At 49.2% G+C, this 57,671-nt stretch carries 49 protein-coding genes, 1 pseudogene and 1 other annotated feature (2 of these 51 running past the window's edge); of the genes and pseudogenes, 13 read left to right on the top strand and 37 right to left on the bottom strand.

Features of this window, described 5'->3' with window-relative positions:
- The 3 genes from MKY48_RS24935 to MKY48_RS24945 all read right to left on the bottom strand — a co-directional run.
- Window positions 1-757: the 5' portion of a bifunctional 3-deoxy-7-phosphoheptulonate synthase/chorismate mutase gene (locus MKY48_RS24935; RefSeq protein ID WP_053492057.1), read on the bottom strand. 314 nt of this gene lie to the left of the window's left edge; only the first 757 of its 1,071 coding nucleotides appear in the window; its start codon is at window positions 755-757; its stop codon lies beyond the left edge, outside the window.
- A 426-nt stretch (window positions 758-1,183) separates the two neighbouring features.
- Window positions 1,184-2,389, bottom strand: coding sequence for a DUF418 domain-containing protein (locus tag MKY48_RS24940; protein ID WP_339291444.1), 1,206 nt, complete (start codon window positions 2,387-2,389; stop codon window positions 1,184-1,186).
- 498 nt (window positions 2,390-2,887) lie between these two features.
- Window positions 2,888-4,003, bottom strand: coding sequence for an IS110 family transposase (locus MKY48_RS24945; protein ID WP_339267677.1), 1,116 nt, complete (start codon window positions 4,001-4,003; stop codon window positions 2,888-2,890).
- A gap of 347 nt (window positions 4,004-4,350) precedes the next feature.
- Between MKY48_RS24945 and MKY48_RS24950 the strand changes: the two genes are divergently transcribed.
- Together MKY48_RS24950 and MKY48_RS24955 are read left to right on the top strand one after the other, a co-directional pair.
- Window positions 4,351-5,040 carry a response regulator transcription factor gene (locus MKY48_RS24950; protein ID WP_339267059.1) on the top strand — a complete coding sequence of 230 codons (690 nt, stop codon included), beginning with the start codon at window positions 4,351-4,353 and terminating at the stop codon, window positions 5,038-5,040.
- Complete coding sequence (locus tag MKY48_RS24955) at window positions 5,037-6,494, top strand: HAMP domain-containing sensor histidine kinase (protein WP_339291447.1); 1,458 nt, start codon at window positions 5,037-5,039, stop codon at window positions 6,492-6,494. Before MKY48_RS24950 ends, MKY48_RS24955 begins: the two co-directional genes overlap by 4 nt.
- A 62-nt stretch (window positions 6,495-6,556) precedes the next feature.
- Here MKY48_RS24955 and MKY48_RS24960 read toward each other — a convergent pair whose 3' ends face one another.
- Window positions 6,557-7,513, bottom strand: coding sequence for an HD domain-containing protein (locus MKY48_RS24960; protein WP_339291448.1), 957 nt, complete (start codon window positions 7,511-7,513; stop codon window positions 6,557-6,559).
- Between the two features lie 226 nt (window positions 7,514-7,739).
- Window positions 7,740-8,660 carry an aldo/keto reductase gene (locus MKY48_RS24965; protein WP_339291450.1) on the bottom strand — a complete coding sequence of 307 codons (921 nt, stop codon included), beginning with the start codon at window positions 8,658-8,660 and terminating at the stop codon, window positions 7,740-7,742.
- A 215-nt stretch (window positions 8,661-8,875) separates the two neighbouring features.
- On the opposite strand from MKY48_RS24965, the gene mgtE reads away from it, so the two are divergent.
- Window positions 8,876-10,231, top strand: coding sequence for a magnesium transporter (gene mgtE, locus MKY48_RS24970; protein ID WP_076324188.1), 1,356 nt, complete (start codon window positions 8,876-8,878; stop codon window positions 10,229-10,231).
- 98 nt (window positions 10,232-10,329) lie between these two features.
- Here mgtE and MKY48_RS24975 read toward each other — a convergent pair whose 3' ends face one another.
- The gene (locus tag MKY48_RS24975; protein WP_339293555.1) at window positions 10,330-10,725 is read right to left on the bottom strand and encodes a YmaF family protein; all 396 of its coding nucleotides are present in this window, start codon (window positions 10,723-10,725) and stop codon (window positions 10,330-10,332) included.
- Between the two features lie 21 nt (window positions 10,726-10,746).
- Complete coding sequence (locus MKY48_RS24980; RefSeq protein WP_339293556.1) at window positions 10,747-11,508, bottom strand: DUF2935 domain-containing protein; 762 nt, start codon at window positions 11,506-11,508, stop codon at window positions 10,747-10,749.
- Between the two features lie 435 nt (window positions 11,509-11,943).
- On the opposite strand from MKY48_RS24980, the gene MKY48_RS24985 reads away from it, so the two are divergent.
- The gene (locus MKY48_RS24985) at window positions 11,944-12,606 is read left to right on the top strand and encodes a CatB-related O-acetyltransferase (protein ID WP_339291452.1); all 663 of its coding nucleotides are present in this window, start codon (window positions 11,944-11,946) and stop codon (window positions 12,604-12,606) included.
- A gap of 297 nt (window positions 12,607-12,903) precedes the next feature.
- The gene (locus MKY48_RS24990; RefSeq protein ID WP_339291454.1) at window positions 12,904-13,980 is read left to right on the top strand and encodes an SDR family oxidoreductase; all 1,077 of its coding nucleotides are present in this window, start codon (window positions 12,904-12,906) and stop codon (window positions 13,978-13,980) included.
- 72 nt (window positions 13,981-14,052) lie between these two features.
- On the opposite strand, the gene MKY48_RS24995 is transcribed toward MKY48_RS24990, so the two are convergent.
- Both MKY48_RS24995 and MKY48_RS25000 read right to left on the bottom strand, forming a co-directional pair.
- Window positions 14,053-14,427: a helix-turn-helix domain-containing protein gene (locus MKY48_RS24995; protein WP_100538657.1), complete on the bottom strand. Its 375-nt coding sequence runs from the start codon at window positions 14,425-14,427 to the stop codon at window positions 14,053-14,055.
- A 34-nt stretch (window positions 14,428-14,461) separates the two neighbouring features.
- The gene (locus tag MKY48_RS25000) at window positions 14,462-15,811 is read right to left on the bottom strand and encodes a PLP-dependent aminotransferase family protein (RefSeq protein WP_339291456.1); all 1,350 of its coding nucleotides are present in this window, start codon (window positions 15,809-15,811) and stop codon (window positions 14,462-14,464) included.
- Between the two features lie 169 nt (window positions 15,812-15,980).
- On the opposite strand from MKY48_RS25000, the gene MKY48_RS25005 reads away from it, so the two are divergent.
- The 3 genes from MKY48_RS25005 (at window position 15,981) to MKY48_RS25015 (ending at window position 18,606) form a co-directional block, all read left to right on the top strand.
- Complete coding sequence (locus tag MKY48_RS25005) at window positions 15,981-16,964, top strand: glycoside hydrolase family 43 protein (protein ID WP_339267071.1); 984 nt, start codon at window positions 15,981-15,983, stop codon at window positions 16,962-16,964.
- A 166-nt stretch (window positions 16,965-17,130) separates the two neighbouring features.
- Entirely contained in the window at window positions 17,131-17,796 is a 666-nt protein-coding gene (locus tag MKY48_RS25010; RefSeq protein WP_098748299.1) for a DUF6198 family protein, read from the top strand.
- Window positions 17,797-17,937: 141 nt separating this feature from the next.
- Window positions 17,938-18,606, top strand: coding sequence for a hypothetical protein (locus tag MKY48_RS25015; RefSeq protein ID WP_339291459.1), 669 nt, complete (start codon window positions 17,938-17,940; stop codon window positions 18,604-18,606).
- Between the two features lie 130 nt (window positions 18,607-18,736).
- On the opposite strand, the gene MKY48_RS25020 is transcribed toward MKY48_RS25015, so the two are convergent.
- The 4 genes from MKY48_RS25020 to MKY48_RS25035 all read right to left on the bottom strand — a co-directional run bounded on the left by MKY48_RS25020 (window position 18,737) and on the right by MKY48_RS25035 (window position 21,104).
- Window positions 18,737-19,375 carry an SdpI family protein gene (locus MKY48_RS25020; protein ID WP_339267076.1) on the bottom strand — a complete coding sequence of 213 codons (639 nt, stop codon included), beginning with the start codon at window positions 19,373-19,375 and terminating at the stop codon, window positions 18,737-18,739.
- Complete coding sequence (locus MKY48_RS25025; RefSeq protein WP_076324201.1) at window positions 19,359-19,643, bottom strand: autorepressor SdpR family transcription factor; 285 nt, start codon at window positions 19,641-19,643, stop codon at window positions 19,359-19,361. Before MKY48_RS25025 ends, MKY48_RS25020 begins: the two co-directional genes overlap by 17 nt.
- A gap of 229 nt (window positions 19,644-19,872) precedes the next feature.
- Window positions 19,873-20,376 carry a GNAT family N-acetyltransferase gene (locus tag MKY48_RS25030; protein ID WP_339291461.1) on the bottom strand — a complete coding sequence of 168 codons (504 nt, stop codon included), beginning with the start codon at window positions 20,374-20,376 and terminating at the stop codon, window positions 19,873-19,875.
- 146 nt (window positions 20,377-20,522) lie between these two features.
- On the bottom strand, window positions 20,523-21,104 hold the full coding sequence (locus MKY48_RS25035) for a TetR/AcrR family transcriptional regulator (protein ID WP_339291463.1): 582 nt from the start codon (window positions 21,102-21,104) through the stop codon (window positions 20,523-20,525).
- 379 nt (window positions 21,105-21,483) lie between these two features.
- On the opposite strand from MKY48_RS25035, the gene MKY48_RS25040 reads away from it, so the two are divergent.
- Window positions 21,484-22,659, top strand: a complete 1,176-nt coding sequence (locus MKY48_RS25040; protein ID WP_339293557.1) for an MFS transporter — start codon at window positions 21,484-21,486, stop codon at window positions 22,657-22,659.
- Between the two features lie 32 nt (window positions 22,660-22,691).
- Window positions 22,692-22,876 (top strand): annotated as a pseudogene (locus tag MKY48_RS25045) (LLM class flavin-dependent oxidoreductase); the annotation flags it as partial.
- A 59-nt stretch (window positions 22,877-22,935) separates the two neighbouring features.
- On the opposite strand, the gene MKY48_RS25050 reads toward MKY48_RS25045, so the two are convergent.
- From MKY48_RS25050 to MKY48_RS25065, 4 genes are all read right to left on the bottom strand, one after another.
- Window positions 22,936-24,408 (bottom strand): chromosome condensation regulator RCC1, encoded by a 1,473-nt coding sequence (locus MKY48_RS25050; protein ID WP_339291465.1) that lies wholly within the window; start codon window positions 24,406-24,408, stop codon window positions 22,936-22,938.
- A 128-nt stretch (window positions 24,409-24,536) separates the two neighbouring features.
- Window positions 24,537-25,016 (bottom strand): hypothetical protein, encoded by a 480-nt coding sequence (locus MKY48_RS25055; protein ID WP_339291467.1) that lies wholly within the window; start codon window positions 25,014-25,016, stop codon window positions 24,537-24,539.
- Between the two features lie 165 nt (window positions 25,017-25,181).
- On the bottom strand, window positions 25,182-25,838 hold the full coding sequence (locus MKY48_RS25060; protein WP_339291468.1) for a hypothetical protein: 657 nt from the start codon (window positions 25,836-25,838) through the stop codon (window positions 25,182-25,184).
- Window positions 25,839-26,242: 404 nt separating this feature from the next.
- Window positions 26,243-27,097, bottom strand: coding sequence for an NAD(P)-dependent oxidoreductase (locus tag MKY48_RS25065; RefSeq protein ID WP_339291470.1), 855 nt, complete (start codon window positions 27,095-27,097; stop codon window positions 26,243-26,245).
- A 1,123-nt stretch (window positions 27,098-28,220) separates the two neighbouring features.
- Between MKY48_RS25065 and MKY48_RS25070 the strand changes: the two genes are divergently transcribed.
- The gene (locus MKY48_RS25070) at window positions 28,221-28,868 is read left to right on the top strand and encodes a transcriptional regulator (protein ID WP_339291472.1); all 648 of its coding nucleotides are present in this window, start codon (window positions 28,221-28,223) and stop codon (window positions 28,866-28,868) included.
- 1,023 nt (window positions 28,869-29,891) lie between these two features.
- On the opposite strand, the gene MKY48_RS25075 is transcribed toward MKY48_RS25070, so the two are convergent.
- The 4 genes from MKY48_RS25075 to MKY48_RS25090 all read right to left on the bottom strand — a co-directional run bounded on the left by MKY48_RS25075 (window position 29,892) and on the right by MKY48_RS25090 (window position 35,706).
- Window positions 29,892-30,503, bottom strand: a complete 612-nt coding sequence (locus tag MKY48_RS25075; RefSeq protein WP_339291474.1) for an SRPBCC domain-containing protein — start codon at window positions 30,501-30,503, stop codon at window positions 29,892-29,894.
- A gap of 83 nt (window positions 30,504-30,586) precedes the next feature.
- Complete coding sequence (locus MKY48_RS25080) at window positions 30,587-31,555, bottom strand: YafY family protein (protein ID WP_339291475.1); 969 nt, start codon at window positions 31,553-31,555, stop codon at window positions 30,587-30,589.
- A gap of 308 nt (window positions 31,556-31,863) precedes the next feature.
- The gene (locus MKY48_RS25085) at window positions 31,864-32,787 is read right to left on the bottom strand and encodes an NAD(P)-dependent alcohol dehydrogenase (protein WP_339291477.1); all 924 of its coding nucleotides are present in this window, start codon (window positions 32,785-32,787) and stop codon (window positions 31,864-31,866) included.
- A gap of 168 nt (window positions 32,788-32,955) precedes the next feature.
- On the bottom strand, window positions 32,956-35,706 hold the full coding sequence (locus tag MKY48_RS25090) for a LuxR C-terminal-related transcriptional regulator (protein ID WP_339291479.1): 2,751 nt from the start codon (window positions 35,704-35,706) through the stop codon (window positions 32,956-32,958).
- Between the two features lie 220 nt (window positions 35,707-35,926).
- Between MKY48_RS25090 and MKY48_RS25095 the strand changes: the two genes are divergently transcribed.
- Both MKY48_RS25095 and MKY48_RS25100 read left to right on the top strand, forming a co-directional pair.
- The gene (locus MKY48_RS25095) at window positions 35,927-36,799 is read left to right on the top strand and encodes an AraC family transcriptional regulator (RefSeq protein WP_339291481.1); all 873 of its coding nucleotides are present in this window, start codon (window positions 35,927-35,929) and stop codon (window positions 36,797-36,799) included.
- A gap of 166 nt (window positions 36,800-36,965) precedes the next feature.
- Window positions 36,966-38,036 (top strand): hypothetical protein, encoded by a 1,071-nt coding sequence (locus MKY48_RS25100; RefSeq protein WP_339291482.1) that lies wholly within the window; start codon window positions 36,966-36,968, stop codon window positions 38,034-38,036.
- An 85-nt stretch (window positions 38,037-38,121) separates the two neighbouring features.
- Here MKY48_RS25100 and MKY48_RS25105 read toward each other — a convergent pair whose 3' ends face one another.
- The 16 genes from MKY48_RS25105 to MKY48_RS25180 form a co-directional block, all read right to left on the bottom strand.
- Window positions 38,122-39,222, bottom strand: a complete 1,101-nt coding sequence (locus MKY48_RS25105) for a nitronate monooxygenase family protein (RefSeq protein ID WP_339291484.1) — start codon at window positions 39,220-39,222, stop codon at window positions 38,122-38,124.
- A 287-nt stretch (window positions 39,223-39,509) separates the two neighbouring features.
- Window positions 39,510-40,769, bottom strand: a complete 1,260-nt coding sequence (tyrS, locus tag MKY48_RS25110) for a tyrosine--tRNA ligase (RefSeq protein WP_076324215.1) — start codon at window positions 40,767-40,769, stop codon at window positions 39,510-39,512.
- 90 nt (window positions 40,770-40,859) lie between these two features.
- Window positions 40,860-41,091 (bottom strand) — a binding site (T-box leader).
- 119 nt (window positions 41,092-41,210) lie between these two features.
- Window positions 41,211-42,026: a tetracycline efflux ABC transporter Tet(58) subunit B gene (gene tetB(58), locus MKY48_RS25115; RefSeq protein WP_339291486.1), complete on the bottom strand. Its 816-nt coding sequence runs from the start codon at window positions 42,024-42,026 to the stop codon at window positions 41,211-41,213.
- Entirely contained in the window at window positions 42,023-43,054 is a 1,032-nt protein-coding gene (gene tetA(58) / locus MKY48_RS25120; protein WP_339291488.1) for a tetracycline efflux ABC transporter Tet(58) subunit A, read from the bottom strand. The genes tetB(58) and tetA(58) overlap by 4 nt, the downstream gene beginning before the upstream one ends.
- Window positions 43,055-43,351: 297 nt before the next feature.
- Window positions 43,352-44,299 (bottom strand): ArsR family transcriptional regulator, encoded by a 948-nt coding sequence (locus tag MKY48_RS25125; RefSeq protein WP_339291490.1) that lies wholly within the window; start codon window positions 44,297-44,299, stop codon window positions 43,352-43,354.
- 241 nt (window positions 44,300-44,540) lie between these two features.
- Window positions 44,541-45,938, bottom strand: coding sequence for a family 43 glycosylhydrolase (locus MKY48_RS25130; RefSeq protein WP_339291492.1), 1,398 nt, complete (start codon window positions 45,936-45,938; stop codon window positions 44,541-44,543).
- An 89-nt stretch (window positions 45,939-46,027) separates the two neighbouring features.
- On the bottom strand, window positions 46,028-47,773 hold the full coding sequence (locus tag MKY48_RS25135) for a sugar-binding domain-containing protein (protein WP_339291493.1): 1,746 nt from the start codon (window positions 47,771-47,773) through the stop codon (window positions 46,028-46,030).
- A 66-nt stretch (window positions 47,774-47,839) separates the two neighbouring features.
- The gene (locus tag MKY48_RS25140; RefSeq protein ID WP_339291495.1) at window positions 47,840-48,844 is read right to left on the bottom strand and encodes an aldose 1-epimerase; all 1,005 of its coding nucleotides are present in this window, start codon (window positions 48,842-48,844) and stop codon (window positions 47,840-47,842) included.
- 11 nt (window positions 48,845-48,855) lie between these two features.
- Window positions 48,856-50,634, bottom strand: coding sequence for a sugar-binding domain-containing protein (locus MKY48_RS25145; protein WP_339291497.1), 1,779 nt, complete (start codon window positions 50,632-50,634; stop codon window positions 48,856-48,858).
- A gap of 51 nt (window positions 50,635-50,685) precedes the next feature.
- Window positions 50,686-51,621 carry a carbohydrate ABC transporter permease gene (locus MKY48_RS25150; RefSeq protein WP_213643710.1) on the bottom strand — a complete coding sequence of 312 codons (936 nt, stop codon included), beginning with the start codon at window positions 51,619-51,621 and terminating at the stop codon, window positions 50,686-50,688.
- A 15-nt stretch (window positions 51,622-51,636) separates the two neighbouring features.
- A complete protein-coding gene (locus MKY48_RS25155) occupies window positions 51,637-52,608 on the bottom strand; it encodes an ABC transporter permease subunit (RefSeq protein WP_076324224.1) in 972 nt (323 codons plus the stop codon).
- 29 nt (window positions 52,609-52,637) lie between these two features.
- On the bottom strand, window positions 52,638-54,377 hold the full coding sequence (locus tag MKY48_RS25160) for an extracellular solute-binding protein (protein WP_339291499.1): 1,740 nt from the start codon (window positions 54,375-54,377) through the stop codon (window positions 52,638-52,640).
- 598 nt (window positions 54,378-54,975) lie between these two features.
- Window positions 54,976-55,959: a glycoside hydrolase family 43 protein gene (locus tag MKY48_RS25165; RefSeq protein ID WP_339291500.1), complete on the bottom strand. Its 984-nt coding sequence runs from the start codon at window positions 55,957-55,959 to the stop codon at window positions 54,976-54,978.
- 316 nt (window positions 55,960-56,275) lie between these two features.
- Window positions 56,276-56,926 carry an SUMF1/EgtB/PvdO family nonheme iron enzyme gene (locus MKY48_RS25170; protein ID WP_339273658.1) on the bottom strand — a complete coding sequence of 217 codons (651 nt, stop codon included), beginning with the start codon at window positions 56,924-56,926 and terminating at the stop codon, window positions 56,276-56,278.
- A gap of 60 nt (window positions 56,927-56,986) precedes the next feature.
- Window positions 56,987-57,355, bottom strand: a complete 369-nt coding sequence (locus MKY48_RS25175) for a DUF4180 domain-containing protein (protein WP_339291502.1) — start codon at window positions 57,353-57,355, stop codon at window positions 56,987-56,989.
- A protein-coding gene (locus MKY48_RS25180) for a TetR/AcrR family transcriptional regulator (RefSeq protein WP_339291504.1) crosses the window boundary here: on the bottom strand, window positions 57,336-57,671 show its final stretch. Its footprint extends 345 nt past the window's final position; 336 of the gene's 681 nt are visible here — the last part of the coding sequence; its start codon lies beyond the right edge, outside the window — the gene reads right to left on this strand; the stop codon is at window positions 57,336-57,338. Before MKY48_RS25180 ends, MKY48_RS25175 begins: the two co-directional genes overlap by 20 nt.

A 57,671-nucleotide genomic window follows, 5' to 3' on the forward strand; every position in this document is an offset into this window, starting at 1 on the left:
TGCCGCGGGATACAATGTATTCCGCAGCGTGCACGAACTCATCGATCGTAGCCGCGAGACCGCGTTTCAACAGCACCGGCGTCTGAACATCCCCTGCTGCTTTTAACAGCTCAAAGTTCTGCATGTTCCGCGCACCGATCTGAATGACGTCAATGTATTCGCACGCAAGCTCGATATGCGCAGGATCCACGATTTCGCTGATCGTCTTCAGTCCGAACTCGGACGCCACTTCCTTCAGAATTTTCAGGCCTTCAATACCCAAGCCCTGAAAATCGTAAGGCGATGTTCTTGGTTTGAACGCACCGCCGCGCATAACAGTCATGCCCGCTTCCTTAAGGGCAGCTGCAACCTGGCGTACTTGCTCATAACTCTCAACCGAGCATGGTCCTGCGATCATTACTGGCGTGCCTCCACCAATGATGGTGCTACCCAGTTGAATCAGTGTATCCTCTTGCTTCTTCTTCCGGCTCACCAGTAAATGTTTCTTGTGATCGACTTGCTGCAGCTTCAAGGATGCCTGGAAAATCTGTTTAAATAAATGACGCACCGTTTCATTATCGAAAGGACCTTGGTTATGCTCAACCAGAGTATCCAACATTTTTTTCTCACGTACCGGGTCAAAGTCAGGAACTCCCTGCTTTTGCTTCTCCTGACCGATCTCCTGGGCGATCCGTGCCCGTTCCGACAACAGCTCCAGCAGCTGAAGATTAACGGCATCAAGCTCCGATCTTAATTGTTCCAAACGTCCTTGACTCATCTGAAATCTCTCCCTCACCTATTTTTCTAGTTTATAAAAACAAAAAGACCCCCCGCCCGGAAAGGGACGAGGAGTCGTGGTACCACCCTTATTAGATATGCCGAAAGAAGCAAACACATCTCACTTGAACCTCTTAACGCAAGGGTTACGGGTAAACCTACCATCCGCACAGAACATGCAGATTATCAGCATACCAGCTCCGGAATGAACTTCAGCGGAGAACCTTCGCCCGGGCGCTCTCAGTCGGTGGCAGCCCTTTCCTGTCAGGAACGTTCTTTCGCTTACTCTTTCCATCATCGCTTGTTTTAACATATCGTGTTCGTTAATTAAGAAGCATTGTAATACACCCCGGATTGAAATTGCAAGAGTTTTATTTAAAGCTTGGGTGCTTTGATGCAGTGAAGTTTTATATAAGCGGGCTTCATGTCAGAGACGAACATTCACCTTCTGCCCCTGCTTTACCGGATTTCCCCAATACGTAAACAGGCGCCAGATGTATTCGAATGGTCCTATCGGGAGCCGCTTCAACCAGACTCTGCTGAAGATCGCTTGCAGAGCAAAAATGACGACAACCATCACCATCTGCCAGATCGGTTCGATCGTTCCGTACCACCCCAATCCATAGCTGTAAAAGATCAATCCGCACAGGATCGATTGGAGCAAATAGTTGGTGAAGGCCATTTTTCCGGGATAAGAAAATAAATTCAATACCTTCTGCCATGATGTATTCTGGTATAAAAGTGCAAACGCGCCGATATAGCCCAGGGTCAAGAGTGGTGCACCAACGAATAAGGCTACCGCCTCGCCCCAGGATGGAAGTCCATCCGCTAGCGACATCACGAGTTGAAGGACAAGACCCAGGCTACCGCCAATGACGACCAATTTGATGATCCCCTTCCGGTTCTTCTGGACCTCATGCAAAATACGGCGCTTGCAGAAGTAGGCACCCATCAGGAACATCCCTAATACTTGCGGGTAGAAGACCACCATATTCAAAATGGAGCCGATGTAATCATTCAGTCGCTGAGCGATGATCTGAGTCATCGTCCCTTCTCCGTATATGGCTGCATCCCGCTCTTGGAAATAGATCCCCATCTGATGTGCATCCGCCTGGCTCAACGGCTCAAAAACCTGTCCGGCCGAGGAGCTCAGCAGACTTGCTCCCGTCAGCAGGACGGGAACGAGCAGCAGCAGGGACAGTGACCAGATCAGCAGCGTTCTCGGCTTGCAGCGCTGAAACAGCATCAGCAGAAAACCCATGAGTGCATAGTGGGTCAGAATGTCTCCGTACCAAATCAGGATGCCATGGATCAGACCGATCAGAAGCAAAGCCGTCAACCTGCGAGTATAGATGCGGTTAAAGCTTCGGCCTTTGGCCTGACTGCTCTCCTGTAACAACACCATGCCAAAACCAAACAGGAAAGAGAAAATCAAAATAAATTTGCCGTCAATAACAATTCCGCGCAGCAGCATCAGGATCTCATTGTACCAGCCTGACCATAATTCGACCCCGAAGGAAATGGTTTGTAGCGATGTTGTAAAAAACGTAATGTTCACTAAAAAGATGCCTAATAGTGCAAATCCTCTCAAGCTATCGATGAGCTGTATTCTTGGCTGTGGATTCGTTGCCATCATCGTACCTCCTTATCATTGTGCCTTCAGGTTAAGGTACAATCATAAAGAAAGGATAAAGAAACTCATATTGATTTGTAAGTATACAGTAGCTTAAGCATCACTGCGCATGCGGATCATTCTTCCGATCGCTGATATGAACGAGAACTGTCAAATAGCAGTTTGTAACTCCCTTGTTTTTCCCAATCCCCCTTTATACAAGAGAGGGTGTAAAAACTGAACTAGAAGGCAAAAGCTATCAACGGTGAGCAGTCTGATATCCGCGGGTTTTGTATACCGCATGTTTTCTCTCCGTCTGCAGAGAGTGCACCACGAACTGTTGTCGTGCGTCGTTTCCTTTGGAGGGATGGCACATAGCGATGGACGTGGATTCTCTCTTACGGCTTTTCCCTTTGCCTTCTAACTCAGTTTTTCATCTTCCACCTGTTTTTTTGGGGAACGGGATCACCTTGAATCAACCATTCTCACAATACGACTAGATTCCAATAGGAATGGTGATCACCTATTTATCCTTTTCTCTTCAAGTTCTCGGGCAATCGACCAAATAAATCCACTTAGTTCACGCGCCACGGCCACAACTGCTTTGCCACTAGGCTTACCCTTTGACAGCATTTTCGTGTATTTTCGATGTAGTCGATGCTGTGCCTTCCAGGATATGGCCTGAATTTCAGGAGATTTTCCTTGTTGACGTTTCTTTAACTCTCCTTGTAGCGCAGGTTTATAGCGGTAACTCCAAGCGGATTCGACCAATAAACGACGAAGGTGGGTATTCCCCGATTTCGTAATGTTTCCCTGCCATCGGCTTTGGCCACTTGAGTATTCCCTCGGCACCAAACCTGTGTACCCCATGAAAGCCTTCGCATTACCAAACCGGGTAAATGAACACACTTCCGCTACGATTCCTGTTGCTGTCGTTTCAGCTACTCCACGTAAGGTTTGAAGGGCTTGTATTAAGGGGGCGTGGTGCCCTTCCGTGGCTTCTTCGTGAATGGCTGCTTCCAAACGCTTCAGACGTTCTTCATTTTCATCCATCTGATGCAGCATTTCCTGCAGAACCAAACGTTGAGAAGCGGACTCGAATGGAATACGTCCTAACCATAACCGGTATTTAGCCGTCCAGCGGCGAAGTGGCTCTTTAGGTGCAATCTGATGACGAAGGAGAAACTTCCCGATCCGCTGCCGGATTCGAGCTCGATCTTCCTTAACATCTTCACGCATTCGTACCAAATCACGAAGCGCTTCTTCCTCTGGAGTAGGTACATGCACACGTGTTAATTCACCTGCTCGAAGTAATTGTGCCAGACGCATCGAATCCCTACGATCCGTTTTTACCCGTTCTCCTGGACGACTAGGCATAAGTGATGGGGCGATAACAATGCAGTCATATCCATGTGCAGTTAGCAAACGAACTAAAGGATATCCTGTTGGACCTGCCTCGTAACAAACGCTTAATTCATTGGGTTGGCCTAACTTCCTCAATACTTTCAAGATGTGATACTCGGTATGAGGAATCGTGCCCAAATACCGAGCGCCTTCTCTTCCTGGATCAGCTACAGATACAGCAATATTTTCCTTCGACACGTCTAAGCCTACGTATTTTATGGTATCCTTCATAGTACAGACTCTCCTTTGCAATTTAGCTCTGATTTTGGTTTTGGTTTAGCTTCTACTACACCATTATTCCCAAAATTAACCTAAGATGTTGCAATTACGGGGAGTCTGTCTCGTTCATGATAACTGTTGCCCCCAGATTTTCTATTTATCCATGAAAGAATGGTTGAAATCCGGGGGCAAAGGCGACCGCTATCGCTTCTCCAGAACGATTCCGCCTGCTCCGTTGAAGTAGAGGCATATATAAACTTCAAGTAACAGGACTTTCTTTATTCATTCTTTAGAAATGACGTGTACACTAACCAGATAACCCCCTTGTTAATAGCTACTTTTCGGAGGATGTAATAAATATGGCAAACGAAACGATCCTATTGGTGGATGATGAAGAAGAAATCATCGCTTTTATACAAGACGCTCTGGAGATTGAAGGCTATCACGTACTGACTGCCGGAAGTGGACGGGAGGCGCTAATCCAGAGCGAGCAGCAGCCGTCCCTGATCATCCTCGATGTGATGATGCCCGAGATGAACGGCATTGAGGTCTGCGAGCAGCTTAGGGAAAGGACGCAGTGTCCCATTGTGTTCTTGAGTGCTTGCCAAAATGAAATGGACCGGATTCGAGGGCTCGCTGCTGGCGGGGACGATTATCTGCTCAAGCCCTTTAGCCTCGCGGAATTGAAAGCCAGAATCCATGCTCATCTGCGGCGAGAAAAGAGAATCCACGCGCAAAAAGATCAAGGCGTCCTGCGATTCCAATCCCTGATGATTGATTGCAAGGGACATGCCGTTACCTGCAGCGGGCACAACATCGCTCTTACGAATAAGGAGTATCAGATCGTAGAACTGCTGGCGATGCATCAGGGGCAGGTCTTTTCCAGAGAACAGATTTACGAGAAGTTATGGGGGTTTGACGCTGAGGGTGACGACGCTACCATTACCGAGCATATCAAGAAAATCCGGGCCAAGCTGGCCGCCCATGCCAAGGAAGGCAGCTATATTCAAACCGTATGGGGCATCGGCTACAAGTGGGATCCCAAATGATGAAACAGCGTTCCATCAAAAACACGTTCGCCCGCCATTTCGTCTCCATTCTGGCCTGCAGCTTGCTGGCTACGCTTGTAACCTGGGGACTGCTCGTCATGCTGCTTGGGTACTTGTTCAACCATGACATCGTGCTCCCGGCAAATCATTACGAAGCTCAGATCCCTGTTATTTCGGAGTACGCGGTAGACCGGGGCGATTCTGTCATGAGCACGCAAGGACAAGCCGAACTTGAAAAGGTGATCCCCTCGCAGGGCATGTCCTACCTGGTTGTATCCCTTACCGGCGAACCCTTATATGGTGATCTTACTCTAAAAGAATCGCTTAGCCGGCAAAAGATACTGGCACGCTTGAACCAGACGCGCAGCAGCATGAATCAAGTCGTTAAATACATTCCGGTTGTCTCCAGTGACGGAGATCTTGCAGGAGCTCTTCTGCTTGGATATAACCTGAAGGTGACGGCAGCCAATCCGGCGTTGAATCCCGTGATAACCTTTGGCTCCCTGGCCTTTATTCTGACGCCTTTTCTGTATATCATCTTGTTCACTCTGATATTCGGAAGACGATTCAGCCGCAAAATCAGCACTCCGCTGCAGCAGCTTCTCCAAGGAGCCGAACAGATTAAGGAGCGAAATTTACACTTTTCCATGACGGGGACATCATCCATAACGGAAGTTAATCAGCTTACGAATGCTTTTGAGGACATGCGTCAGGAGCTGGAGCAATCCACCCGGCGGGAATGGAGATTGGAGCAGGATCGAAGCACCATGTTTGCGGCTCTCGCTCACGACCTTCGGACACCGCTTACGATTATTCAAGGACATGTTGAGGGCTTGGAGCAGATGAATGGGAAGTCTTATGGAGCTAAACAATCGCAATATCTGCAAGTCATCAAACGCAACACCACACGTGCTTCGAAACTCCTTCAGGATATGAACACCATCGCAGAAATTGAAAAGGTATCTTTTCGGCTCCAGCCACTTCCCGTGGATATTGAAGAATTAGCGGATGATAAAACCATGGAATATGCCGCTTTATGCAGCAATAAGAACATAACATTCCATACGGAGATCAACGATAATCGAATGAACAAGAAGCCCGTCATCCTGGATCCCTATCGCATCATGCAGGTTCTGGATAATCTCGTTTCGAACAGCATTCGATATACCCCAGAAGCCGGACAGATTCTATGGCGGATCGAAATCACCGAGCAGGAGGTGATGATGGCTGTGACGGATAATGGAGCAGGCTTTGGGCAGCAGCAAGATCTGCAGCAGGTATTTAAGCAGTTTTATCAAGGGAATCATCCTTCCTCCAGACAAAAAGGGCATTCCGGTCTGGGGCTGTATATCGCCAAACTTCTCATTAAGCATCATGGAGGGCTTATTTCTGCCGAGAACACCCCGCCTCGCGGGGCAACGGTGCGCTTTACCATACCGACCCAAACATCATAACTTCTCCAAGCATCATAAAGAGGCATCCTACACGATCCTATGGATCGGGGATGCCTCAATTGTTATACCTTTAACCGATAAATCGCCTTATTATCGAGTCCGCGGATCATCGGTGTCCACGGCTCCGTTTCAAGCGTCGTATCCAGGGCATCCTCTACCATCTGCAGCTTGGCATCCAGCAGGTCGATATGGTGCAGCGCAACGGCTTCAGCTGTTTGCGGCTGAACCGGGCTCCCCCACTCTCCCAGGTTATGATGGGACAGTACGAGATGCTGCAATCCCAGTACCACTTCGGATTCTAACGCGATGTCGTTCTGAATGGCCGCTTCCACGATCCAGTTGGATGCCAGGGCGATATGTCCGATCAGTTTACCCTGGTTGCTGTAGTCCGTAACGATGCCCATCTGTGCGATCATCTCTTCCGGCTTTGCGATATCATGAAGGATAATGCCGGCCTTGATCAAGTCCGGATTCAGAAACGGCCGCTGCTTGCAGATGAAATCGCCAATCTCCAGCATGCGGACAATATGATAGGCAAGTCCGGCAAAGTAAGCATGATGATAGGTTTTGGCAGCCGGATAGTGCATCAGCTTCTCTTCCACCTTTGACACACAATACTGCACGATGCTTCGTACCTGCGGCTCTGCAATCTCATTCATCGTAAGTTTGATTGTATGTAACAGATCCACGGGACGGATTGGCGCAGCCCTCACAAAATCGGTCAAGGAAACGCCATCCTCATCCGTTGCCTTACGGATTCGGCTGATTTTGACTTGAAGCTGATCCCTGTAGCTCAGCACGGTTCCCCGGATTTTGACTAATTGCATCGGCAGGAACGTTTCTTTATCCTGAATGGTCACATCCCAGTACTTGGCCGAAATCTGGCCGCTCGCATCCGAGAGAATAATATCAAAATAATCTTTCGGCGGCGTGCCATTGGTCTGTCTCATATTTAATTCTTTCAGCAAGTAAAATCCAACAAAATCATCTTGAACGCTAAGTTTATTAATCGGTTTCATCTGGTTCCTCCCACGATCTTCATTCCATAAAACTACTCTATCATATTTATAACCTATTACTAAATACGATTCCCAATTCGTTCATAATTCTTGATCTGAAAGATTACAATCTAACGAAAAAAACCACTTAGCAAAGTGGCTTTTTACGATTTTCATATTATTTATGTCTAGATTCAAAGCCGCAGCTCATAAGATCAGCTAAAATAATAAATGAAATCCAAGCGTTTTATTCCCTCCACGCACCTGGATGGTCGTCCTGGACCAAATCCAGCTCCACGGCTCTTGCGTTCATCTGCACCTGCTCGACGCTCTTGCAGCCTGGAATAACACAGCTGACAGCAGGATGCTTCAAGCACCAGGCCAACGCCCACTCGGCCATATTCACGCCCTCCGGCACTTCGTTCTGCTTAATCTCTTCCACAAGCTTCAGCTTGGCATTAATCTCGTCATGGTCACGGTTCTTGCGCACATTATCGCTGAAGACCGTCCCCGGCTTATACTTTCCGCTTAAGTACCCGCTCGCTAGCGGAACTCGCGCCAATACGCCAAGATCCTGCTTCATGCATGAAGGAAGAACCTCTTCCTCCGGAGCTTGGTCCAGACGGTTATACACGACCTGAATGGCTTTGGCATTAACCTCCGCGGCCTTGTCGGTTTGATAGATATTTTTGTTGCTACCAATGGAAATGCCCAGATTACGGATGGTTCCCGCCTGAACCTGCTTGTCCAGCATCGTCCACATATCATCATTGTTGAACACTTCATCCGAGCCGGAATGGAATTGATACAGGTCGATGTAATCGGTACGAAGCGCTTTAAGTGATTCCTCCAGTTGAATTCGGATTTGCTTCGCATCCCAAGCGTGCTCCCATTGCTCATGCCATCGATGACCAAACTTCGAGGCAATGACCCAATCCTCGCGGCGGTCGCGCGACAAGAAATCGCCGATGAAATTCTCGGACATATGATGAGGCCCATAACATTCGGCTGTATCGAGCAGATTAATGCCAAGTTCCTTCGCATGCGTTAAGATGGCATCGACTTCCTTTTGATTGAAATCCTTCCCCCAATCACCGCCAAACTGCCAGGTTCCCACACCGACTACCGATACTTTCAGATCCGTTTTCCCGAGACGTCTGTACTTCATATACTCACCCCTACTCGTAGATTTGTGCGCCTATATCTTATTTGAAATTGCAACCGTTTGCAAATCTTGCTGCAGACTCTTTTTTTTCGTCCATAAACCTTATTTTCATTCACTTGCCGCATCCTGACTGTTTAATAACAAGTCGTTATGGTGAACCCTATAATACGTAAACATTTTGCTATAATAGAACGGAATCAGAAAGGAGGATTGCAGGCGTGAATACTCGGACACTGGAGCAATGGATACCGGATATTATCGAGAGTCTGAAAGCAAAAACACCAAATGACTTTCAGCGAATGATCGATGAATTTCTGCCTTATGACCTGGCCAGAATACATAGCCATCTCAGCGATACAGACCAAACCCGCTTTCTGCAATTTCTGAACGAGGAACAGCTGGCCGATATGATTCAGGAAATGGAGCACGACCAGCAAATCGAGGTTTTGGGCAAGCTGGGCAAAGAAAAAACAGCCATCATCCTGGACTTGATGGATAACGACGACCTCGCCATTCTGCTTGACGAGCTGTCACCCGAGCAGAAAGACGAATTCCTCAAGGGAATGCGGGACGAGGAATCCCAATTTGTCCAGAACCTGATGAAATACCCGCCGGAAACTGCGGGCCGAATCATGACGAACCGTTATGTGTGGATTCCCCAGCATTACACCGTATCGGAAGTAGTCCAGAAGCTGAAAACCTACGTCTCCATTTCGGAAACGATCAACTATCTGTACGTCATTGACCAAGACAAAAAGCTGATGGGCGTGGTGTCCTACCGTGGACTCATTTTGGCCGAGCCGGATGAATATATGGTAGATATCATGCACAGCCGGGTTCTGTCCGTACCTGTGGATGCCGATCAGGAGGAAGTCGCCCAGATTATCCAAAAATACGATCTCGTCGCCATCCCCGTCGTTGAACAGGATAACAGGCTTGTAGGCATCATTACGGTTGACGATATTCTCGACGTCGTCATCAAGGAAGCCGACGAGGACATTCGGAAAATGAATGCCACTGGGGGCAAATCCATCGACTTCAACACCAAAGCAACCGTTGCCGCCTTTCGAAGATTGCCATGGCTAATCTTGCTCTTATTCATCGGTCTGATCTCCGGAACGATCATTTCCCGATTTGAAGAGACGCTGGCTCAGGTTGTGGCGCTAGCCTTCTTCATGCCCATGATTGCAGGAATGACCGGCAACACTGGCACGCAGTCCCTTGCTGTTATTGTGCGAGGCCTGACCACGAAAGAAATGACGAAATCGCTGGTGTACCGGCTATTAGCGAGAGAGCTGAAGGTCGGATTGATGATTGGGGTCACATGCGGCATTCTGATATCCTTGATCGCATATTTCTGGCAGGGCAATCTCTATCTGGGGTTTGTGGTCGGAAGCTCGTTGATTGCAACACTCATCGTGGGAACCATGGCAGGTACCATCATCCCCCTCATTCTGTTCAAATTCAAGATCGATCCGGCCGTAGCCTCAGGACCGTTAATTACAACCATTAACGATATCCTATCGCTTGTCATCTACTTTGGTATCGCCACCCTGTTTCTTTCTTACATTTAGCTGGTATTTACGAATATATTCCTTTACTTTAAAAAGACTTCCGGTTAGCAAGCCGGAAGTCTTTTTTTGGACTCTGCCAAGCAAGGATCTCCATTGGCTCAAGAACCTGCTTGTTCATTACCCGTGTTTCCACTATATCGATGAGCATGTGGAATCCTGCCATCTACTGTGGTATAGCCTTCAAAATAATGATAGTGCCCGCCGCCTGCCAAGGGAATGGCGGGGCCAGTTGTTCCTCTAATCATGTGCTTGTGTTGGTCATTAAATGATGTTTGGGCATGATAATTATGGAAGTGTGGAACGCCACTTGGAGCTGGTTCAGTTACACCCACGTAATGGTGGAAATGTCCAACATCAAAGGATGTATCTCCTTTAAAGGGATGAACATGAACATTAACGGGTCTTCCATCCCAAGATGTAAGAAAGAGTTGATGCGAGTGTTCCGAATCGGAGTCATTGGAATGAACAATAAAACCGGTTATTGGTATTTCCATCAAATAATAAACCTCCTTTTCTTAATGCATGATTTCTTTCTTGTTAACCTTCATGCCAGACAACGACCGATCGAACATGTCAAGGATAAATAAGAATCGTTCAGCCTCACGAAAAACGTGATCTGCTAATAAGGGATGAATGATGCTTTTGATTCGACATTCCTCAATCAAGTCGCGGGCAGTCTTCTTAAAATCTCGCAATGATTTGACTGAAACGCGGTTTTCATCAACAAATTGACTTAGTAATGGATGGGTTTGCGATTGTGGACGCATGGAACTTAAGTCAATGGCTTGAAACATCAACGTATCAAAATCTTGGCTAAACTCCCTTGCTTGTTCCACTAATTTTCGCTCGGATGGATCAAGCAGATGACCGATAAATTTTGCATGGTCAGCCATGATTTTTAGGAAAAAGACATTTTCATCGATAATCGCATCAGGTAATGGTTCAAGTCTCCCACTATTGAGTTCCTCTAACCGATTTCTAAAGTAATTTGCTTCTCGGCTAACATGATCTACAAGCAGCGGGAAATTTGTTCCTCCAGGAAGCTGGCACCGCAGTATAAGCCCAAGTACCTTTCTCTTAAACGCCCAAATGTGTGCAGCCGCATTGTGAACTTCTGAATTAAACTGTCGAATCGTTTGCGGATCCGTATCTGCACGATATGAATGTGATCTTCTTTCAATCTCTTCAAAGATTGCATGAAATTGATTAGCCTCATTAATTAACTGCGTGTCTTCACATCTAAATCCTAGCCGCAGAAAAAAGGAATGTTCTTTCATAATGCGTGACCAAAAACGTATTTCGTCTAATGATCGAACTACAAAAGGATCCGACAAACCATATCCCACCCTTCCGCACACTTAAAGACAACCATCTTTATTGACTTGATAGCAAAGTATATGGTGAAGGCATGTTTCAATATGCTGTCGAAAAATAAAAAATCAAGATCCATTAGATTTAAATTAAAAAGCCTCTCTGGCAAGTTGCCATCTGAGACAAGAAAATGAGCAGGCGTAATGAATGAGCAAAAAATTCACTGTATATTCAAACTGCGTGTTTGACGAAAAGATAATACGTTTGTTACAATCTCACCAACAAACAGGAAAAGGATGAGGACGATGGTTCGTCGTTTGAAAAGGTTTAAGAATGTAGCTATTGCACTAAGCTTCTGAGTAAATCATGATTTATTCTACTTAGAAGCGAGGAGAAAAAGAATGAAACAACATTCGTTTGAACACTGGTCCGAAATTAAGTATTTAAAGGATATTGTCACCAACCCCATGATTCAAGTAGGGGAATACTCTTACTATTCTGGTTATTACGATCATCATGATTTTGAAGATGGCTGCGTTAGATACCTATGGGGAGATGAAAAATCCAGAAGGTTGTTTAACCCCATCGAAGACCATGGTTGGCATATAGATAAATTGATTATTGGAAACTACGTATGCATTGCAAGTGGTGTAGTTATTTTAATGGGTGGAAATCACAATCATCATCCTGAATGGATAACCGTATATCCGTTTGTGGAGCAGATTGAAACTTCTTACCTACCAAAAGGCGATACAGTCATCGAAAGTGATGCCTGGATTGGAATGAATGCCATGATTATGCCAGGTGTGACCATAGGCGAAGGCGCCATTGTAGCGGCTGGTTCGGTAGTTGCAAAAGATGTCCCACCATATACTATCGTAGGCGGTAACCCTGCTAAAGAGATAAGGAAACGCTTTGCGGAAGAAGAAATTGAAAAGTTAAAGGAAATGCGATGGTTTGATTGGAAGCGCGAGAAAATTGAACGGGTCAGTCATATCTTGTCCAGTTCTTCCGTTGATCAATTATATGACTTTTATCAAAAAGAAATAAAACCATACGTTTAATTTCAGATCTTCTCATAGAAAAAACTAATAGTTTAAAAAGCAATAGTCCCTTCTTGGAATTCAAGAAGGGACTATTTTTTCTGAGCCCGATCCTCAAAGTTTTGTTTATCATTCAAAACTCTTTTGTCATCCTGTTCAAAGAAACCCATAGCTTCGTATCCCCTTAGATTTATGTGGTTGGCATTGCTTAAACATTACCAAAAAGTAACTAGGTCACTTCAAAGTGCGTACTTCTCAATCCGAACCCTAACGTGCAAAATGACATTAATCAAGAACATGTCGTTAGGAGATGAATTTATGAATACGGATCAACATTCACATTATTCGCAAAAGACGGCTTTGGTTGTAGGAGCCAATGGGGTGATCGGCCGCAACCTCATCGAATACCTTGCGACGCTTCCCGATTGGGATATTATTGGTGTATCGCGCCGAGGCGGGGAATCAACGAACCGCGTTCGTTATATATCGGCCGACCTGCTTGATCGCGAGGATACGATCGCCAAATTAAGTCACTTATCGGAAGTGACGCATATCTTCTATGCTGCCTATCAGGACCGGCCAACGTGGGCCGAGCTCGTTGCACCGAATCTGGCGATGCTCGTCCATGTAGTGGAAGCTATCGAGCCGATTGCTGCCAATTTGCAGCATGTCAGCCTGATGCAGGGTTACAAGGTATACGGCGCGCATCTCGGTCCATTCAAGACGCCAGCACGGGAGACAGATGCCAGCCATATGCCGCCAGAGTTCAATATCGATCAGCAGAACTTCCTCGAGGAACGGCAGCAAGGCAAAGCTTGGACCTGGTCAGCCCTGCGTCCATCCGTTGTCAGCGGCTTCGCCCTTGGAAACCCGATGAATCTGGCGATGGTCATTGCCGTCTATGCCTCGATTTCGAAAGAGCTCGGCATCCCGCTGCGTTTTCCAGGTAAGCCCGGGGCCTATCACACTCTGCTGGAGATGACCGATGCCGATCTGCTCGCGAAGGCTACAGTATGGGCAGCAACCGATGATCGATGCGCCAATCAAGCATTTAATATCACGAACGGGGACTTGTTCCGTTGGAACGAGTTATGGCCGAAGATTGCGAACTACTTTGAAATGGAAACCGCGCCACCCCTGCAGATGAATCTGGAAACGGTCATGGCGGATAAAGAGCCGGTTTGGAATCGTATGGTTGAGAAGCACGGACTTGCGGAGCACACGTATCAAGAGGTTTCATCTTGGAAGTTCGGTGATTTTGTGTTCTCCTGGGATTATGATTTCTTTGCAGACGGTTCGAAGGCCCGACGCTTCGGATTTCATGAGTATGTCGAAACAGAGGCCATGTTCATGAACATCTTTGACGAGCTCCGGCGGCGTAAAGTCATTCCATAAGTTATCGCGCAAGCTGCATGACGAAGAGCCGACTATACGTGGAATAGTCGGCTCTTTCATTTATCACACCTTTTAATGCCTATCCTCAAATGCCGGCTTCTCCAGCACCATGGCCGATTCGCCATACTTCCGTTCGATATGAATATCTCCCCATCTGCACATCAAATGAAGAATTTCCTTTAAGCTCCAGCCATACTCGCTCAATTCATACTCCACCTTGGGCGGAACCTGATTATACGTCTTGCGTAATATAATGCCCTCCTCTTCCAGCTCCCGCAGATGCTGTGTCAGCATTTTTTGCGTGATCTGGGGAATCAGGCTTAAAAATTCGCTGTTGCGTCTTTTACCGAAGGTAAGATGAAAGAGAATGACCGGTTTCCACTTTCCGCCGATGACCTCCAGCGTAGCTTCGACCGCGGTGTTGTATACTTTTTCCTTATGCTCCATGAAAAGCCTCGCTCCTTCGTTCCACGATATGGCATTACCAGTGATTTCCGACCTCTCGCTTTACTTCTTCCACTATAACACGAACCCCTTCCTCGATCTGTTCCAATCGCGCTCTGGAAATACTGATACGTATAAACTTCTCGCGCATAAGGTAGTCGGACAGATAAAACAGCTTGCCGGACACCACATGAACGTTCCGCTCTTGTAGCCGCCTGATCAATCGCTCCAAGTTAACGGTCTGCGGCAGCTTAAACAGTTTATATATGCCGCCGTCGCCGGGCATGGCTTCAATGAATCCGGTTCCCTCGTACGGTTGCAAAGCGGCATTCAGGGCTTGCATTCGGGTTTCATACTGGCTATAAATCTTCTGTTTGTGCCGCTCGTACATCCCGTTGCTGATATAAATTTCGAGCGCCGCTTGGGACAGCAGCGACGTATCCCCATAACTACTGTGGGCATTAAACGTTTGGAGTAAATGTTCCGGCAGGACGACGGCTCCCAGGCGTAATCCAGGGAAAATAATCTTCGAGAAGCTCTTCAAATACACGACATGCGAAGTTCGGTTGTAGGCATAGATGGGATCGTATCCCCGCTCCTCGCCGAGATCAGCCATATAATCGTCTTCCACAATGTAGACATTATATTTCGCCGCCAGGTTAGCAATGGCCTTCCTCTGCTCTGCACTATAGGTGGTGCCCAGCGGATTATGATATCTTGACATCGTATAGAAAAATTTAATATGTCCGGATCGGAAATGCCCCTCCAGAGCCTGCAGGTCGATCCCCGCTGCCGTGCGGGTTAATCCGATAACGGGTACTCCTTCACTCTCCAACAACTGCAAGTAGTTATTGTAGCTTGGCTGTTCGACCAGAATGGCGGAATGTCCGCCGGGAAACGGCATTTTTGTCAAAATCTCAAGCGCCTGCTGGGCGCCCGCCGTAATCACGATCCTCTCCGCGGCAGTGAACACTTGAGCTCCTGCCAAATGGGAGACCAGGGTATGGCGCAGTTTCTCCATCCCTTGCGGATCGCCATAGGTAAACAGTTCATATTTATAGGTATCAATCGCCTTGTTCAGGCAATGCTGAAAATCCAGATACGGGAATACATTCACATCCGGAGAGGCCGAAGAGAAATCGATCATGGTGCTGACACTCGCGTCTTCTTCCTCTTTCGGACGGTCGACCACATAATATCCGCTCTGGGATACGGAATAGATCGCATGTCGTTTCTCAAGCTCGGCGTAGGCTCGCAGCACGGTGCTGACACTGCATCCGTACGTGAGCGCAGCACTCCGTACGGAAGGCAGCTTCTGCCCGGGACGGTATTGTCCTTCCGAGATTTTGGATTCCATATCCGAGAGGATGGACAAGTATTTTCTCATCATGCACCTCCTGTCATTTCTATGCTTGATTATATCCGACCGAGCCTCAATCTAAAAAGATCTAATATTTTTAGGTGAAAAACCTAATTTTATTAGGTTTTTTGTGAGGAAAGCGTCTGATAGAATAAATACAAGCGCTTACAATGCAACGATTCAAGGAGGAAACGTGATGACCAAACCCGTACAGCCTAATGAACCGATCGTAACCCATATCTATACCGCGGACCCTTCCGCCCACGTATTCGAGGGTAAAATTTATATTTATCCATCCCATGATCTGGACCACGAGAATACCTCCAATGATAACGGCGACCAGTATGACATGGAAGATTACCATATTCTATCAATGGATGATGTGAATGCTCCATGCGTAGACCATGGCGAAGCCCTTCATGTAAAAGATGTTCCATGGGCGAAAAAGCAAATGTGGGCACCGGATGCTGCCTTCAAGAACGATACTTACTATTTATACTTCCCTGCCAGGGATCATGACGATATTTTCCGTCTTGGCGTAGCGACAAGCTCGTCCCCTTCCGGCCCCTTTAAGCCGGAGCCTCATTACATCCCGGGCAGCTACAGCATTGACCCTGCCGTATTCGTGGACGACGATAACCGGGCCTATATTTACTTCGGCGGCCTCTGGGGCGGACAACTGGAACAATGGCAGACCGGATCGCATATTTCGGATGCGGAAGGACCTGCCGCAGATGCGCCTGCCATCGGACCGCGGGTTGCAGAGCTGAGCGACGACATGCTTACTTTCAAGGAGACGCCGCGAGAAATATCCATCGTCGATGAGGAGGGCAACCCGATTGTCGCGGGGGATGAAGAGCGAAGATATTTTGAAGGACCTTGGGTCCATAAATACAACGGCACCTACTATCTTTCTTATTCTACCGGCTCAACACACAAAATCGTCTACGGCACGAGTCAAAGTCCAACGGGGCCTTTCGAGTTCAAAGGCACGATTCTAACACCTGTTATCGGCTGGACGACCCATCACTCCATCGTTCAGTTTCAGGATAAATGGTATCTCTTTTACCATGACAGCTCCCTCTCCGGCGGGGCCGACAACAAACGCAGCGTCAAGTTCACCGAGCTGACCTACCATGAGGACGGTACCATTCAGACCATTGATCCGTACGGTAAATAAGGCATATCAAGCTGAATTCCACGATGATGGAGTTCAGCTTTTTTTATTTCATTTTTTATACAGCTGCTTCGCTGTCGTTGTTTAGTGATATAATGAAAGCTGCTATCATTTTTTGATGTTAGTGTCGGCGGATCCATCTATATCATAACGAAGAAGGAATGCAACCATGACAAGGCAGCTTATGAAACGATATATCATCCTCATTGTAGGTCTATTCTTAATGGGACTTGGCACGGCTCTCGTGACCAAAGCCAATATTGGAACCTCCCCTATTGCCAGTGTACCGTATGTGCTGAGTTTAAAATTCCCCCTCTCCATGGGACTGATGACCATCCTGTTATGCCTGCTGTTTGTGGTGATCCAGGTCCTCCTGCTCGGTAAGCAGTTTCCCAAGATGCAATATCTGCAAGTGTTTGTCGGTGTTCTGTTTGGCCTGTTTCTGGATATGGGGGCGTATATCGTAAGTTCGCTCAACTTTACAGTGTATTTCATGAAAATTTTGGCGTTACTGACGGGCTGCATGATTCTGGCCATCGGCATCTATCTTCAAATCATCGCGAATACGATCCTGAACCCGGGTGAAGGCATTGTGAAAGTCATCTCTGAAAAGCTCGGTGCCGAATTCGGGAACATTAAGATCATGTTCGACTGGACCCTGGTATCCATCGGCATCGTCATCTCGCTGTTTGCTTTCGGTTCGATTGAAGGCGTACGCGAGGGCACGGTCATTTCGGCTTTTCTGGTCGGTTATTTTATCAAGCTGCTGCGCCGGATCATGTTTCGTTTGCGCAGCAAAAGAGCCCGGGAAGCAGTGCTCGAGCAGAGCTCGTAATTTTCATGAGAATCCTGTGGTGAAACGATCACATTTTGATTATAATAAGTGGCAAGAGACGAAGAACGTCCCAGCGCATTCCTTATTTGGAGTGAGGCCGGGGCGTTCTTTTTTTATTTATATGGGGAGGTATACCGTAAGATGGATTTTGTGAAGGCTCATGGGACATTTATGCATTATCATCTAAGGAACAGAACCGGAGAAAGAAGAGGTCGTCTGGAACGAGGGCATGGTGAGGCCGAAACCTTGTTTTGCCAAAATGTCTGGTGGCCGCTGCGTGGTCATTTTCGCGAATTACATCCACAATTCGAGGTACTGGATTGGCGCGGACGATCCTATTATTGCAGCTTCGCCTTCATCACTCCGCATCTGAGGCTGATCATCGAGGTTAAACCATTTAGCACACATACAACCGAGATGGACCGGCAGAAATATTGCAACGAGCTGAATCGGGAAACCTTTTTATCCGCCATGGGTTATCAGGTGATTTCATTTACTTGCGATGATGTGGCTCACCGCCCGGAGCTGTGCATGACGCTCCTGCGGATGGTCATAAACCGGTATCTGGCAGAACCGCATTCAACAAGTGTATCCACGGTAACAGAACGTGAAATCATCCAATTTGCATGCATGCTTGCACGGCCCCTCCGCCCGATCGATGTGAAGACACATCTGCGTCTGAATCATCGGACCGCCCTTCGCTTCCTTCATTCTCTTTGCGATAAGGGGCTGTTAATTCCGGTAACCGGGTCCCAGGGCAAACATGTCGTGAAGTATGAGCTCCATCCCTATGCGGCGCAGTGCCTATAGCTGCTATGGGGGAGGTCTCCCGAACGGATAGACTCGCGCTTTGCCGTAAAATAAACAAGCTGACCCATTCGATCCTGGAGTCAGCTTGTTGGCAGTTCGTGTAGTTTATGCTTTGAGAACCCGCCCGTTATTACACACCCTTTTTATACAAAGAGAATGAGTATATCGCTGGAGCCGCTGCAATCAGTATAATGATAGGGACAACTGCGACGGCAAGGTTCACCTTCAGAAACGCCATCAGGATCATGAACGCTCCGCCTGCCATCCATAGATACCCTGCAAAACGATGCGTTTTATTCCAATTATCCTGGCTGTTCAGCGTCCAAGGCAGCTTGATGCCCACCGTATAATTCTGTTTGCTCTTCGGCAAATAATTGCCGGTGACCACCAAAAGCATGCCCACGAGAGCCGGTGCAATCGTCTGGATCGGCAGCTCGGCCCCCATGGCCTTGAACAGCGTGATCGGCATGAGAATGAGAGACAGCGCGGGGATGAGCCAAAGACCCATCGTTCTTAAAACCGGGGCAGCATTCATTTTCTTAGGATCGTTGTTAAGCGCTACATGCATAATGACGTTAATAACTGCCGTAAACAACGGAAGCACAAACGCCGCAATCGCCTTCGACACATAATTATCCGGATTGCCCGCCGCGTCCCAGTGAACAGCCACCTGCTCAGGCAATTGGCTATACAGCGTCATTGATAAAATAATCGGCAACAAACAGATCAGCGTTGTTATAACCAGCATCGAACTATTCTTTTTCCCCATCTTGTTTCCCCCCGTTAAATTGTGAAAACCACAACATAATTTCTTCGAAAACGGACACGTTGATCTCATAGTAAATATAATTTTTATATTTCGTTTCAAATATCAGCCCGGCCTTCTTCAGCTGCGATAGATGATACGAAATAGTTGCCCCGGTCATATCAAAATGCTGGCCGATCTCTCCGGCTGACATTTTACCGCGCTTGAGCATAACGAGGATGTCCCGTCTCACCGGATCAGACAACGCCTTAAATGTTTCCGGAAACCCCAATGTGCATCACCCATGTTTCTATTTAGAATTTCATCTAAATACATTATCTCTCATCCCTGCACCGAATTGCAATACCTATTTTGAAAAAAATCTAAATAGAAGATGAAATGGGTATCCCGACAGGCCCCATCACCATAACCAAGAAATCGTTACTTATCTTAAAACAACAAAAGTCCGCTGCGGAACAGCACACGAGCTGATCCTCAGCAGACTTACTTTCAAGGTCTGTTTATCCAAGTACCTTTTCAAATACCGGAAAGCTTGCTGTTCTGCCCGGGAAGTTGACTTCTCCCCGCAGGTCATAACCTAATCCTTGATACAGCTTGAGTGCAGCGGTATTCTTGGCATAGGTATCCAACCGAAGACTCGTGTAACCCTCTCGAGCGGCATATTCTTCGGAGAAGGCTACCAATTTTCGCGCAATGCCCTGTCCGTGTGCTTCCGGATCGACGGCAAGCCGATGCATCATGAGATGCGGTCCCTCTACTTGCCTCCAATTAATGGTCTCGTACTGTTCATCCTGCGTTTCATCGAGGACAACAATCCCCAAGATGCGGCCTTCGCGCTCAGCTGCAAACAATGTTCCTCGCTGCAAATCTTCACCGATCACCTCTCGGTTCGGATACTGATCATCCCATTGATCGCTGCCTCCGGCCTGCATGACCGCAACACAGCGGGTTATCAAAGCCATGATCTCTTGAAGATCCTCTATTCGTCCTGTCCGTATGTTCATATCCATCGATGCACCTACTATTGTTTTTTTAGAACAGTTTACTATGCTTGGACGGCTGCAACAACACCTAAACATGAAACCCAAAAGGCATCCGCGAATTACTTTGGTGGGATAGCGCCTTTAAACGTTCCAGTTAGGATGACCATTTATCTAAGCAATGTAAGCGTCACCTCTATCGTATTATTTACGAATGAGCGCTCCGGACGGGATTTCAACATGACGGTCAGCCCAATTAGCGATACGATGAGCGCTTGTGATAAAGCTTTGGCGTTTGTGTCACTCGCAAGCTCGCCCGATTGTATGCCTCGTTCAATGGTTTCTTGAAATATGACCGCCAGGTACATCTGATGCTCCCTTGTCAGAATTTCAAATTTCTCATCATGAGGCGCAAGCTCGACCATCGTATTGATGCAAAAGCATCCTCGGCTGCGGCTTACGGAATATTCCTCATCAACCACATTCTCAAAAAGAGCTCGAAAAGCCTCTCTGACCGATGGCTTGTTTTGAAGCCTGGTTCGCGCCTCGGAAGCATGCGACATCGTGTATTTTCGCAGAGCGGTTTCGAACAGTTCTTTCTTGTCTCCAAAGGCTGAGTATATACTGGGCCGCTGAATGCCCATTCCGGAAGTCAAATCGCTCAATGAGGTAGCCTCATATCCCTTCTCCCAAAATAGCTGCATTGCGGCATCTAATACTTTCTCTTCATCAAATTCGCGGATTCGCCCCATGATTGATTACCTCTCGTTACTTTTTATTTTCAGGAAACTCCATGATCAAACTGCATGTGAATAACACTTTTTCATTACCAATCAGTATAATTCATTTTATGATGTACCGCTGCTCTTGTCAAATACCGATCCCCTGTATATTACATTGTTATAACTATATTATCAAATGTTACTCATACGATTGAAATAAATCCGTTGACATAGATTGTTATTATGGGATATATTTATCAGGCGATTTAACATACCGATCGGTACACAAAAAACCTCGATAGGATTGGTGCATAAAATGGAAAAATTGATAGCAAAAAAAGCGGTCCATGACGAAGCAGCGGCGAATGCGTCACAGGGGACGGTGACCACGGCCGAATCCGGTAATCGTATGCCTTTGACTCGTTACGTTACGTTATTGTTTGCGATTGCTTGCGGTATGTCAGTTGCCAATATCTACTTCGCTCAGCCGCTGCTCGATGAGCTGTCGAACGAGTTCAACATGGACTATTCCATCATTGGAATTCTGATTACCGTCACACAGATCTTTTATGCATTGGGACTGCTGCTGCTGGTGCCTCTAGGGGATTTACTGAACCAGCGTCGATTAATTATCGCTCAAATGGCGATCTCCATGGCGGCTCTCGTTATCGTTGGAACTGCTTCGTCCGGCACGATGCTCTTTGCAGGTTTGGCTTTGGTCGGATTGCTTGCCGTAGTAACGCAGACTATTGTGGCTTTTGTGGCGACCATAGCTGCTCCTGCTGAACGAGGGCGTGCCGTAGGTATGGTAACCAGTGGAATTGTGATTGGGATCCTTCTTGCGCGAACCATTTCAGGAGTTTTGAAGGATCTTGCAGGATGGCGTTCGGTTTATTTGGTTTCTGCTGCGTTGATGCTGCTCATGGTTTACGCATTATATAAGGTGCTGCCCAATGTTGAGCGTAAGGTAAAGACTCTTCCCTATTCTCAACTGCTTAAGTCGGTACTGATGTTGTTCCTGCAAGAACGGTTATTACGAATCCGCGCTGTTTTAGCTATGCTGATTTTTACCGCTTTCAGCATTTTGTGGACACCATTGGTGCTGCCTCTTAGCGCGCCGCCACTATCCCTTTCGCACTCTGCCATCGGGGCGTTTGGTCTCGTGGGCGTCGTGGGTGCATTGGCTGCAGCAAAGGCCGGTAAGCTAGCCGATCGAGGTTACGGCCAAAGAACGACGGGAATTGCATTGTCCCTGCTATTGCTGTCATGGCTGCCGATCAGCTACACGGAACAGTCCCTGTTTGCCTTAGTCATTGGTATTATTCTGCTGGACTTGGCGGTACAGGCGGTGCATGTCACGAATCAAAGTATGATATTTGTATTGCGCCCACAAGCGCGCAGTCGCATGGTTGCCGGGTATATGATTTTTTATTCCATCGGAAGTGCCGCCGGTTCCATTGCTTCGACCCATATCTATGCACAGTATGGCTGGCATGGAGTTTGCTTGCTTGGAGCCTCCGTCAGCGCTGTTGCTCTTATATTTTGGGTTATGACCAAAGGCGTTAAGGGCAATAACGGTTACTAAAATCTAAAGGAGAGTATTTCCTAGTGGCTGGCATTACTTCGTTTGTAGAAACTAAGCGGATGTTCACACAGGTGAAGTGAAGAGTCATGTCCCAGCTGTTGCGAAAAGTGTTAGAAGAAATTGTTCTTACTGATAAAGTGGGACCCTTCATGTGTTTGTAGGCGGGCATCATCGGAAGGATTATGCGGCATCTTCGCCGACGGTTGTGATGTCCGCATGCCTTTCCTTACAATAGCAAAAGGCACGCCGCATGGGCGTGCTTTCATCAACCTTTCCTTATGGTGTTTTCCCCAGGATCACTTCGCCTGTCGCTTTATTCCAGAACGACGGAATGCCAAGCTTTGATGTGATCAACTCCAATGGAAACATGCTCGAATCAGCCAGGAATGGAATGCTGGCATTTTCTCGCGTCACCTTCCCGTTCACCAATACAACTGCAGGATCACTGGACTTAATGGATACGGTATTCCCTCCATAAGAGAAAGACCAAATTGGAAATCGATGATTTCCGTGTTTCGGATCCGGATTGGACTGTCCGCGCTTCACTTTGATCCCGAGCGCTTCAAATACGCTATTATACGGTACATACAGCTTGTCTTTCACAATGGCGGATGATCCGTAGAAGCTAACCTTTTGTCCGTTTACCGACCAGGACAGAGGAGGCTGTACGAAGACTGGATTCCCATCGTTCTCGTTAAGAGAGCCGCTGCCCTGATATTTCTCTTCTCCCCAAGCCAGCACCTTACCGTCCTGATTGGTTGCATAACCTGTATATCCCTTGGTGCCCCATAACGCCGTTATACCTGTCAGACCTTTCACTTGAAAGGGCTTTGCCGTCGGGTCGTTGTAATTCCACTGCCAGACCGTGCCGTCGTTTTTAAGCATAAATAAACGGTTGGACCCTGTTCTTATCTCTCGGATTTCTTTAAGACCCTTTACTGCAATCGGCGCTTGCTGCTTGGTATTCACATTCCACCGCAGCACCGTCCCATTCTCATGCAGCAGGAACACGTCATACCAATCCACTGCGATTCCGGTAATGGAGGAGGTAACCAGCGGTTTAACCTCGCCAAACTCGCGTTCCAGGCGGAATCGATCGTAGAAACTGTTATATACCGTTAACATATCGACGCTGCCGTCTTTACCGAGAATCAGTGCCTCATGTCCGGCGACCATTATTGTTTTTGCATTCGTGACTCCTTTGATAGGGAAGTACTTGACAGTCATCTTTAAATGATCATTCGGATCATACGTCGGACGCCATATCGTTGCAGTCCCATCCTTATGTAATGCGACAGAGCCATGGTTTGAAATGACCAAACTGGCTACACCCTTAAGTCCTTCCAGCTTCATCAGCCCTCCCCGTTTTTGGAAAGGATCCCCGTTAATATAAGGCGAGTAATTATCGCCCCAGGCCCACACATCCCCGTTTTTGTCCAAGGCATATGAAGAATTGTCACCTGCCGCCACCTGAACAATATCAGTTAGACCCGCAACTTGCTTTGGCACCAATTGATGAATGCTAGTCCCGTCACCTACTTGACCTGACTTGTTATAACCCCAGGCGGTCACGGAGCCGTCGCTCCATGCCGCTACACCATGCCCGCTGCCGCCAGCCACGCTTACCGGTATGGGGCGGGAATCACCGTTCACGGCCTTTGCAGCTCCCACAACGCCCATCGCGGTACAATTGACTGCCAGCAGTATCGTCACTAACATATAAGCTACTCTACGTTTCAATACCTTCAAGTATGAGGCCTCCATTCTCAATCCTTATAATGGTATATAATACCATATCAAAAGATGGTACGGAAAAAATAGTATACTGCCCGTTCTGATAGCTGGAATCAGTTACTCAAATCATTGCTTAAGTCAGGTTACGTCTGCTGGAACAAGGTTGCGGTCACCTGGCAGGCCGCGCACAGGAACATATAATAAATGCCTTCTCCATACTCCTCGATCTGTTCCCAGTCCAACTGCCCGATGAATGTCATGCTTTTGGAACAGCAGGAGCAGGAGGGATATACGGCGTCCTGAATCCAAGCCGGATAGCCGCCGATTTGCGAAACCGCCGGACCAAGCGTCCAATAGGCCGCATAATAGCTGTTGCGAGGATGGTCCGCAAGCCGTAAGGACTGCCCCACCGCCGAATAGTTCCTATCATCCTCCTCGGAATCAGGCTCCGGTACATAACCCTGTCTACTATTGACTTGGCTCCATTCGGATTTCCCATGGAAATCTACGTCCATATAGATCGTATCGTAACAGCTGCAGTTCAGGCAGGTGCTCACTCGCAGCCTCTCTCCGGACAACCCCAAGAATTGAAACTTCGGATGGCTGATGTCCAGATCCGTCAAAGTGGTTAGACTGCTTCCGCACCATGGACAGAGAGTGGAATGCTCCTTCAAAAATTTTGCGGGTTTCGGTTCTGCTACACATGTGCTTTCTGACAGCTCTATTTTTTCTATGGCGTAGCTGTCATGATAGAATAATAGGCGCTTGCTCCCTTTCTCCGTAAGCTCTCATCCCCCTTCATGCGCATAAGCTTCAGGCGGAACATATAGTTCCTCTGCCCATGATGGAGGCACGGCCCGCCATTCTTGAAATTGGTGCACAACCTGATCATCCCCAATCCAACCCAGGGCAAGCAGCAGATGGTTGCGGTTATCCTTGTCCTGTTCTACTTGTTGTAGCAGCTTGTCGCGGCTATGGGCAGATGCATCTTTGAACAAAATGCCGGGGTAATAGATACCGTGCTCCATCAATGTTGGGATACAGGATTCAAGCGACTTGTTCTGATAGCAGACCAGGGAAACCACAATTTCCTGGCAGGTGTCCTCATCGCCCGCTTCCAGCAGATCAAGGGCGATAGTCAGCATGCGCTCGGCCTCACTTGGTGATAATGCTGAATAGACCTCTTCTCTTTTCAGAGGATAGGGAATATATCGAATCAATGGATCCCGCCTCAGCGGGGCATGCATGATCTTAAGGATCTCTACTGGATCTGTAATCCCTTCGTATAAGTCGATGTCTCTCCGATTTTGTTCTATGTAACGCTGCCGTTCCTTGCGCTCCATTTCCTGCTTGCACGGCATGCAATAACCGCCGGTCTTGGCCGCAGTTGCCGGTAATATCGTTGCGGAACAGCCTTCGCTTCGACATGGCAGCCGTTCTGTCATGCTAGCCCCTCCTTGTTCTATGGTTAGTCAACTCGGTTCAGTTGGATTCTGGCTCTTATTCTATGGTAAGTCCACTCAGTTTGATCCTGGCTCCTATTCATCCTCATGGCCATAATCTCCTCTATTAACTATAACTTTCTTTTCATTCCCATATCAACAGGGGCTAAATGAATCATACCACTGGACCGGCAGGTATTTAGATTTCAGCATATTAGGGAGCATGATGATTGGGAGCCCTATAGCGTCTCCATTGGAGTCGTGCACGCTGCTCCCTGTATGCACGGTGCGTGGTCCGGGACATGCTCTATATGCTAATCCTTCCTTTACGGTGTCCATTGTGAATAGCATACTCCTTGTGTATGTACTCTTAACGGTGGAACCGGTTGGCGCATCGCTAAGCGCTCTCATCTCAGCGAATGCGCGAACCCTGTTCGCCACGTGGGGTGCAGCGGATGCCAACCGTACTCCTGCCGGGCTTTGGCGTTGAAAGCACCCCGTTCGCCGCGCTTACTCCCCGCTTGATATGCTGGAGCAGGCGCTTGCAGCGCCTCGGCATACACCGGTAGCCACACCGTACCTGTAGCAGGCTCGTCATCTACGATATTGACCGGACCCGCCGGCCAGTTCAATGCCTGCAGAGCGGCATTCGCCGCATCCTCGACATGGAGAAATGACATGATGCCATCCGTTGCCGGAAGAGCTCGAGTTCGTACCTTTTCCGCCATTACCCCGTTGGCGTCGTACCACGTGCCAGGGCCATAAAACATACCATACCTTAAAATGACGTGATTCGGCATTTGTGCAACGGCATGTTCCAGCGAGACGATCCCGTCTATCGTGGACTTGCGCGGCGCAGGCGCCTGGACATCCAAGGGGACGTCTTCGGTGGCAGGATGATCTCCGGGCTCATAAGCCCAGGCAATGCTCTGGGCAATCATTCGTTTAACGCCATGGATCTGCGCGGCTTCTACCAGATGACGGGTACCCTCCATTCGAATCCTCGCATTATCCTCCAGATTCCATTGGCTTAGCGAAGTGAGCTGATGGATAACGACATCCGGCCGTATTTCCCCGATCGCGGCTATCATCCCTTCCCGATCAAAAGCATCTGCTATGATCCCCCTTGCTCCCCATGATTCGATCAACCCTTTTCGCTGAGGATGGTGGGTCATGCCTGTAACCTCATGACCAGCTTGCACCAGCCTCGGAAGCAACCGCTGACCGATAACGCCAGTAGAGCCTGCTACGAATATTTTCATAAATGATAACCTCCAGTCTGCTGCATATGAAGTGGATTGGGTATCTCCCCATCAAGAATGGGATATTTTCAGTTTGATCTTAGCATGAATGGATAGACAGCTATAAGTACCACTTTTCATCAAGTCAACCATGCCATTTCATTCGATTGAGAGATTATGACTGACAGGTGGAAAGAGTACGGGGCACTCGCAGTTTGACAGGCGCGACAGGGTGCACTGTGACAAGCGTGAATAGAGTACTCGCTGTACGTGAACAAAGCATTGTAGTTAGACAAGTGCTTAAAGCACTGTTGTTTGACAAGCACGATAGAGTACACAGCAATCTCATATTCGTTCAACATAAAAACGCACCACATTAAGTGGTACGTTTTTATGGGAACAACCTTCTCCTATCATTACTCTTCGTCTATTACATTACTTACTGATATATGCATACGGCTGTGCAACTGCTGGCACTCCGGCTGATCGCACACGCTATAAAAAGTAACAATTCGATTCGTATCCACCGTATCGATTTGAGAGTTGCAATGCCTGCACAAGATGACACCCATATTCACCTTTTTAATGGAATTGTTCACGCTTCACTCATCCTCTCTTGGTATCAGATTTGTGTTCGAACTTCCCAGCCATCGTCTTCCTGATTAATTGCAGGACTGAACCTCCCCTTCTCGCTTCAAACTCGTCTGGTTTCGATCCACCTCCAATAATGCATATTTTATAATCATCTTATGTGATTAATGTACATTATAAATAAATAATACACAATATATATTCGTGTATTTGTTTAATCGCATCATATATGACGTCATATTTATTTGAACAACATAAAAAACGCTCCCTGTAGTAACAGAAAGCGGTTCAATGACCTAATTTGCGAAGATCAGGCTTTCAGATCTTTTTAAATCAATTGGCGAACTATATCGCTGTCAAGCATAATATGAAAGCAATACCTTATTGCTAAACCCGCAAAACACGAGTTATACTAGCCATCATAAGGACGTGAAGAACACGCCGCTTCTATGCAAAGTGCCCCAATGAAAGATTGGGTTGCATTGTATGGGGCGGCTTTTTTATGTTCTAGCGCAATCGCATTCCATCTGATACTGAGGGGGAAAATTTGAACATGTCACGGTTTGATCAACAATATGAGCTTTGGATGCACACGAATATCCTGAATGAAACAAATCCCCGCAGGCTCGAGATCCTTCATAAAGGGTTGGGCCACGGCACCGTCGAGTTTCTGCGCTCGGTATGGTTTCCGGCGATCGGTAATTTCAATGACTTGCATCCGGAATGGGAAGTACGCGATTTCGGCAATGGTTATCGTTATTTGGACCTTGCCTATATGCCCGGTGATGCGAGAGGAGGGATCGAAATCCAAGGATACGGTCCACATGCCCGTGATCTGGACGTAAGAAGGTTTAAGGATTTATGCCGCCGTCACTGCTTATTGGCACTGGATGGTTGGACATTCCTTCCCATTGCCTACCCCTCCATCGTCGATGAGCCAAAACAGTGCCAGCAGCTCATCTTATCCTTCGTCGGCAGATTTGTGGCAACAGATGTACCTGCGTCCTTAAGTTGGCTGGAGGCAGAAGCTGTCCGATTTGCGCGGCGATTGCTGCGACCGATAACGCCCTTAGAACTCGCTAATCATCTTAGGGTGAGTGACCGGCATACCCGACGCTTATTGCATAAACTGGTCGAGCTCCAGATTCTGGTCATAGCAAGCGGTCAACAACGAGCCCGAATCTATGAACTCCGCTTGTAATGAACTGCAAACACGCACCTATGAAACTCCACTTGTTACAGCAGGACTTACGGGAGCATCCAGCAGTTCTTGCAGATATTGCAGGTATTACAGGTTATTGCAAGTATTGCAAGTATTGCAAGTATTGCAAGTATTGCAATTATCCAATAGACAACTAAACAAACTAAAGGACACCAGATCCGTTATTTCGGAAAAAACAACCACTTTACCCGTTCTTCCGGACTCAGAATCCGCTATTTACTTTAAATACCACGAATTATCGCATTTCCCTATGTAATAGCGGATCTGGTGTCCTCATATAGCCAAAAACCCACCGATCGAGGCTAAATAGCGGAACCACAGTCCTCATAAATAACGTTGCAACACTCATCAACGAGAACGTATCTATAAACTCCGCTTGTAATAAACTGCGAACACGCACCTATAAAACTCCGCTTGTAATCGCAGTACTGACGGAGCATCCTGCAGTTCTTGCAGATATTGCAGGTATTGCAGGTATTACAGGTATTACAGGTTATTACAGGTATTACAGGTATTACAGGCATTACGGGTATTACAGGCATTACAGGTATTACAAGTATTACAAGTATCCAATAGACAACTAAACAAACTAAGGACACCAGATCCGTTATTCCGAAATAAACAGCCACTTTACCCGTTCTTCCGGACTCAGAATCCGCTATTTACTTTAAATACCACGAATTATCGCTATACTCTATGTAATAGCGGATCTGGTGTCCTCATATAGCCCAAAACCCACCGATCGAGACGTAATAGCGGAACCTCTGTCCTCATAACGTAGCAATAGTCAAACACAAGACCGTGCATAATAAACATCAACACTTGCAACAGTCAAACACGAGACCGTACCTATAACATCTCTAAAATCCGCATGTAATGGCAGTACCTACGTGAGCATGCATCAGTTCTTGCAGATATCCACCAGACTCATACTGCGGCCTAGTATTCCTCGGGCAACATACCTACCCCTACGGACCCTCAGATCCATATGACTGAATCTCTTCATTTTGGTGCTATAATCTGGCTTTGTAAGGTAGTCAGCATCTCATCCCAATAACGCCTCATGATCTCTCTCATATAAACATCATCCAGCATCTCCTGGTGAATCGCGATGGTTGTTTTTCCGGTATTCGTGGACAACACATAGATTTGCAGCCGGGATGGGTTGTCCCACTCCTTGCGTTTCCAGGTCAGGCGCAGTTTATGGTAAGGTACGACCACGGTAATTTTGCCGGACACGCCTTCCTTTGACTCATACTCATGCCCGACCTGCAGCTCCAGAGAAGGGACATCTCCGATCCATAACGACAGCCCCTCAGAAGACATGAGGAAATCCCAAACTCTCTCTTTCGTCACGGCCATCGTTTTTCTGACCCCGATCTGCACCCCGGCATCTTTGGATACGCCGACCTGCACCCGCCCCATAATCTGCTCATACATGACGGCGATCCACTCGCCCCATTCCCCGGATACCTGATGCTGCTCAACGATATGGTTTCGGATCTGCTCATGGGACCAGAGCGGGCCCACTTCCTGCCCAAGGGCCACAATCCATTCTTCCCAAGAACGTCCCGTTACCTTCATCACTTCTTGTTTAAAAATAGAGCCTGCCATCAGCGTACTCTCTCCTCCCTGACACTATCTGATGGTGTTCATTATATAATACAAACACTGACAAAGAAGGTCAGTGTTTGTATTCAGGATTGATAATATTTTAAGAGGGACTCCGCAATGTCGATCATGCCTGATTTCAGTTCATCGGGCCCCATGATTCGAATTTTTCCGCCAAACGACAAAAGGTAGTAGGCAACTTGCGTGTATAACGTATGCTCATCCAGCCTGAACACCGCATGCTCCGCCGTACGATCGACAAGGGCTTGACTGAGCAGCCAATGCGAACATAAATCGTCCAAAGCTTGTGGGATTCCTTGGATATGCACGGAAACCAAATGAGGATTGGATTCGGAACCTTGCCCCGATAGCAAGCTGTCCAATGCGTACTCCCGCGGGGAAAACGACGCCGGACGTTCAAACATGTTGTCGGTATGCCGGATATCGCTCATACGCTCGACACGGAAGCAGCGAATTTCACCGCGCAGATGGCAATATCCCACCGCGTACCATTTACTTTTCCAATGGACGAGTCCATAAGGATCCAGGATACGTGTTTGTTTCATACCGTCGTAGCCTGTGGTGTAATCGATCTCGAGACTGGATTGCCGATCGATCCCCGCCTCGATCTCATGCAGTATCCTGGTGAGCGAAGAAGCAGTAGGAGGATGGATGGCCTCTATACTGTTTTTGTGGCGTTCCAAACGCTCCAGCTGCTCCGGATTCGTATATCGTTTAATTTTGGAAACAGCTCGATGGAGCGGCTCTTCGGAGGGATAGCCCGCTTCCCGTGCGAATGCGGCTGCATGAAGAAGCGCCTTTTGCTCATCGGCCTCAAAAAACAGCGGCTCCAGCTTGATATGCTCCGGGATGGAGTAACCTCCATCGCGCCCAATCTCGGATACGACAGGCACGCCGGAAATACACAGCGCATCAATGCACCGGTAAATCGTCCGAATATGCACGCCCAACTCCTCCGACAGTTGTTTAGCGGTCATTCTTCTTCGCGATTTCAGCAGCCATAGAATAGCCAGCATATTATCCGCTTTGGACATCGTGTGCAGCAGTCCTTCCCTTGAAATTCATTTCATTCTTGTGATCACATTATATATTACTTCCATAGAAGGCTCAGAGATTTCTTCCTGCTATCATCCGGATGTTGATCACCGCTCCCCCTCATTCCGATGAGAAAAGCCGGCCCTCTGCAGGATCGGCTGGTAAATGAGTACATCGTGTGGCACTGCTCCCTGTACCCGCACGGTGCGTGGTCCGGGGCATGCTTGGATGGCTGTCAATATCCTTGAATGATGCCTTGCTTCATCTGCTGTCATAATCATGCCCCGCCGTGAATGATGACTTTCCCTCAATGATCATGGCCCACCGTGATGACAACGCTGCCCCTCTTGCGTCCTTCATCCACGTACCGGTGGGCCTCAGCCATTTGCTCCAATGCATACCTTCTGTCGATGACCGGCTTGATCTTCCCTTTTCCAAGCAGCTCCGCAAGCAATCTCAGATCCTCCATCAGCACCTTGGCCACCCCTTGCCCTTCAACGGTTACATAGCTCCCGCCCGGGGTGAGCAAATGCTTGCATCTGGATTTCGGCAGTTTACCGACCGCATCCAGGATGATGTCGTATCGCGCTCCGCTTGTGGTCAAATCCTCTTTTGTATAATCAATGACCCGCTCGGCTCCGAGCGACCTCACCAGTCCCACATTCGCGGTACTGCAAACGCCGGTAACCTCTGCTCCATAATGTTGCTTGGCAAGCTGTACAGCTAAAGTCCCCACCGCACCGGACGCTCCATAAATCAGAACCTTGTGCCCTTGCCGGATATTCCCTTTTCTTAGAAAATGCAGGGCCGTCGTTCCTCCGAAAGATACGGCGGCGGCATCGTCATAAGTTACATGATCGGGCTTCATCAGCAAGAATGAGTCTTCGCGCATGCAGATATACTGGGCATACGTACCGAATCGCATTCCCCTGAATGCCAAGACCTGATCGCCTACCTTGAATCGCGTAACATCCTTGCCTATCGCTTCTACTTCCCCCGCCAGCTCCACCCCGAGTATCGGTTGTCTTGGCTTTCTCAGACCCAGCACCAATCGCATAGGAATCTTATACAAAAGAGGACTGCGTAATCCCCGTACTCGGCAATCCCCCGAATTGACGGTGGTGGCGTAAATTTTGATCCGAATTTCGCGATCCTTAGGGAGCGGCTTCTCTACCTCTTGCAGCTTTAAAACATCCGGCGCTCCATAAGCGGTACATACCATTGCTTTCATGGGTTTCCTCCAAACTCGCATTTGCAATCAGTATATCTGCCGTAGGGTACCGGAACATAGATACTTAAGTATGGTTTTCTTATGAACAGCAGTATGGTTTTCTCATGAACAGCGATATTGGAAGGGAGATCGCTATGGATGAATAGCGATTCTGCGACCGACCGTCACCTACAGTAAACCCAGCTCGCGCGCACGCGCTACAGCTTCGGTACGGCGCGTGGCCTGAAGTTTATCGAAAATCATCCGGTTATGCCCTTTCACGGTGCTGAGCGCAACAAAAAGCCTCTCGCTAATCTGACGATTCGATAGCCCATCGGCAATGAGACGCAGAACCTCCAATTCCCGCCGGCTTAGCGGCTCAATCAGGGACTCCGCAGGCTGAACAAACCCTGGAACGAATACTGATGTAACACCACTTTCGAGTCTTTCAGCATCAAATGCATGCAGCAGCCGCTCCAGATAGTCGTGCATGGGTTTCTTTATAGCTTCTCTTAACAGTTGCTTCTGCTTCGATTTGTCTATCTTCTGCTTCGATTTGCTCTCAGCTGCTGCGCTTATCAACTGCCGCATCGGCTCCCCTTCATCGATAAACAACCGGATGAAACCGCCCCGCTCGCCCATCCCCAGCACATCCGCAGCAATCTGTGCGGCTTTCAGCTTCTCACCGTGGGCTTGAAGGGCCAAAGCCTGCAGCACCTTCACTTTGAGCTGTTCGTCCACCCATTCCTTAACTTCCATATCCGTCCGCAGTTGTTCGAGCATCACCAGCGCTGCCGCCGTATCCCCCTGTGCGAGCAGCACTCTGGCTAGGCTTAGCTTGAGCTCAAGCTTCTGGGCAAGCTGCAACGCTGAACTGGCATTCCCTTGCTGCAGCAGGGCAAGCACCTGTGCCTCGGCAATATGGGGCAGCTGATGCGTGAAATGATGCTGACGGGCGAAGTGATCCGCCTTGTCTAACATGGCAGCCGCTTCGCTCACCGCTCCCCGTGAAAGCTTCAGCCTTGCGAGAAATACCTCGCAAGCCACGCCCCTGTCTATATGCTCGAACTGCCCTGCCAAGTGGAGGGCCTGCTGCCCATGCTGTTCCGCGGCATCCAGATCATTCCACTCACTGCATATTCGGGCTAGTCCCAGATGCGCTTCGCACGCCGCTGCCGGCAGCGGAGGATCACCTGCTAAATCCAGAACGCGCCGATACGTCTCGGCCGCTGCATATAACAGATTCTCCGCCTCCTGAATCATTCCGAGTCCGAGCGTCGCCATCATGTTGATCATGATGTGCCCAATCTTCTGACTGATGGTCACGGCTTCCCGATAAGCCTTGCCAGCCGCGGCCCGCTCCCCCTGCAGCTGGTAGGCATATCCCAGCGTCCATATTGTCGCTGTGCGCACGGGCAGATTATGCGGACTCAAGAATTCCAAGGCCCGGCGTGATTCCGCCATGATGGTTTCCGGCTGATGTTTGCTGACAGCAAGGGTGGCACGTATAGAGGCGATATGCCCTATAAGATCCCGGGTATAATCGTCCTCCGCAGCTTGCAGATAGATTTCGGCGGCTTGAAGTTTAGGTTCGATACCGGTCATTTGACCGACCATTAACATGGCGGAAGCATGCATGACATGTAGCGCGGGCCTTGCATCCATTTCTTCCTTAGGCAAGGAATCCAGCCAATGGAGCACAGGTCCTATTGCTCCACGGAAGATCAAAGGTATCCCCTCCCCTTCAATGAGGCGTGCGGCGCGATCCACATCCTGAGCGGCAATCGCATGTTGAAAAGCTTCCAGCAGAAGAGCTTGACGTTCATGCCATTCGCTGGCACGACGATGCAATTCGGACACGTCCCTCTCTCCGCCAGCCGCAGAAGCACCCGTTCGGGTTAGACGCTGCCGAAGCGCATCCGAGAACAGGTGGTGATATCGGTACCAGCGCCTCTCCTTGTCCAGCGGAACGATGAACAGGTTGACGCGCTCCAGATACTCCAGGGTTTCTTGCCCGGAGATGGTGTTCTTCGGAGCATCACGGTCTTCGCTACGAAGAATATATTCACACAATGGACCACACAGCCGGTCAAAAATGGAGGTATTTAGCAAAAAATCCTGAATACTCTCAGGCTGCTGCTGCAGCACTTCTTCAACCAGATAGTCCAGTACGTCACGGTGCTTGCCGCCGAAGGTTCGGATGAAGGTGGCGGCATCTTGCTGGCCCTGCATGGACAGCGCCGCTAATTGCAGGCCGGCAATCCAGCCCTCCGTGCGGGATTCGAGAAGCGCCGCATCCTCTGCTGACAAATCCAGTCCCATGGAGCGGCACAGGAATTCAGAGGTTTCAGCAGATGTGAAGCGCAAGTCCGATGTCCGCACTTCCGTCAACTGGTCCCGGGCACGCAGCCGGGCCAAGGGCAGATTAGGATCCTGGCGGCTGGCGATAACCACATGCATCTGCGGCGGCATGTGCTCAATGAGAAAGCCAAGAGCGCTGTCTATCGGTTTGGAATCAATTACGTGGTAATCATCAAGAACCAGAATGAAACGGTTCCCCATGGTCGCAATGTGATTAAGGATGGCCGTGACGATGGCTTCGACCGACAGAGGAAGTGGGGATGGAGCTTGGAGTTTGCTTATGATGCCCTCTGCGATATCAACCCCGACGGTTTGCAGGGCAGCCACAAGATAAGCCAGAAATCTTACTGGCTCACGATCCCCCTCCTCCAAAGACAGCCAGGCGACGGGCAGTCGTGAGTCTTTGATCCATTGGCTGAGCAGCGTAGTTTTACCGCTGCCTGCAGAGGCGGAAATCGTAGTCAGCTTACGTTGCAATCGCAGCCCCTCGTTCAAACGCTCGATCAAGCGGGGTCGAAGAACAGCCCCCGACCGGGGAGAAGGTATATACAGTTTCGTAGACAAAATAGGCGTGGACATCATAACCCCCGTTATGCCGTCATAGCAGCATTTTTTAACATATATATTATGATAAAGTGTTCGACAGCCTCCCGGTTTTCCCTCTTGTACGCGATATTCGCTCGCTGCAGTCAAACGCAGAAGCATGATTTGAAGGGTTAGGCATACGATGTATGCGAAATGCTTGAAGCCCTGTAATTGAACCCATCATCCCTATCATTCATGCATAAGGAGGTTCCAGATGAAAATTCACCATTCGATTCCCTGGCGTGACAATCTGTATCTGTTCAACTACCGAAGCGTACATACAGAGCCTGTGGAATATTTTCATCATCATGAAGGATTGGAGATCCTGTACATACACGAAGGCGCCGGGAAATACATCGTCAATAATCAAACGTACTCGCTGAAGCCTGGCACCTTGGTATTGATTAAACCTTTTCAAATTCACCATATTAAAGTCATCGTACCGCCGAATTACATTCGCAGCCTGCTGAAAATCAAAGCCTCTGTCATCGAGCGCTTCTTCACCGCACTCCCGCAGCTGACAACCGCTGTTTCACAATTGTTGGAGCATCCGTGGTCCAATCAGGTTTTTCATCTGTCATCCAAGGATGCTTTATATTTGGAAAATCAATTTCTGCAATTGCATGAGATGCTGGCCAGCGTTCCGCGAAAGGTCCAGAAGGAAGTTGTCGCCCTGTTTTTATTTCATTTCTTCACCTACTTCAATAGCCATATTTACCCGCCGGATCGCAGCGGGGGCTTCAAGTATCATACAGTGGCTGATTCGATCGAGCCTGTCGGCGCCATGGTAAGGTGGATCGGCAAGCACTATCATCTATCCTTTACGATTAACGAAATGGCTGCGAAACTTCATTTCTCCCCCAGTTATTTGTCCAAGCTGTTCAAAGACCAGATGGGCATGACCATCATCGAATATACGAACAACAAGCGTTTGGAGGAAGCCAGAACGCTTCTTGGCTTGCCTTCTCTGACAATCGAAGAGGTCAGTAAACAGACCGGATTCAACTACCCCTCGTATTTTATCGCCATGTTCAAAAAAAAGTACGGTATGACGCCTCTCCAGTATCGAATGCAGACGAAATTATGATATTTTCAAGCAGCAATGTGGTATTCGGATTGGATTATAATTAGAGCGCTTAAACAATGAATCTGATCCCCGTTAAGTGAGGTGATGTGTTTCGCACAGAAAGAACATAAGGCAAAAAATGCGACTGTACGATGAATAGTGTCCAAAATAGCGAGGAGGTTTCATGATGATCAAGCCATCATTCAAGTTTGGCATAGTATCCTTATTTTGCTTCATGCTTGTATTTGCATTCTACCCTGGTCATATTGTAAAGGCAGCAACCAAAACGGTCCCGGCCGGTGACGTTGCGACGCTGCGGAGCTACTTAGCCAGTGCGAATCCCGGTGACATTATCGAAGTATCCGGGACCTACTCGGTGTCAGATGGAACCATTGCAACCTCCAGGAGCGGATCGTCAGGCAATTACATCACGATTCGCGGCACGGGCGGCGGAGCTACATTTCATTTCACGGCATCGGCGGGAAATGCCGCATTCCATATCAAGAACAGCTATTACAAGCTGGAGAATGTGACGATTAACTCCAATGCCAAATCAAACAAAGGTCTTCTGATCGAAGCCTCACATGGGTACGTTACCAACGTAACGGTCAAAAATACGACCGCAGAAGCGTTCAAGATTCGAAAAAACAGCCAATACTGGCTTGTCTCGAACAGTACCGCCCAAAGTGCGGGGCAAGGCGGAAAATTCGGCGAGGGCTTCTATGTGGGGGATGCCGATCAGAACTGGACCACACTGCCGAATCCGGATCGAAGCGGTTATATTACATTCCTGAACTGCAGCGCCATACAAACCAAAAACGACGGCTTTGATTTTAAAGAGGGGACGCATCATATCAAAGTGATCGGCAGCACGGTTGACTTTCAGAATACAGTGCCGGAATCAACCGTGGGCAACAACGGAATATTCATGCGGGCCAATGATGTACAGATTATCAACACCACGGTCAAAAACAATGCAGCCACGGGCCAGGCGTTCAGAACAAGCAAAACCACGGCCTCGGACGGAGTGTCCTACGGAAGCAATTTGGAGCTTAAGAACGTAACCGCATCCAATATGTCGGGAGCGATGATTTACACGAACTATACTTCGAACAAATTATATACCGACTATACGATGACCGGTGTTGCCGGGGGGCTCTACGCTTCCGGTTCCAAAACAGCGACGTCTACCAATCCATCCTCCTTCGTGGAGATAACGTGGAGCGGCGAAGGCGGAGATACTTACGGCGGTCTCTAGCAAAAAGCTTTACAGGCCACCTCAAGGTTTTTCCTTAGGTGGCCTGCTGCTTCATGTTTTCCTAAGCGTATAGCATAATCCGCTCTCATTTTAAATGATCGGATTCACGAAACGGGCAGATCAACAGCGCTTCCCGGATCGTCTCGGCAACAATATCCGCTGCCGTTTGTCCCGAAGTCAGCCCTCTTGTGCCTTGCCCCGCCCACAATGACATATACTCCGGATTATCTTGGCGATTAGCCGCGTTTCGTATGTCACGGGTCACCGTATTCTGCGTAGGAAAGGGCAGCGGCTCTACGCCGCTCTCGTCCCATTGCCTGATGAATGCATTGCGGATGCCCCTTGCAGGCCGGCCCGAGAATGCTTTGGTGATCACCGTGCTCTCTTCCGTACTCCGAAGCAGCGCTTGTTTGTAAACCTCATGCGCACCCGATTCAACCGCGGTCAGGAATCGCGTCCCCATCTGAACGCCTTGGGCTCCAAGAACAAGCGAAGCCGCGAGTCCGCGTCCATCCATCACGCCTCCGGCGGCAATCACGGGGATCTTGACGCGATCCACGATTTGCGGTACCAAGGCAAACGTTCCGATTTGGGCGCCCATCGGGTGCTCCGAAATGTCAAACGTTCCACGGTGTCCGCCCGCTTCGCTGCCTTGGGCGACGACGGCATCACACCCTGCCTGCTCAGCCAGCATGGCTTCGCGGACTGTGGTAGCCATCGCAACAACCAGAAGCTTAGCCGCTTTCGCTTGCTGCATATGAGGCTCATCCAGAATCCCGAATGCCGTACTGATGACAGGCACCTTCTCTTCGATCAGAACCGCGAATTGCTGCTCGAACCAATCCGGGGTTGTTACGTGATCCTTGCCCGCATGAGGAATGCCAAGGTCATCCCGCATCCGGTTTAGTTCCTGTTGAACCTCTCCAATTCGCTCATGGCGATCCGGGGCACTGGGCGCAAACAGGTTGACGGCAAAAGGCTGATCCGTCCGCTTGCGAATCTCCTGAATGCTGTGACGAATGGCAGCCGGCTCCATATAAGCCGCACCCAGCGTGCCGAGTCCGCCTGCGTTGGATACGGCGGCGACCAGTTCAACTGTCGTCGGTCCCCCAGCCATTCCTGCCAGAAAGAGCGGATAGCGGATTTGGAACCGTTGGCACAGCTCGGTCTGCAGTTGAATGTTCATGATATGATCTACCTCCTTTAACACTACAGATATTATCCTATTATATAGAAGGAAACTTCCAATAAAAGAAAAACGTCGATCGACGTACTTTTCCAGAAGATAGACTGCATATAAGACGTACTCTCTACAGCAGATGTTTTTCTTGCGAGATCAGGAGGGGGAGCATCGGGAGTTTATACTTTCTTATCTCTAAAAAAAAGCCGCTAAGCACCTTGAAACGTGTTTAGCGGCTTTTTACGGGTGCTTTCGTCCGGGGAGACGTTTCCCCCTGATGGTTACACCGTCTTCTAGGACATTTTCACCAAGCTGTAGTTTTTCTTTCCTTTGCGAATGATGATGAACCGGCCGCCGATCGCTTGGTCGGCTGTCACCTCGTGACCGACGTCGCTGATACGCTCGCCGTTCATCGAGATGGCGCCTTTGGTGATATCCTCGCGAGCTTGCCGCTTGGAAGGCTCGATGCCCAGATCCACAAGCCAGTCCACGATATTCTTCGTTTCCGGCGTGGCTTCGAATGTCGGCATCTCCTTGAAGCCCTGCTCGATCTCATCGGCCGTAAGGGATTTAATATCGCCGCTGAATAAAGCCGCCGTAATGCGCTTGGCCTGCTCCAGCATCTCCTCGCCGTGCACGAATCTCGTCATTTCCTCAGCCAGCATTTTTTGTGCTTCGCGTTTATGCGGCTCGCTCTGCACCTTTTCGGCCAGCTCGTCAATTTGCTCTTTGGTCAAGAACGTGAAGTACTTCAGGTATTTCACGACGTCGCGATCGTCGGTGTTCGCCCAGAACTGGTAGAACTCGAATGGCGTTGTTTTGTTCGGGTCGAGCCAGATCGCGCCGCCGGCCGTTTTGCCGAATTTCGTGCCGTCGGCCTTCAGCATGAGCGGAATGGTCAGACCGAATGCTTTTGCCTCTGGTCCTTCCTTCTTCCGGATCAGGTCGAGGCCGCTTGTAATGTTGCCCCATTGGTCCGATCCCCCGATTTGCAGTTGTACGTCTTCATGCTGGTACAGATGCAAGTAGTCAACCGACTGCAGGATTTGGTAAGAGAATTCCGTGAACGAAATGCCGCTGTCAAGCCGGCTCGCAACAACGTCTTTCGCCAGCATCGAGTTAATGCTGAAGTTTTTCCCGTAATCGCGCAGGAATTCGATAATGTTGATTTTATGCGTCCAGTCGTAGTTGTTAACCATGCGGATCTGATTGTCGCCCTCCGTCACGAAGAGCTTTTTCATTTGTCCGGTCAACGCATCAACGTTAGCCTGAACCTGCTCCAGCGTCTGCAGCGAGCGCTCGGTTTGACGTCCGCTTGGATCGCCGATGGTGCCGGTTGCGCCCCCGATCAGAATGACCGGACGATGGCCGGCAAGCTGGAACCGTTTGAGCATGATGAAGGGAATCAGGTGACCGATATGCATGCTGTCGCCCGTTGGATCTACACCGCAGTACAGCGAGATAGATTTTTCATTCGTAAGCTTCCGGAGGCCTTCGGCATCCGTCTGTTGGTTGATCGCATCGCGCCATTCCAGTTCGTCGATAATATTCACAGTGTTAACACTCCTTCAATTCATTAATTTCCTTATAACGAAACGTCCAACTCGTTGAAAAACAAAAAATCGTCCCTTGTCTGTTATAGACATAGGGACGATTATTAACCGTGTTACCACCCAGATTGCACAAATGATCTGCACGCTTGCCGCGCGTCATTCATGCCGCTCATTAGACGAGATATCGTTCGCCGTTTCCGCTCGGCATTACCCGAGATACTCCAGAGTGTAATTCGCTGCCTTGGTGTGTACCGGGTTCCATCATCCCCCGGCTTTCTAGAACAGGGACCAAGCTGCTACTGGGCTCTTTCAACGTATGTTGCTTATAAGATTACAGACAGTATAGTGAATTAATAAATCGATGTCAACCTGCGTTTCGGACGGATGTCCTGCTTTCCCCGGCAGCATGGGTAAACGTTCGTCGGATGAGCCCCCTTGGTATCAGGTGCGGCGCATGTACGCACGAACCGTAATGGGAGCAAAGACCGCCACGATGACCGCGGCGCCGACCAAGGATATCGTGAGATCCCAGCCCACGGTGCCAGCGTTGGTGAGATCCCGAACGGCTGTCACAAGATGCGAGATCGGATTCATATTGACGAACCACTGCAGCCAGCCCGGCATCGTATCCACCGGCACGAACGCGTTGGAGAGAAACGTGAGCGGAAACAGCACGATCATCGATATTCCCTGTACGCCGGAGGCGGATCTTGCAATCACGCCGCAGAAAGCAAAGATCCAACTGATGGCCCACGAGCACAAAATGACGACCAGCCCGGCAAGAGCAACGTAACCCAAGCCGCCTTCGGGCCGATATCCCATAATATAACCCATCGTAAAGGTAAGCACCGTTGCAATGGTATATCGAATCGTATCTGCCAGCAGGGCACCGGCCAGTGGTGCAATGCGTGCAATCGGCAGCGATTTGAACCGGTCGAATACGCCTTTATCCATATCCTCACGCAGCTGAACACCTGTGACGACGGAGGTCGTAATCACGGTCTGGACGAGGATGCCGGGAATGATAACGGGCAAATAACTCGCCACGTCACCGGAGATGGCGCCCCCAAAAATATAGGTGAACATCAGTGTAAAAATAATGGGCTGGAACGTGACGTCAAACAACTGCTCGGGCGTACGCCGGAGCTTCAGCAGCCCGCGGTAGGCCATTGTCAACGAATTTCGCATCGTCTGACCGAAACTCGTGCGGTTCTTGAGCTGACGTTCCGTCCCTGGCTGAATCATGGTGCTGCTCATACCCTTGCCACCTCTCTATTATTGGATTCATAAGCCCCTTGGCCAGCGTCTTCCTTCACGCCGTGGCCGGTGATCGTCAGGAACACCTCATCCAGGGTCGGCTTCTGCACGCTCATCTCGGACAAGCCGATTCCTGCCGAGCGCAGTTCGATCAGCAGATCTGTAACAAGACCCGCATTAGCCATCGGTGCCGTTATCTTGCCCGCTTCCGGCGATACATTAGCATGAACTTTGAGCACTTGTTCCACGGTATGGCGGGCGCGATCCATGTCCTGTAAATGCTGGACGGTCAAATGCAGCGAGGAAGTGCCTACCGACATCTTCAGTTCATCCGCCGTCCCCTCGGCCACAACCCGGCCGTAATCGATAACGGCGATGCGGTCTGCCAATTGATCCGCTTCCTCGAGATACTGTGTGGTCAGCAATACCGTTGAACCGGTATTCACCAATCGGCGGATCGTATCCCACATCTGGGAACGCGTACGCGGGTCAAGCCCCGTCGTCGGTTCATCCAGGAAGATGAGCGGCGGTTGGGCAATAAGGCTTGCCGCCAGATCCAGTCTTCTCCGCATGCCGCCGGAGAAATTTTTTAGCGGTCGCTTCGCGGCTTCCGACAAACCGAATTCCTCAAGCAGCTCACTCGCTTTGCGCCGCGCCTCCGTACGCCCCAAACCTAGCAAACGGGAGAATATAATCAGATTCTCCGTAGCGCTGAGCGATTCGTCCACCGACGCGTATTGACCGGTTACCCCGATCAACTGACGGACGATCTGCGATTCCGCCTGCACGTCGTGTCCAAAGATTCGGGCCGTACCGGCATCCGGCCTTAGCAAGGTCGCCAGCATCCGGATGGTGGTCGTCTTGCCTGCCCCATTCGGACCAAGCACACCGTAGATCGTTCCGGTACGCACGTTCAGATCCACGCCATCCACGGCACGATTATCGCCGAATGTTTTGACTAGTCCATAAGCCTCAACGGCCAAGTCACCAGGGTTAGGCTCTATTTTCTTTCTGTATACATGCTCCATTATGATTTCCTCCTCTTTGCTAATGGATGATGCTTGAATCGTAACACCCCTATTTAAACGGAATGTAAACCGGGAAAAGAATGGGCTCTTCTTATGAAATGATTCTCAATCGATAAGGATTCGCGGTTTACTCCGACTATTCTGAGGGTAAACAAAAAAAGTGACAGCACAGAAATACCTTCTGCACTGCCACTTTTTCCTTTATAAAAACGGGAAACCTCTCCGCCCACATGCTGCCGCTGCACTTGCCTTTTCTTCGTCTTCTGTTAAGCCTTCGGCCACTTACAAATAGCATGATTAAAGGTCTTCCCCATCCTGATCCATCGTATATTTTACCTGCATGATAATATTCTGTTCGTGATCCCCAAATTGGCGTCCGAACAGATTCAGCCCCCCTTGATTGACGGCATCGGGCTTGATGCCGATACGCAACCGCAATTTGGGACTCTCGGAAAGATTCAGTTCATCCAATGTAACGCCCGACACTTTCTCCATGTCTAGCGTTGTCTTCTCATGATCAACCCGCCATGTCTTGAGAAACCCGTACTGCGTTGCCCAATCGTACCACCAATTAGGGTTCAGCTTGCCGCGCCGATCCCCGAAATCGCCGGGGCTTGTCCACATGCCGATCTCCACGCCATTGACCCACACCGAAATATTCGAAGGCCAGTTTTGGTCATAATTCGGGGCCTCCGAACACATCTCCATGGACAGTTCAAGTGATTCGATTCGTACTCCGGCCGGAATATCCATCGGCATCAAATATTCCAAATATCCCTTGCGCAGCCAAATGATCTGGGCATTGACATGCTTGGGATGGTAAAAGCTCGCCGGCTCGTCTTCCTTTATGATATACCCGTCGGCATTCGCCATTCCGCATGTCGGCGATACTTCGCAATCGCTGTAATGGCCAATCGGCATCTCTACTTCATAGACATGCGTGATTCCCTTAGGTACTGAATTTTTTAAATTCAATGCAAAATGAACATCGTCATAATTACGGCTGCACACCTTCATTGCTCCTCGCGAAGCCGGAAGCAATTCCGTATTAATTAACTCGGCCGCTTCCAACACTTTGATATTGCTCGCAACCGTAGAAACGGGAAGTTTGAGTTTCTCGGCGATTTCAATGACATTCAAGTTCTTGGAGTTCAAGAGCCTCAGAATATCCACCCTAGAGCGCGTTGACAAGGCATGAGCTACCGTGACCAGTCTTTCCGGGTCGTTAAAACCAAGTTCCAGCACAAATCCGCTCTCCTTTAAACATATTCATTACAATAATTTTACTTCTTAATGAAATGAAAAACAATCACACTGGAAAGGCTTACACCATCCATTTTCCTGCCTCTTGCCATAAGGCATCGTATAGTCGGACGTAGAAAACCATGACTTTCATAGCCAGAAATGGCCTCCGGGAGAACCGGAAGCCATCCATGATCAAGCTAACAACACTTTTTTATCGACCCGCTATGCCATCCGCTGTATCCTAATTGGGCGGCTTGATGTCGAAAAAGTCGATTTCTCCGTATCCCGCGCCTTTTGAAAAACGTATCGTATTCACGCCAGCCTTCAACTGAACCCGCGCCGTGGACAGCCCCCAGTTCTCCCATCCTTTATTCGTGATGTGGAACTTGCTTGCGGTACCGGCATTTACACTGAGCATGAGATGGGACCAATTCCCCCCGGCTGTTCCATTCGCCGTTCGGGCAAGCAGAATGTATTCGCCTGCGGACGCGGCATGTACCTTGAATTCCACATAGCTCTCCCGCGTATCGATATGCCCGGCCTTCATGCCTCCCGAGCCGTTAGGGCTCTGAGATGCATAGGCGATACCTCCAAATGTCCCTTCCTCACCTTCGTAACGGATATGTGCTGCTTCGCCGGAAGGCAAGGTTATCGGAGCATTCGGATTCACCGGGACGCCGAGATTGGGCGTGTGGTCGGCATGCCACGTGAATTTCTGCATTCGAACCTCGCGGTTCCACCCGGCATTATTGTATTTGGCGACATGATAGAGCATCCAGTCCTCCGTGCCGTCGGGCGACTTGGTGAACGAATGATGACCCGGTCCGTACAGACCGTTACCGGACTTGAAAATAGGCTGGCTGCGTTTGCTCCATGATGCCGGATTCAGCAGATCGCTGGTTGTGCTGGCCGTGATGAGGCCCAGGCAATAGTCGTTGGTCCAGCTTCCGCTTGCCGAGTATACCAGATTGATGAGACCGTTTCGCACAATCACCTGAGGCCCTTCGTTTACATGCGGGGAATGGTTCGTTTCCCAGCTGTGGGTAGGCCTTGCGATTTCAACGCGATTCGAATCGATCGTCCAGGGATTGCTCATGCGGGCGATATACAAATTCTGCCGGACATTGGTGTCGCCTTCCCAGCCGGACCATATAAAATACAGCTGACCGCCTGTTTGCAGCACCGTGCCGTCAATCGCCCATTTATTCGTCGGGTCCGTAATTTGGCCCTTATACTGCCAGGTTCCCTGCATCGGATCCGCCGACGTGTTCTCCATGACATACATGCGGTGATTGACGTTATCCCCGTCATCCTTGGCATAGTAGATGTACCAGGCGCCATTGATGTAATGCAATTCGGGAGCCCAGATGCTGCAGCAGCCCGTTTCGACGACCGTCGTCGGAGCTGCATCGATCGTGGTAAGCTGTGCGGACTTCCATATGGTCACATTTCCACCGGTCGTTTTTGTGAAGTAATAGAAGCCGTCGGTGTGTTTATATACCCATGGATCCGCCCCCTCCTGCATGACCACGTTGTAGAAGTTATTTTGAAGCGTAGCCGCATGTGTCGCCTGACCTATAGGAAGAATAAGGAATGCGCATATCGTGAGCAATAATTTATTCCGGTAATTCACCTTCATCCTTCGTCACGTTCCTTTCGGATAATCTGCAATCATACACCACGCAGAAATGTAACACCGCCTACTTCGATAACGGTCATGATACCGGCTCAATCTTCAATCGCGGCCTTGCGGGAATTGATGCGGCGAATCACTTCGGGATCGAATTTTGGACGTCTGTCATAGGTATACAATCCGTTCACTTCCTGCTCCACGTCGTACAGCTGGGTATAACAAAATCCGAACATTTTCGGATGATCCAGCAGCACATTCGTTAAGCCCGCATAGCGCGTTAGAAACGCTTCTTCGGAGGTCGGCCTGTCGCCGTAACCCCAGGACTTCTCGTCTTTTTGGTCCGGATTCCACCATATGCCGCCATATTCGCTGATGAAATAAGGCTGGCCTTCATACTGCTGCCGATTCGGGAAGCTATTGTACACCTCTCCGCCGTTCTTCATCGGCTCATATCGTTCCTTGAATGTCTCCGGGTTCTGATCGTAATCATGGATATCGAAAATATCCGTCACGACATGGAAGTTACCGCTCGTATCAATGACGGGACGCGTCGGATCCATCTTTTTCGATACTTCGTACACAATGCGCAGCACTTCGTTATTTTGCTTGGCGCCGTCACGGTCCCATGTCTCGTTAAAAGGACACCAGCCGATGAGAGCAGGATGATTGAAATCGCGTTCCATGCCTTCGAGCCATTCCGGGAGAAAATGTGACAGCCCCTCCGTTGTGGTAATGTCCAATCCCCAATTTGCATGTTCTCCCCACACCAGATACCCTAAACGGTCCGCCCAGTATAGAAAGCGCGGTTCAAACATCTTCTCGTGAAGCCTTGCGCCGTTAAAGCCGAGTCCCATCGAAATTTCGATGTCTTTGCGGAGATCCTCATCGCTTGGGGCGGTGTAGACCCCATCCGGATAGAAGCCCTGATCCAGCACAAGGCGCTGAAACACGGATTTGCCGTTGATGCGGAAGGCCATGCCGCCCAGCATGACGGTTCTAAGCCCGAAATAGGATTGGACGGTGTCGCTCACCTGATTATCCCGTCCTTGCAGGGTTAATTCCAGATCATACAGCCTGGCCTGACCCACCTCCCACAAGTGAACCTCCGCCAATGGAATGGTAAGTATGACGGACGGCCCGGATACGACCGCACTGGCGTTCCCTACAGGTTTTCCCTCATACAGAGCGGAGGCGCTCAGTTTATGTCCCACAGCATTTCCGCATATCTTTACTTCCAGGTGCGCGCAGGCATTATCGGGATCACCCACTATTTTCATGTCGGACAAATAGGCCTCCGGCACTCGCTCCAACCATACCGTCTGCCAAATCCCCGTCGTACGGGTGTAATCACAGCCATGCGAGTGAAACCGCCCGCTTTGTTTCCCGCGCGGCTGGCGTCCGGAACGGACGTCGTCTTCCGCACAGACGGTAATCACGTTCTTGCCCGGTATCACATGCGACGTAATATCAAAGCTAAAAGGCGTATATCCTCCGCGATGCATTCCTACGGATACACCGTTTACCCATACTTCCGTCTCGTAATCCACAGCTCCGAAGTGAAGCAGGATGCTGCCTTTCCATTCTTCAGGCACGGTAAAATCGCGTTTGTACCATACAGCTGCCATGAAATCCTTATATTCAACGCCGGACAGCTTACTTTCGGGGCAGAAGGGAACGGTGATCGTTCCGGATAGATCATGTCCCGGCTCATGGAATCCGCGCTCCTTCCCGCTTTTCCCATGATCGATTTCGAATTGCCAAGCACCGTTCAGATTAATCCATTCAGGTCTTACCCATTGCGGGCGGGGGTACTCCGAACGCGGCAGTGTTAATTCTGTCATGTTTAACTCCTTCTTTTAGGTTTAATTTGTCGGTATTTATCTGTTACCCGGCTGTCACCTATGGCTTTAGCCTCGGCTTTCCTTCACGTACAGCCTGCTGGTCTCTTCCCAGATTTCATTTGGCTCAAGACTGAAACACCCGATTTCTTCGACTTCCATGTCCATATTGGGCGCATTGACCAGATTGATCTGCGGCTCAGGGCAAAAGAAACCCTCGGTCGCTTCGTTGTTCCAGATCATCCATTGTTTATAGGAGGTGCCTACGTCATAAACCAGCGTCAGTTTCTCCGCCCGATCGGTAAGCTCCATCCGGTTTCTTCCATTTTGAGCTACAGCGGTATAATGATTGTCCATACTTTCGAAGAAGGGGTACACGCCTGCTCCTTGCATGACCTGCTCGTTAGCGGACAGCTCCTGATAGGATCCGGTGGGCAGCATTCGCCCATCCAGCTCCCACCGCTTCAGGGCGGTCAGCTTTAAGCGGTAATCCCGGGCGTCGCCTCCATTCGTAAATGGCGCGTTGATGGACGTATGGAACGCCAGCAAACACGGCATGGCTTCTTGGCCTGTATTGGTAATCGTTACCCGCTGGGATAGCCCCTGCCGGCTTAAGCCATACCGAAGCTGAATATGGAACCGGAACGGGAAGCTTTGGAATACCGGATGCTGTTCATCCACGTGGACAGACACGGTCACATAAGCTTCCTGCCCGGAATGCCCGTATTCATCGACCTCCCATGGAATGTTGTACAGAAATCCATGCAGATGATGACCGGTTGCCTCTTCATTGACCGGCAGCTGATGGACTTTGCCGTTCCACCGGAACTGGCCGTCTTTATAGCGGTTCGGGGGAAACAATACCGGAATGCCATGAATCATCGGCCTTGCTTTGAATCCCGGCATTTCCTCCGACGTCGGCTCATGCAGAAACCGATAGCCCTTATCGAGGTCCCGGAACGATATCAAATTCCCGCCGATATCCGGAAGCATGATGGCCTCATAACCCCCGGCTCTCAAATAAACTGCTCGCTCGTTATGGTATACGCCTTCGTAGGCATTCGTCCCTTCCATTTCTCCTCCTCCTATTTACCCGTCATGATGTTGCGAATGGTTTCAAGCGGCGCCTTCGGCTTACGGTCATACGTCAGCAAACCGTTGATTTCCTGCTCAACATCCGTCAGCTGCGTATAGCAATATCCCTGGATCACCGGGGATGAAAACATCGGATCCACTACGGCCTTGAGCCGGATCAGGAAGTCCTCCTCGTTCTCGGCGCCGGAATACCCCCAGCCCTCCCAATCGCTCTTCTTAAAGGCTATCCCGCCAAACTCCGATACCAGAATGGGTTGGCCTTCGTAAGAAGCACCGCCGACGAATATTCTCCGGTTCGCCGGCATGGCTTCCACCGCGGAAGCGGCTGTTGTATACCGCTCCTCCAGCACTTCCTGGCGGCTCTCGTAGTCATGAATAGTAACCAGGTCGGTGGTCATATGCTCCCACCCGTCGTTGTAAACAACCGGCCTGCTATCGTCCAATGACTTTGTTAAATGATACATGGCAAGCCCATGCTGCTGCTGACGCTTATCCATCTGAACATTGGGAACGCCCCAGCTCTCATTGAGCGGAACCCAGGTGACGATGCAAGGATGGTTATAGTCCCGCTCGATGATCTCCTGCCATTCCGCCGTGAAGCGGCGAACATAGGACTCGGAATATTCATACGCGTTAGCCGCCTCGCTCCATAACAGCAAGCCGAGCTGGTCGCACCAGTACAAGAACCTTGGGTCCTCCGTCTTCTGGTGCTTTCTCACGCCGTTGAATCCCATTTCCTTCGCCAGCTCCACATCGCGCTTCAAAGCCTCGTCTGAAGGAGCCGTCAGAATTCCATCAGGGAAATACCCCTGATCCAGCACCAGCCTTTGGAAATACGGGCGGTTATTCAGGCACAGCTTGCCGTTCTCGATCGATACCTTCCGCATCCCGAAATAACTGGATACTTGATCGACAACGTTCCCATCTTGAACAAGGCGAAACTCGATGGTATACAAGTTCGGAAACTCGGGGCTCCAGAGGCGTCCCAGGCCATGATCCGTAAAATCGCTCAGCCCTATAGTCCGGAGCTGTTCCGCATTTCGGATCGTATACTGATCCTCGGCAACCAATTCATCCTTATACGATATGGTGATCTGCAGCTTAAGATCCTCTGTAGATTTATAGCCGTCAAGGAATGTCCGGATGCGAATTTCGTTCCGGTCAATGTCAGGCGTCATCATCGCTTTGCTCAGATGTACCGGGGATACCGGCTCTATCCACACACTCTGCCAGATGCCAGTCGTACGGGTATAGAAAATGCTTGCCGAATGCTCAAGCCAATATTGTTTGCCCCTCGGCAGAGTGACGTCGCGGCTGAAATCCTCCGCCCGCAGCACGACCGTGTTGCTTCCTTCCGTGAGCGCGGCCGTAATGTCCGCTTGAAACGGCGTATGCCCTCCTTCATGCATGGCCACCAAATGCCCGTTCACCCACACTTTGGCCATATAATCCACGGCACCGAAATGAAGCACGATCCGTTTCCCGTTCCAGTTCTGCGGGATTTCAAACGTTCTGCGGTACCATACCACATCATGAAAAGAAGGATCTCCAATGCCGCTCAGCCTGCTTTGGAACGTAAAGGGGACGTTGATCTTCCGTGTAAAGGAAGCCATCGCTTCCGCCCGATACCACCCTTCATCCTCGCCGATGGTTTCATCATCAAAACGGAAATCCCATTCGCCATTGAGGGTTAACCACTCTTTGCGCTGAAACTGGGGTCTCGGATATTCGTTGCGAACCGGTTGTGTCTTGCTAACTTCTGTCAACATGATGCAACTCACTCCTAATTATTCAATCTCTCTATCTGCTCGTTTGAACGTCTAGCCTTTGATCGAACCCACATAAACGCCTTTCACAAAATACTTTTGCAGGAAAGGATACACCAGCAATATAGGCACGGTCGAAACTACTATTGCGCAATATTTAACCAACTCCCGGAAAGCCGTCGAGCTCTGAGCACTGTTAATGACAACCCCGCCCGCGCTGCCGATCGTGGTGGCCGTCGAATCATTAGCGACCAGGATTTCCTTCATGAGCAGCTGTAACGGGAACAATTCCCTATCCTTCAGCAGGACCATCGCGTTAAACCAGGAGTTCCAATTCCCGACCAGATAATACAGGAAGATAACGGCCAGCGTGGCTTTCGACAGTGGCAGGATGACCGTGATCAGAATATTGGCCTGGCTCGCGCCGTCAATCAATGCCGCTTCTTCCAGTTCTCTCGGGATCGATTGGAATCCGGTTCTTAAAATGATGATATTCCAAGTGCTTAAAGCGGTCGGCAGAATCATCGCCCACAGATTGTTGTACAAGCCGATGTCCTTCATTAACAGGAACCAGGGAATCAGCCCTCCGCCAAAAAACATGGTGATCGTAATTAAAATCATGATAAAATTTTTGAAATACAAGTCCCGTCTGGAGAGCACGTATGCGCCCAATATCGTCATGACCATATTGACCAAGGTGCCCAGTCCCACATAAATGATCGTATTCATGTACCCCTTCAGCAGGCTGTTGTCTTTAAACACCAGCTTGTAACCGTCGAGCGTGAATCCCAGCGGCTTTAACAATACCCCTTTATGGGCCATCAAGGCGCTGGGATCGCTGACGGAAGCAAACAAGATATGCAATATGGGATAAAAACAAACCAACGTTAATGCGGTTAACAGCGTATAGTTCGTGAAGTCGAATACGCGGTCCCCTATGCTTTTATGCTTCCTTCTTCGTTTCACTTTGAGTTGCTTGATATCCTCCATAGCCTTCCCTCTCTCTTACCATAAGCTGGATTCAGATCTGCGCTTCACGATGGTATTTGTCATCCATAACAGCCCGAAGTTCACGATGGAGCTTATTAATCCGACGGCTGTGGAATAACTTAGGCTCGCTTCCCTCAAGCCCCTGCGGTAAACATAGGAGGCGATGACATCCGCCGTATCATAGATCAAAGGATTATAGAGCAGGATAATTTTCTCGTAGCCGGAGGCCATCAATCCGCCGATCGCAAAGATAAACAGGATGATGATGACCGGACTGATCTGAGGCAGCGTAATGTACCACATTTTTTTCACCCTGCCGACCCCGTCGATATCGGCCGCTTCATATAATGATGGATCGATGGAGCTCATCGCAGCCAGATAAATGATGCTGTCCCATCCGATGCTCTGCCAGATTCCGGAAAAGGTATAAATCGGCCGGAACAAATTGGAATACCCGAGAAGGGATGAGTAGTCTTTTCCCGTTATGAACGAAAGCAGCTGCGTAACGACACCTTCATTGGCCGTAAAGATGTGAATGATCCCGCACACAACCACCAGTGAAATAAAATGCGGCATATACGTAATGGTTTGAACGGTCCGCTTAAACTTGGAAGAACGAACTTCGTTCAGCAGCAATGCCAAGATGATCGGTGCCGTAAATCCAAACACGATCCCCCACACATTCAGCAGGAGCGTATTCTTGACGACTCTCCAAAAATAGGGTCCGGAGAAAAAATCGATAAAATGCTTGAAGCCCACCCAATCGCTATCCGCGAAGCCCAGCAAAGGCTTGAAATCCTTAAATGCGATCATAACACCCCACATCGGCCCGTAGCAGAAGATAATGAACCACGCCACAACGGGAAGGGCCATCAGATAGACGAACCAATTCTTTTTCAGGTCCTTTTGAATCAACCGCTTGGCATTCTTGGGCTCCGAGGGCGTCCGAACATGGTCTATTTCCCTGTTTTTCCGTAATATCTCCATGAATCAACCACCTGTTCTTATTATGAAAACTATCGTTGGTTATACCGATCCAAGGCTGCTTGATGGAGACTTATGAATTCGTCCAGCCCCATGCTCTGCGCTTCCTTCAAAAATTTATCGTAAGCATCGACCGGCAATTCGCCCATAATGATCTTCGCAAAGTATTCTCCGCGCAGCGTCGATAACTGGTTTCCAAGCTCGGCTTCGCGCGAGGCTTCGTCTTTCGTAAACGTGATTGGCGGCATCGCCATGCTGGTATCCATGTTTTCCGTCCAATTCTTTCGGATATCTCCGGAATAACTTCCTTTCGCCGAGATCAACGGGTTGGCATGATGCTCGTCGCGGATATTCGGCCAACTGTGCCAGCGGTATTTCCAAAGTGTGACGTCTACCGGCTGACCGTCCGGATCATTGTAGATGTAGCTGTTTTCAGGATAATAAGGCATTCCTTGCTCATCCACCAAATGCACCGTGCCGTACTCGCCAAAGTTAATGAGCTCCCAGCCTTTTTTGCTGAAGTTGAAATCCAGCCATGCCATTGCAGCTTCGACATTTTTGCTCTGGGTGGTGATGGCCGCACTGGTTCCGGTTCTTTTGAAGTTTTTATAGGTGGTCGAGGATTTGTCTCCTTTGTTAAGTACAGGATTCAGCGCCCCCACGAAATCAATATCGTTCTGCACTTTCCAATAGCTCCACATCGTATCCGGTGAGTCCATCATCACGGCCGTATCATCGGATATCGCGCTAGCCATCCGTTGATTGAAATCAGCGGTTGCCCAATCCCGATTCAGCAAACCTTCCTTGTTCCACTGCTGCATGGTCGCGAGATATTCCTTGGCTTTCGGCTGCGCAGGACCCCATGCGACCTTGCCGTTCTCATCCAGGAAGGTCCAGTCCCAGACGCCATATGCACCATTAATGATGCCGGTAAAAATTTGACCGTACGTCGATCCGTAATTCAGTGGAGCTTTATATCCGACTTCCTTAGACTTCTTCAGGAACTCATACCATTCGTCTATTGTTGTCGGGATTGGAAGTCCCGTCTTATCCAGCGCTTCCTGCTTGATCAGCGTTCCGAACCAGATCCATTCGGAATACGGGGCGATGCCGTAGAAGCCCAGCAGCCTGCCATCGTCGGTCACGGTCGTTTTTCTTCTCGTTTCGTCCGAATTGCGCCACGCTGTATAGTTGGGAGCATGCTCTTCCATCAGGTCGGTCAGATCGAGGTAAGCGCCGTCATTCACCCCCGCTTCAAAGCCTCCCGGATAACGACCCGGGTCAATGATGATGTCCGGCAGCTCACCGGAGGAGATCATCAAGGTAAAGGCATCGGCTTCCTGCCCGACCGGCGGCGTAATGAAGTTCACCTTAATGCCGGTCAGTTTCTCCACCTGCTTCTGAACCAAGTGATTATTCATATCCGGGATGTTGGAGTTGGCAGGCATCCATACATCCAGCACCACATCGCCTTTGACGGGATAAGCGGAATAATCGCTAGGAATGACTTCTTCGAAAACGTCGCCAAGGTATGTATCATTCAGCGTGCTGTTTACCTCGTCGATTTGTTCCTGTGTTGGTGCTTTGTTGCCGCGTATGTCCCCGCTAATATCTTCAAAGGTCACCTCATTCTTCTCTTTGGAGACGCCCTCCTCCTGGGTTACGGTATTATCGGGCTCATTCTTTGCTTTACCGCTGCAAGCGGTCACCATCGAAATGATCAATATGGATATGAATAACAGAGTGAAAAAACGCTTCATCGTTCTGTTCATGCTTAACCTCCCATGATATGAATAATTGACGAGCACCCCCAGCATTAGCGCCCGAGAGGATCTATATTCCGTAGTTTTTAAGGGGCGCCAGTTTAAAGCTTGCTATCTACCATTCTTCAATCGTCGGAGTGTCTAAGCACCCCCGTCTGAAATGCTGCTCTTCCTCATCACCATTCCAATGGATCCCCTTTCACATGTAAGTTGACGGTATTACCAACCTCTACGCATCCATTTAATACAATTATTCTGTATATTTAACCGAAGTATAAGCATATAGATTCATTTTGTCAACGCTTTCATACATAATTTTTGTAACTAAAATGAGTCGTTTTTTCAAATACATGCTTTTAATTTAGGATATCGGAAACGATAAATAAACTCATATCCCTTTATACAAAGCGATTCTTGTTCGAAAAAACACGATTTTCCGTTATGAATTTGCAATTCCTTCACGTTTCACTCTTATCCGTAATAAACCCCCATTCATTACACAAAATCCGTAATGAATGGGGGTTTATATAAAATCCTATGAATGTTCACTTCATCAGTGCGGCATTTGCCACTCCTTTGCCGTCATCATCATTCTTCTCGGCAGTACCTACTCGTTTATGTTATGAATCCGCATACATGATTCTCCGGACGGTATCGGTATGGCCTCCGAATCACTGGCAGGGACACCGAAGTCCGGGGTTCCATCCGGCTTCCAGTCGAACTTCTGGATGCGGGTCGATCGCAAGGCCGTATCTGCTCCAGGCGCTGGAAGCGCATGGTAGACGATCCAGTCCTCCTTGCCATCCGGTGATTGCGTGAAGCTGTTATGGCCGGTGGCATACACCCCGTTTCCCACGCTTTTGCAAAATACAGGCTCCATGGATTTAGTCCAGGAAAGCGGGTCCATCGGATCTGCGGTTTCATCCATCGTGAGCATTCCCAGCGCATAATCCTCAGACCAGGTGGTGCTGGCCGAGTATACTAGGAAGATACGGCCGTTTCGCTGAAGGATAACGGGACCTTCGTTAATGGCCATTCCGCCTTGTTTTTCCCAAGATAGAGTCGGGGCCGTGAGCAATACATGGTCCCCCGTCAAGGTCCAAGGGTTCGACATTCTCATGATGTATATGGCGGAACCGTAGTCCGGGAAATGTCCGTACCCGGCATACAGGAAATAAAGCTGATTCCCTAAGGTCATGACCGTACCGTCCAGTCCGGGTACAGGGGTTGGCAGCGCGCCCTTCCATTCCCATTCGCCTTCCATCGGATCAGGCTCCACGTTCTCCAGCACGCATATTTGGCGTGACTCGTCGCCTCCTCCATCATTTGCCGTAAAAAAAATGTACCATTTGTTATCCAAATGATGAATTTCCGGCGCCCACAGGTTATAACTATAGCGTCCGCCGGCTTCCGGAGTCCAGATCGTTTTCTTCCGGCCCTCCGCAAGGCCTGTCAAGGTCGCGGATTGCGTCAACTCCAGACGATCGCGTCTCGTCGACATAAAATAGTAATGGCCGTCCGTATGCTTCCATACCCAAGGATCGGCTGCTTGCTCCACAATCGGATTATTGAATGTTGGTCCATGTGGCATCCTCTTATCCCCCTCATCCCTTGAATTTCCTGGTTTTTGATCAACACTACGGCAATTCAAACCTTGACTCCCTTTAGCTCCCCACACCTCCCCCGAAAAGTTAAACCCAATCTTACTGATGTCTTCCAGCCTTGTCTATACGCAATTTAGGTGTATTTACCGCGTTAGTTTATGTGACATATCTGGTTATAGTGAAGTATTGATGGCCTAGCATCTATTACCTTCTGAAGAAAATTGACGGCGTTTCGATGCGTTTATTGGAAATTCGTTAGGTGCTGCACGATCAAAAAAAAAGCTAATCCATTAAGGATCAGCTTTATCGTAAAATCGATCTGGCCAGACGAAACCCGAGATCCTCAATCCGAAAGGTCGGGTGGCTACGACGGCGGCATGTCGCCCCACAGCCCCTGGCCTCTTCCGCCCAGCTTCCGCCGCGGAATACTCTGTATGAGCCGTATACGTCCGGATCATATATATCCCAACACCATTCCCACACATTTCCGAGCATATCGTAAAGCCCCCAGGCATTCGGATGCTTTTTGCCTACCACATGCAGGGCGCCCCCGGAATTCCCTTCATACCAAGCGATGTCATCAAGCTCTCCGTAACGATAGCCATCACTCCCGGCCCTACACGCATATTGCCATTCCGCTTCTGTCGGTAGGCGGTACCCATCCGTCTCCCAGTTGCACACCACACGCTCACCATCTTCCGTGGCCGAATAACACTCGTCTAGACCTGAGTGCCGAGATAGCATATTACAGAAGTGAATCGCATCATTCCATGATACATCGACGACCGGAGCCTGCATGACATCAGTGAATCCTGCCGACTGCGACATAAGCGAGAAATATAACGCCTTTGTAACAGGAATCGGTGCAAGCTGAAAAGCATTCACTTCAACCGCCCACGAAGATTTGATTCGGTCGTCCCTTAATTGAATTTCGCCTGCTGGAATGTCTACCATCGGATATTCTTTTGGATTAAACCCTGGTACTGACAACCGTCTTCCTCCCGCTTTCGTCTCTTAGTTCAACCTGTTTAACCGTTCAATTCCCTGTTGTTCACTCGGCAAGAAAAAGAAATCGTTTCCCTTATTGCATTCATATATGAAGTCTTGCAAGCTTTGGCTCGGATAAACAGAAAAATCTCCGATAATCGCAACCTTTACATGATAATTGATATACTTCTGAAGGATTTCGCCTGCAAGGCGCGTCTTCAAATCGAAGAAGGCTTCGCTAAATATCGACTGTTTCATCACCATACGATGGCTGCCCGTTTCATATTGCACGGTTGCCATAAGATCCAATGCGGATTGGACATCCTTTATCAATATTTCATTGCTGCTTACGACCGCTATGGTTCCTCTATCTGTTTCAACCTTCTCGATATCCATAATTCCCTCCTGTTTGGGTAAGTCTTCTTACATAATCCTCACATATGTACCGGTTATCGCCGCCATTGGCCGGCGGAACGTTCGCTACTCTAAAGAAGCTCAGACCTATAACCATCGCCATCAGCCCATAGGCAGCGCTGTGGGAATCCTCAACAGACATCTGTCCCGTCCGATTACCGTAATCCATGATCTTGGTGATGCCTTGGAGATCAGCCTCGTAACTCTTCGATACCACTTCCTGCAAATTGCGATCCAGCATGGCTTTTGAGAAAAACTGCACAAAGAGCTTGCCTTGATCTGCATGCGGGATATACAT

This window comes from Paenibacillus sp. FSL W8-0187 (genome assembly GCF_037969755.1).
In the GTDB taxonomy this organism is placed as follows: Bacteria; Bacillota; Bacilli; order Paenibacillales; family Paenibacillaceae; genus Paenibacillus_AQ.

Coding starts and splice junctions, on each gene's coding strand:
- MKY48_RS24940 (WP_339291444.1), bottom strand. CDS start 2,389: ATGGCAACGAATCCACAGCCAAGAATACAGCTCATCGATAGCTTGAGA.
- MKY48_RS24945 (WP_339267677.1), bottom strand. CDS start 4,003: ATGAAGGATACCATAAAATACGTAGGCTTAGACGTGTCGAAGGAAAAT.
- MKY48_RS24950 (WP_339267059.1), top strand. CDS start 4,351: ATGGCAAACGAAACGATCCTATTGGTGGATGATGAAGAAGAAATCATC.
- MKY48_RS24955 (WP_339291447.1), top strand. CDS start 5,037: ATGATGAAACAGCGTTCCATCAAAAACACGTTCGCCCGCCATTTCGTC.
- MKY48_RS24960 (WP_339291448.1), bottom strand. CDS start 7,513: ATGAAACCGATTAATAAACTTAGCGTTCAAGATGATTTTGTTGGATTT.
- MKY48_RS24965 (WP_339291450.1), bottom strand. CDS start 8,660: ATGAAGTACAGACGTCTCGGGAAAACGGATCTGAAAGTATCGGTAGTC.
- MKY48_RS24975 (WP_339293555.1), bottom strand. CDS start 10,725: ATGGAAATACCAATAACCGGTTTTATTGTTCATTCCAATGACTCCGAT.
- MKY48_RS24980 (WP_339293556.1), bottom strand. CDS start 11,508: ATGAAAGAACATTCCTTTTTTCTGCGGCTAGGATTTAGATGTGAAGAC.
- MKY48_RS24985 (WP_339291452.1), top strand. CDS start 11,944: ATGAAACAACATTCGTTTGAACACTGGTCCGAAATTAAGTATTTAAAG.
- MKY48_RS24990 (WP_339291454.1), top strand. CDS start 12,904: ATGAATACGGATCAACATTCACATTATTCGCAAAAGACGGCTTTGGTT.
- MKY48_RS24995 (WP_100538657.1), bottom strand. CDS start 14,427: ATGGAGCATAAGGAAAAAGTATACAACACCGCGGTCGAAGCTACGCTG.
- MKY48_RS25000 (WP_339291456.1), bottom strand. CDS start 15,811: ATGAGAAAATACTTGTCCATCCTCTCGGATATGGAATCCAAAATCTCG.
- MKY48_RS25005 (WP_339267071.1), top strand. CDS start 15,981: ATGACCAAACCCGTACAGCCTAATGAACCGATCGTAACCCATATCTAT.
- MKY48_RS25010 (WP_098748299.1), top strand. CDS start 17,131: ATGACAAGGCAGCTTATGAAACGATATATCATCCTCATTGTAGGTCTA.
- MKY48_RS25015 (WP_339291459.1), top strand. CDS start 17,938: ATGGATTTTGTGAAGGCTCATGGGACATTTATGCATTATCATCTAAGG.
- MKY48_RS25020 (WP_339267076.1), bottom strand. CDS start 19,375: ATGGGGAAAAAGAATAGTTCGATGCTGGTTATAACAACGCTGATCTGT.
- MKY48_RS25030 (WP_339291461.1), bottom strand. CDS start 20,376: ATGAACATACGGACAGGACGAATAGAGGATCTTCAAGAGATCATGGCT.
- MKY48_RS25035 (WP_339291463.1), bottom strand. CDS start 21,104: ATGGGGCGAATCCGCGAATTTGATGAAGAGAAAGTATTAGATGCCGCA.
- MKY48_RS25040 (WP_339293557.1), top strand. CDS start 21,484: ATGCCTTTGACTCGTTACGTTACGTTATTGTTTGCGATTGCTTGCGGT.
- MKY48_RS25060 (WP_339291468.1), bottom strand. CDS start 25,838: ATGACAGAACGGCTGCCATGTCGAAGCGAAGGCTGTTCCGCAACGATA.
- MKY48_RS25065 (WP_339291470.1), bottom strand. CDS start 27,097: ATGAAAATATTCGTAGCAGGCTCTACTGGCGTTATCGGTCAGCGGTTG.
- MKY48_RS25070 (WP_339291472.1), top strand. CDS start 28,221: ATGTCACGGTTTGATCAACAATATGAGCTTTGGATGCACACGAATATC.
- MKY48_RS25075 (WP_339291474.1), bottom strand. CDS start 30,503: ATGGCAGGCTCTATTTTTAAACAAGAAGTGATGAAGGTAACGGGACGT.
- MKY48_RS25080 (WP_339291475.1), bottom strand. CDS start 31,555: ATGTCCAAAGCGGATAATATGCTGGCTATTCTATGGCTGCTGAAATCG.
- MKY48_RS25085 (WP_339291477.1), bottom strand. CDS start 32,787: ATGAAAGCAATGGTATGTACCGCTTATGGAGCGCCGGATGTTTTAAAG.
- MKY48_RS25090 (WP_339291479.1), bottom strand. CDS start 35,706: ATGTCCACGCCTATTTTGTCTACGAAACTGTATATACCTTCTCCCCGG.
- MKY48_RS25095 (WP_339291481.1), top strand. CDS start 35,927: ATGAAAATTCACCATTCGATTCCCTGGCGTGACAATCTGTATCTGTTC.
- MKY48_RS25100 (WP_339291482.1), top strand. CDS start 36,966: ATGATCAAGCCATCATTCAAGTTTGGCATAGTATCCTTATTTTGCTTC.
- MKY48_RS25105 (WP_339291484.1), bottom strand. CDS start 39,222: ATGAACATTCAACTGCAGACCGAGCTGTGCCAACGGTTCCAAATCCGC.
- MKY48_RS25130 (WP_339291492.1), bottom strand. CDS start 45,938: ATGAAGGTGAATTACCGGAATAAATTATTGCTCACGATATGCGCATTC.
- MKY48_RS25135 (WP_339291493.1), bottom strand. CDS start 47,773: ATGACAGAATTAACACTGCCGCGTTCGGAGTACCCCCGCCCGCAATGG.
- MKY48_RS25140 (WP_339291495.1), bottom strand. CDS start 48,844: ATGGAAGGGACGAATGCCTACGAAGGCGTATACCATAACGAGCGAGCA.
- MKY48_RS25145 (WP_339291497.1), bottom strand. CDS start 50,634: ATGTTGACAGAAGTTAGCAAGACACAACCGGTTCGCAACGAATATCCG.
- MKY48_RS25150 (WP_213643710.1), bottom strand. CDS start 51,621: ATGGAGGATATCAAGCAACTCAAAGTGAAACGAAGAAGGAAGCATAAA.
- MKY48_RS25155 (WP_076324224.1), bottom strand. CDS start 52,608: ATGGAGATATTACGGAAAAACAGGGAAATAGACCATGTTCGGACGCCC.
- MKY48_RS25160 (WP_339291499.1), bottom strand. CDS start 54,377: ATGAACAGAACGATGAAGCGTTTTTTCACTCTGTTATTCATATCCATA.
- MKY48_RS25165 (WP_339291500.1), bottom strand. CDS start 55,959: ATGCCACATGGACCAACATTCAATAATCCGATTGTGGAGCAAGCAGCC.
- MKY48_RS25170 (WP_339273658.1), bottom strand. CDS start 56,926: ATGGTAGACATTCCAGCAGGCGAAATTCAATTAAGGGACGACCGAATC.
- MKY48_RS25175 (WP_339291502.1), bottom strand. CDS start 57,355: ATGGATATCGAGAAGGTTGAAACAGATAGAGGAACCATAGCGGTCGTA.